Below are 53,121 nucleotides of genomic sequence, written 5' to 3'. Positions count from 1 at the left end.
GGAGCCGTGGCTGCCCGGCGGCGGCGACTCGACCAGGCGGTGCATCACGGACTCGGCCAGCTCTATCCGGTCGGCGACCGCGCACCCCGACTCGCGGGCGAGGTAGTCGATGACGAGCCCGGCCTTCGCGGCCTCTTCGAGGACCAGCGGGACGAGTTCGGCGGGGGTGGAGAAGCGGGTGAAGTAGTCGTCGATCAGGAAACAGGTGCTGACGCGGGGGCGTTTGCCGCCGACGCGGCGGGCCGCGGAGGCACGGGCGGCGTCCACCCAGATCCGTACCTCGGCGAAGTGCTCGCGCAGCCGCTCGGGGCCCGCCTCGAAGTCCTCCATGTAGAGGTGGCCCAGCTCCAGTGAGAGATGGGCCAACGACACGGACTGGGTGCGCGGGTCCGCGGTGGTCTCCCGGAACACGGCCTCGGTCACGCCTGCTCCCAGTACTTGTCGTCGGTCAGCCGCCCGGCCAGATCGCTGAGCGCCTGCCAGGTCTCCATGGTGGCGATCTGGCTGTCCAGCACGTCCTCGTCGGTGATCAGCTGCTCGCGCCACTGCAGGACCGGTTCCAGCGGAATGGAGCCCAGGACCTGGCTGTAGCCGATTCCGTGGTGCGAGGCCAGTTGCTTCAGTTCGAGGTCGCACTGCTCCATCCACGCCGACTGGGCGGGTGTGACCTGCGACCACAGCGCCGATTCGGGATCGGGTACGGCGGCCCGGACGAAGCGGATGGCACCGCGCAGCGTGTCCTCGTCGTGCCCGCGGGCGACCCCGCCGGCGACGATGCCGCGCTTGCCGAAGACCAGGCTCGCCGCGGCCTCCACGTGCTGGCGGGTCCAGCGGTGGAAGACCAGCCAGCGGGCCTCGACACCGCTCAACTCCCGCTGCGCGGTGGCCGCCAGCACCATGTCGACGGCGTAGCTGCGGCCCGCGCTGAGGTCGACGACGATCAGGTCGAACTCGCCGTTGAGGCGCAGCAGCAGGTCCACGCAGCGGCGCAGGTTGTCGCCGGTGGTGGCGAACTCGCCGCCGCTGAGGTCACCGGGCATCAGGATCAGCCGGCCGGCTCCGGGCGGCTGGTTGCGCAGCACCCGGTGCTCGGTGTCCGCCCAGACGTCGATCCTGACCGGTTCGCCGATCTCACCTGTCAGATACGAGTGCAGCCCGCGGTCCTCGGCGGCCTGGCGGGCGTCGGGCACGTCGAAGACCGCCGAGGCGGTGGGCGATCCGAAGTCGAAGTCCAGGTAGCAGACGTCGTCCCCGGTCAGCGCCCGCTGGTAGGCGAGGTTGGCGCTGGTCACGGAGCGGCCCGTGCCTCCCTTGTCGGAGGCGGCGAAGATCAGCACGGCTCACACTCCCTGGGCCGCGGCGGCGCGGGCCCGGGCGAGTGCGTCGAGCTGGCCCAGCACGTCGAGCGTCAACGAGTAGGCGGTGCCGGGCTGTTCGTCGATGAGGTCGCGGGCGCGGCGTAACTTGACCTCGATTCCCCTGAGTTGCATGCCGCGTTTTCCGTCGGAGTTGGGCGCGGGCGCCATCTGCTCGTTGCCGAGGAGGTGGGTGGACTCGGAGAGCAACGCCTTTGCCAGTTCGGTCAGTTCGAGGCTGCGGATCGGGGGCTGCGCGTACATGTTGTGGACCTGGACCATCACCTCGGTGACCCGCTCGGTGATGCTCCAGGACACCGGCCCCTCGGTGAGGGAGGTTCCCGGGTAGGCGGCGTGCACGTTGTCCCACAGCCCGACGCCCTCGCCCTCGCCCATCCGCCGCCGCCACACGTGGCCGAAGATGTCCTCGGCCAGCCTCAGCAGCCGGTCGTGCGCGGAGAGGTTGCGCGAGAGCGTGCACAACTGGACGGTCCGCTTGAGCAGTTGGGCCGAGAAGTCGCTCATCGTCCAGTTCATGGGCGGGCCGATGGTGCCGCCGCCCTGCAGCGGCAGGGTGACGCCCGGGGTGTGCAGTTGGATCATGGGGTCGTCGCGCGTCATCCGGCTGGTGATGCGTCCGCGTTCGGCGAGGCGCTCCATGACGGTGACCGTGCGGGTCAGGTCGTCGTCGGTGGCCCGGCGGCGCATCAGGTCGTGCACGAGGATGGCCGCGACGGAGAGGGAGAAGTACTCGGACTCCAGCCGCTGTCCCGTCGTACGCCAGGGGATGTCCTCCAGTGGCCAGCGCTCGCGGTCGAAGCGGGCGATGCGCGACCAGTACTGCTGGGTGATCTCCCAGCGCAGCCGCAGCGCCTCGGCGAGCTTCTGCTGTTCGGCGTTGAGGAGGCCGAGCGTCAGGGTGCGGTCGGAGAACAGGTCCTGGATGCCGTCGAGGGCGACCACGGTGAAGTACAGGTACGGCACCGGGTTGGCCACGCCGACGGGCTGCGCCCCGATGTCCTCGTCGGTCTCCACCTCGGGCGCGTCCCGCACCAGGCTCCAGGCCCAGCCGCACTCGAAGAGCTGGCTCTCGTCGTTGAGTGCCTCCTGCACGTCGACGCCGAGGATGAAGCTCTCGGTGATGGCGGCGCGCAGCGGCCTGAACCGCTTCTGGAACATCTCCAGCACCTGACGCTGCGACTGCCGCCCCTGGCCGAGGAGTTCGCAGAGTGTCTGGCCCTGGGAGGAGTCGGTGTCGTAGACGTTGACCGTGAACGAGCGCAGCAGGCTCACCATGGCGGCGGTGAGCCGTTTGCTGGTCGCGGACTTCAGTTCCCTGATCGTCTCCTGCATGTCGCCGCGGCGGGTCTTGGACTCGTAGACCTTGAGGAAGCCGAGCAGTGCCAGACAGAGCGTGATGGACATGGAGAACGAGTCCGTGACACCGAGTTGACGCTGCTCGTCGGTAAGGTCCTTCTCCGTGTCCCGGGACTGGAAGTAGTAACCGCCCGCGAACGTGGGCCGCTTGTCGTCGGTGTGGGTGTGCATGAACTCGGCGGCGGCCGTCACGAGGTTGGCCGGGATGTCCAGCCGTCCGCCCGCCGTCTTCAGCGACTGCTGGACGTCGCCCTGTGTGGTGTCGGGGTCGTCCAGCCGGAACGACGGCAGCTCGGTCGCCGGGTACAGCAGACAGAGCAGGCGCTCGGCGTCGGCGACGCTGCTCTCCCCTCCCCATTTGCCCCACGCCCACGCGCCGCCGTCGAAGGAGTGGCGGGCGACCGCCTGCCAGATGTCCAGCAGATGCTGGCGCGGCTTGATCTGCATTCCATGCCCCTCACACAGACCGCACTGCCATCAGTCGAGGAATTTCCCTCTTCTGTTGTGAAGACTCATCGATCGGTTTCGATCAGCCCGATCGGTCCGATCGGTCCGATCAGCCGACCGGAACACGTCAGTCCGAATTCCCGCGCCAGCCATAGGAAAGGATCATTCCGGAATATCCGTCGCGCACTCGGTCCTTGGCTTCGAGCTGGTGCACCTCGAAGTCACCCGCGAATGGTTCGAGACTCGCACGCACCTCCGATTCTCCCACGTCGCACGCCGGAAAGAACTTCTTTCCCGTGTAATAACCCTTTGAATGTTCCATGAAAGCTGCGGCGAAGGGGGCCCCTGGGGCCAGCGCGCGCATGAAGCACGCGACACCCAGGGTGAACTCGTCAAGGGACGTGGTCATCGACTCGGCGACGAAGAACATCGTCCCCACGGATCGCGGACCGCCGAACCGCTCAAGATCGAAGATGTTGCCCTGCTCGACCTTGACGACCTTGCGGAATTGCTGACGCGGGTCGATGGGGAAGGCGCCGTACGCCTTGTGCCCGCCCAGGACGTCCCAGAACTGGTCCCAGTTCGGGCCGTAGTTGTCGAGCTGGCCCCTGAGGTACTTCACGTTCGCGGGTGAGCGCTCGACGAGCGTGACCTCGTCGCACCACGGCATCATGGCGAGCGCGGGGTAGAGGTTGGCACCCGCGCCCACGTCGATACCCGAAACCGGGCCGACGTCCTGCTTCCGGAAATGACCGCCGAAATGATCCCGGACGATGTGCAGGATCTCCGCGTCCTCCGCCTGCAGGTGGCGGTAGTTGTGCTCGACGTAGGCAGTCGAGTCGAATGCCTCCCAGGAGACGTCCGCATTCATCACCTGAGTGTCCCCCGAAGATCTCGCGCTCATTTACTTACGGTACCAACATCCAAGGCACGACGGATACTTCTCGTCAATCTTGCGGAGATATCAGGCCACCACAGATCGGCCACCGGGGCGCACAGGGGGCGCATCGTCGCGAATGTAATCATGAGACCTGAATCAGCCTTGAACTGCCGGATTACCCCACCCAAGATGTTCGGAAAACAGTCGAACACTCCGGAAAGACAGCGAGATCACGCACCGTCCGCGCCACTCGTACGAGTGGCGGCACCCGCTTGACCCGCTCCCCCGAGGAGGCAGTATGACGGCTTTTCAGGAGGAACGCTCCCCGTCCCCGGGCCGCCGCGCCGACCGGGCGTTCCTGGCCGACCGCGGCGACCGGCACCTGACCCTGAGAGGCATCACCGAGGCCGATCTCCCCGAACTCCTCCGCGTCGACAGGGAGGCCTTCCCCGAGGAGCCCTACCCCGTCTTCGTGCTCCGCCAGCTCTACGACATCCACGGCGACCGCGTCCTCGTCCTCGACGACGGCGAACGGCTGCTCGGCTACATCCTGTTCGTGAACACCTCGGACGGCTACCTGAGTTGGATCATGAGCCTCGCCGTCACGCCCCGCCAGCAGGGCCACGGTCTTGGCCGACGCCTGATGGTCGAGGCCCTGCGCCGACTGCGCGCGGAGCGTGTCCACCAGGTGCGTCTGACGGTGGAGCCGACGAACGCGGCGGCGATCATGCTGTACCGCTCACTCGGATTCTCCTCCGAGGAGGGCGTGCAGCGGGACTACTTCGGGCCGGACGAGCATCGCCTCCTCATGACCCTCGCCCTGTGACCGTAGCGCCGCGCCAGCGCGTGGAACGCCTCCTTCGGTTCCCAGTGCCACGGTGAACCGGGGTCGAACGGGCGGTCCTCGACGGTCCTGGTGAGGGCGTAGCTCGCCATGTCGAGGTCGTGTCGTGGGTCGTGGGCGCGGTGCGGGGCGTCCGGGGTGACGAACTCGAAGGCCATCGCGCCGTACAGGCCCATCGACTCGAAGACCTCCAACAGGTCGACCACATAGGCGGCTTGGGTGTGTTCGCTGCGGACCGGGTGACCCTTGATCTCCTCCGGGCTCTTGTCGTGGTCTACGACGTTCCAGCCCATGCCGGCCGTCTTCTCGGCGCCCTTGTACGCGCAGGTGCCGAACTCGGTGACGGCGACGGGCTTGCCCCAGCGCTGGTAGCGGTGCAACTCCCTTACATGGTCTGCGGGTTGGCGGAAGTACGAGTAGTAGTCGATGCCGACGATGTCGAAGAGGTTCCAGTCGACCTCGTCGTCCTGGGCGGCGGCGTAGCCGAGACTGCCGTGGAAGACGGAACGGCCGAGCGCCGCCGCCTTCTTGGTGAAGGCGTCCAGCCTGCGCTGCGTCCCGACCGGGTCGAAGGCGCCGTTCAGGAGGTTCTCGACACGGTCCAGGACCGTCGCGCCCGGCACTATCCCGGGCACGAACAGCCAGAACTCGCAGCCGACGCTGAGGTCGACGCTCGCGCCCTGCCGGCGCAGGCGCTCCGCGAACCGGCCGGTCTCCGCGAGGTGTTCGAGGATGTCCCGCTCCGGGACGTCGGCGAGGGTGGGCTGAAGCCAGATGTGCAGGCCGAGTTCGGCGGCCCGGGCGGCGGTGGCGGTGAGGCGGTCGACGCCGTCGCCGGTGACCTCGACCGTGTCGGCGTGCAACTCGTCGCGGATGGCACGGAGGTCGGCGCGCATCCGGCACGGGCTCCAGGCGGTGGCGGGGGTCTCACCCGCACCGACGGTGTAGACGACGCCGTGGCGACGGAGACCGCGTGGGCCGGTCGCCGCCGCCTGCGCCTCCGCTGCCGCCTGCCCCGACGGCAGTAACGCGCCCGCTGTCCCGAGGGCCAGCGCCCCCGCCAGGAACTGCGCCCTGTTGATCCCCGTGGTGTTCGCCATGCGTCCACTGTGCCGAGCCCGTTCCCGGCCAGGCATCGTCCGACGGTCTACGGCGGAGCAACCAAGGGATGAGGTCTCGCGTCGATCACTGGAGAGATCGACGACGGAAACCGACCGATCGTCGACGCAGACCGAACAAAGGAGAGCGCGATCTCAGGCTCCGAACAGTCCTCCACGACCCCTACGACTCCTACGGCCCCTATGGCCACCCGCCGCACCCTCCTCACCGCCGGCGCCGCCACCGCCGCGGCCCTCCTCACCGGCACCACCCCCGCGCAGGCGTCCGGCGACACCGGCATCTCCGCGAGTCTGGCCGCCCTGGAAGAGCAACACACCGCCCGTGTGGGCGTGTTCGCGCACCACCTCGGTACACGGAAGACCGTCGTGCACCGCGCCGACGAACTCTTCCCGATGTGCTCGGTGTTCAAGACCCTCGCCGCCGCGGCCGTTCTGCGCGACCTGGACCGGCACGGCGAGGTCCTTTACCGGGTCGTGCACTACACCGAGGCCGATCTCGTCGACGGATCGGACCAGACCCGGGCGCATCTCGCCGAGGGCATGACGATCGAGCAGCTCGCCGACGTGGCGATCCGCTTCAGCGACAACGGCGCCGGCAACCTGCTCCTGCGCGAACTCGGCGGCCCCACCGCGATCACCCGCTTCGCCCGCTCCCTCGGCGACCCGGTCACCCGCCTCGACCGCTGGGAGACCGAACTCAACTCGGCCGAGCCGGACCGGATCACGGACACCACCAGCCCGCGGGCGATCGGCGGCCTCTACCGCAAGCTGGTCCTCGGCGACGCCCTGCGCCGCCCCGACCGCGACCGGCTCACCGCCTGGCTGCTCAACAACACGACGAGCGCCGCCCGTTTCCGCGCCGGGCTCCCCGCGACCTGGACGATCGCCGACAAGACAGGCAGCGGCGACTACGGCACCGCCAACGACGTCGGAATCGCCTGGACGCAAGCCGGTGACCCGGTCGTCCTCGCGGTCCTGACCACGAAGCCGACGCTGCCCGACGCACCGTACGACAACCAACTCGTCGCGAAGACAGCCGAGTTGGTGGCGGCAGCTGTCGGCTGACGGGGGAAGTACTGCCTCGGCGTGTCCCCCACCACCCGGTGGAACGCCGCCGTGAAGGAGCTCGCCGACGCGTACCCCACCCACGGTGCCACGGACTCCACCGGCAGTCCCTCGACCAGGTACGGCAACGCGGCCTGCATCCGCAGCCGTTCCCGCCACTGGCCGAAGCCGAGGCCCGCGCGGACGTACTGGAGATCGGCCCCGGCGGCACCTTCGCCGGCAGTGACAGTCAACCGAGCTTCCGCTTCCGGCTGTTGCACCTACGGGACACGATGAACACCCTCGATCCGGCGACGCTCCCGGCCCGGCTGGAGCGGGCGGGCGGGCTTCACGGACGTGGCGGTCGACCTGCACACGGAGAGCGGCGGCCTACGTTTCCGGGCCCGCCGCGCCTGCCCCGCCAGAATCGCCCCCCGCGCCCGACGGCGCCCCGAACCCTCGTACGTACCGCCGCTGCCACGGCGTCTCCACCGCGTGCCGGTCGTAGTGGGCACGGACGTAGGAGACCGCCTCCCCGGGCGGTACCCCGTCGAGGACCGCCAGACAGGCGAGTGCCGTGCCGGTGCGGCCCCGGCCTCCGTGGCAGGCGAGTTCGACGCGCTCGGTGAGCGACCGGTGCCAGACCTCGGTGAGGACCGCGTGCGCCTCGGCGCGGTCGGCGGGCAGCCGGAAGTCCGGCCAGCGCAACCACCGTGCCGGCCAAGGGACTTCGGGCGGTCGCCTGCCGAGCAGATACACGCCGTAGGTCGGGACCGGGCCGTCGGCCGGGAGCGGCCGGCGCAGTCCGCGGCCCCGGACCAGGCGGCCGGAGGGCAGCCGTAGGACTCCCGGGTCCCGCTCGCCCCACGCCTCTGTCGTCCCACTCACCCTTCGCCCACCCGCCACTCGTCCCTCACGCGTCCGGCGCCTCGCGTACCGCCTTCTCCAGCAGTGCGCTCGCCGCCCATCGCATCACGTCCCGCGCCTCCTCGGGAGCAGCTGGCTGGACGGGGCGTCGATCGTGGCCCAACTCAGCTTCCCCCTGAGGACAGTTCAGGGGTCGGCCGGAGGTCAGGTCAGCCCACTCCCCGCGACTCCTGTGCCGCCCGCGCCTCGATGCCGCGGAAGTGGTCCGCCATCGCGCGCTGCGCGCCCTCGACATCGCGGGCGCGCAGCGCGGTGACGATGTCGCGATGGCGGCGGACCGTGATGCCGGGGGTCGGGTCGTCGGTCCAGCCGCGGGCTCCGGCGACCCGGTGGAACACCGTCCAGAAGGCGCCGAGGAGTTGCGGGACGAGTTCGTTGCCGAGCGAGGCGTAGAGCAACTCGTGGAATTCGCGGTCGAGTTCGGGGAAGGGCCGGCCGGCGCGGCCCGCCTCATCCATCCGGTTCACCACCGCTTCCAGGCGGTCCAGCTCCGGTTCGGTGAGGATGGCGGAGACCCGATGAATCAGGCCTTCCTCCAGCACCTCGCGCACCTGGAGGATCTCGGCCAGCGCGTCCGCGTCGTCCTCGTGCCGGGTGAGGGTGCGGAAGGTGAGGCCGTCGGCGAGCGGGGTCAGCGAGGCCCGGCCGACGTAGGTGCCGTAGCCGTGTCTGATCTCCACGATGTCGAGGGCCTGGAGCGCCTTGAGGGCCTCGCGGACGGAGTTTCTGCTGATCCCGAGGTCCTCCATCAGCTCGGCCTCGGTGGGCAGCGGCGCACCGGGCTGGAGCTTGCGGTCGAGGATCAGCTGGACGACCTCGCGCTGTATCCGACTGTTCCTTGGCTCCCCGGACATGCGCCGCATCGTAGCCGCAGCAGAGGTCCCACGTCCCATGTCCCGGCTCGACGGGACCTGAAAAGGCATCAACTTACGCCATTTCAAACCACCATTGGTCCGACCTCTGGCGGCTACGCCATTCGTGTGTGATGCCTTGACCGCCCCCACGGGCGCTCTTATGGTCGCGCTGACCGCAGGACGTAGGACGTCGTACCTCCTGGAGGAACCGTGCGCGAAGACGTGACCCAGAACGTGCCCGCGCTGCACCGACGGGCGTTCCTGAAGTACTCCGGCGCGCTGGGCGCGGCGGCGGCGATCTCCTCGTCCCTGACGGCCTGTTCGTCGGGGCCGCAGTCGACGAACGACACCGGCGGCGGGGGCACCGGCAAGAACCGCACCCTGACCGCGGTGATCGGCTACGGCAACGACGGCAGCTGGGACCCGACGCAGACCGCGTCCGCGTTCGCCATGGCCGGCAACAACCACATCTACGAGGGCCTGATCGACACCGACCCGATCACCCGCGCGCCCTACCCGGCACTGGCGACCGCCGTGCCGAAGGACACGAGCGGCACCTCGTGGAAGTTCACGCTGCGCGCCGGCGCCAAGTTCCACGACGGGCAGCCGGTCACCGCCGACGACGTCGTCTTCGTCTACGACCGGATCCTCGACCCGAAGACCACGACCCTCGCGCAGGGCTTCTTCGCCAGCTGGCTGAAGGAGGTGCGGAAGATCGACGCGCAGAACGTCGAGCTGGTCCTCAAGTTCCCCTTCCCTGAAGGGATTTCGCGCCTCACCCTCGCGAAGATCATGCCGAAGCACATCTTCTCCAAGCCCGGCGCCTGGGACGACGCGATCAAGGGCAAGGCGGTCGGCTCGGGGCCGTACCGGCAGACCGCGCACCACCCGAAGTCCAACACCACCTTCGCCGCGTTCACCGGCTACAACGGCCCGCGCCCGCCCGCCTTCAAGACGATGAACTGGCTGACGATCGTCGACGCGGCACCCCGGGTCGCCAAGATCTCCGGGTCCAGCGCGGGCGCGCAGATCGCCGACAACATCCCCTACGCCAACATCCAGCGGCTTGAGAGCGGCGGACTGACGGTCGCGGGCGGGGCCGGGATGAACAACCTGTTCCTGATGTTCAACACCCAGCACAAACCCTTCGACGACGTACGGGTGCGCCAGGCGCTCCACTACGCCATCGACACCGGCAAGATGGTCCAAGTGGCCCTGCGCGGGCACGGGAAGCCGTCCTCGTCCTTCCTCAACGAGGGCAACCCCACCTACCGGCGCGCGAAGACGGTCTACGACTACGACCCCGACAAGGCGAAGGCACTGCTGAAGGCGGCCGGGGTCAGCGGACTGAGCGTCAACCTCATGTCGGTGAACGTGAGTTGGATCGTCGACTGCCTGCCCACCATCAAGGCGTCCTGGGACGCGATCGGTGTGAAGACCACCCTCTCCCCGCAGGAGACCACGGCCGTCTTCACCAAGATGGACCAGAAGCAGGACTACCAGGTCGTCGCCGCCGCCTCGAACCCCAACCAGTTCGGCCTCGACGCCGACCTGATCATGCACTACAACTACGGCCCGCAGAACCTCTGGATGGGCTACGCCCGTTGGGCCGGGAACTCCGTCGCCAAGCGGCTCTTCAAGGACATGGACCAGGCGACGCAGGAACCGGACGCGGCGAAGAAGAAGACGATGATCCAGGACTACATCGACATCGTCGCCGAACAGGCCGTGCTCTACCCGGTCGTCCACAACGAGCTGATGACCGCCTGGGACCCGAAGAAGCTCACAGGGATAAGGGCACAGCCCTACCCCGGCATAAACGTCCTCCAAGCCAAGTGGGTCTAGCCGCACAGGAGTTGGCCCATGGTCACCGTCGTCAGGATTCTGGCCCGCCGTATCGTCCTGCTCGTTCCGCTGATGCTCGGCATCGTGCTGTTCGTGTTCGTGGTGATGCGCTTCTCGGACGTAGACCCGGCGTCCGCGTTCTTCCAGGGCGCCAACCCGACCGCGCAGCAACTGCACGACTTCCGCGAGCGGAACGGGCTGTTGGATCCCCTCCCCCTCCGCTACGTCCATTTCGTGGGCGCACTCCTCCACGGTGACCTGGGCACCAGCGCGCTGACCCGCGCACCGGTTCTCCAGCAGGTCACCACCGCGCTGCCGCTCACCCTCCAACTCACCTTCCTGGGGCTGGGGATCGCGGTGGTGCTGTCGCTGCTCGGCGGGGTGACGGCGGCCATCTACCGGGACCGGCTGCCCGACCAGATCATCCGGGTCGTGTCGCTCACCGGGGTCGCGGCGCCCGGCTTCTGGCTGGCGCTGCTGATGATCCAGTACCTGGCCGTGGACCAGGGCTGGTTCCCGACGGGCGGCTACATCAACCCGGCGGACTCCCTCACCGGCTGGCTGAAGACGATGGCACTCCCGGCGCTGGCCCTCTCACTCCCGGTGGCGGCCCAACTCACGCGCATCGTACGGACGTCGGTGGTCGAGGAGCTGGACAAGGACTACGTCCGGACGGCGATCGGCAGCGGTCTGCCGCCGCGTGTCGTGGTCGGCCGGAACGTGCTCCGCAACGCCCTCATGAACCCACTGACCGTGCTGGGACTGCGCGTTGGATACCTGCTCGGCGGAGCGGTCGTCATCGAGACCATCTTCTCCCTCCCCGGGATGGGCAAGTTGATGATCGACGCCGTGCAGAACGGCGACCCGGCCGTCGTCCAGGGCGTGGTGCTCACGACGGCGACCGGGTTCGTCGTCGTGAACCTGGTCATCGACATCCTCTATCTGCTGGTCAACCCGCGCCTGAGAGATGCTTCCTGATGTTCACTCAGTTCCCCCGGTTCTCCCGCAAGGGCCTCGCCGAGACCCTGTCCCGGCCCGGCATCAGGCTCCGCGGCCGGCACCGGCTGCCGCTGCCGTCGAAGGTCGCGATGTGCTTCCTGGCGGTCGTGGTGCTGGTGGCACTGTTCGCGCCGCTCGTCGCCCCGCACGACCCGCTCGACCAGCAGCTCCCCGTCGACGGCACCGGGCACCCCTCCGCCGGCCACTGGATGGGCCAGGACAGCCTGGGCCGGGACATCCTCAGCAGGCTTGTGTACGGCGCCCGTTGGTCCCTCGCCATCGGGCTCGGGGCGACCGCGCTCGCCCTCGTCGTCGGCGCGCTGATCGGCGCGATCGCCGCGACCGCCCGCAAAGGCGTCGACGAGACGCTGATGCGCTGCCTGGACGTGGTGATGGCGTTCCCCGGCATCGCGCTGGCGGCAGTCCTGGTGGCAGTCTTCGGCGGCGGCATCACCGTACTGATCTGCGCGATCGCGTTCCTGTTCACCCCGCCGGTGGCAAGAGTCGTACGGGCCAACGTACTTGACCAGTACGGCGAGGACTACGTCACCGCCGAGCGGGTGATCGGTGCCCGCACCCCGCACATCGTCATCAAGCACGTGGCCGTCAACTGCGCCGCCCCGATCCTGGTGTTCTGCACCGTGCAGGTAGCCGAGGCGATCGTCTTCGAGGCGTCCCTGTCGTTCATCGGCGCGGGCGTACGCCCCCCGGACCCTTCCTGGGGCAGTGTCATCGCGGACGGCAAGAACATGGTGCTGACCGGGGGTTGGTGGGCGACGGTCTTCCCCGGCCTGCTCATGCTGATCACGGTCCTGTCGCTGAACATACTGTCCGAGGGCGTCTCGGACGCGTGGGCGGCCCCGGCCGCGCGCGAGGTGGACGTACGACCCGACGAGGACCCGCTCGACGCGCCGGAGCCCGGCAGCGGTGAGGTGCTCCCGCTCCCCGGCCTGACGGAGGCGGCGCTACGACTCCGGTCGCGTGCACGGCCGTTGCCCGATCCCGACGGCTTGCCGGTACTCGCGGTCGAGAACCTCGCCATCGGCTTCGAGGGTCGGCACCACGGCGTGGACATCGTCGACGGCATCAGTTTCGAGGTGCAGGCGGGCGAAGTCCTGGGCCTGGTGGGCGAGTCGGGCTGCGGCAAGTCCCTGACGGCACTCGCGGTGATGGGCCTGGAACCGAAGGGCGCGAGGGTGCGCGGCCATGTCCGTTTCAACCAGCGGCAGTTGGTGGGCGAACCGATGCGGGTCCGCCGCAAACTGCTCGGCCACGAGATGGCGATGGTGTACCAGGACGCGCTGTCGTCCTTGAACCCCGCGATGACGATCCGCGCGCAGCTCAAGCAGGTGATACGGCGCGGAGGGCACCGTGGGGCAGGCGAGTTGCTGACGATGGTCGGCCTCGACCCGGACCGCACCCTGCGCAGCTACCCGCACGAACTCTCCGGCGGCCAGCGCCAGCGCGTGCTTATCGCGATGGCGTTGTCCCGCGACCCCAAACTGATCGTCGCCGACGAACCGACCACCGCCCTGGACGTCACCGTGCAGGCGCAGGTCATAGAGCTACTGCTGCGCCTCCGCGAGGAGTTGGGCTTCGCGCTGGTCCTCGTCTCGCACGACCTGGCACTCATCGCCGACGTCACGGACCGGGTGGTGGTGATGTACGGCGGACAGATCGTGGAGACGGGCGTGACCGCCGACCTGGTGGAGTCACCGGCCCACCACTACACGCGCGGCCTGCTGGGCAGTGTGCTGTCCCTCGAATCCGCGGCCGAACGCATGACCCAGATCAAGGGAGTCGTCCCCTCCCCCGCCGACTTCCCGGCCGGCTGCCGTTTCGCCGACCGTTGCCCACTGGCGAGCGACATCTGCCGTACGACGGCACCGGACCTGGTCGGGCCACGCACACACACGGCGGCCTGCCACCACCCGGCGATCGACCTGGTGACGACGGAGAGCGAGACGGTGTCATGAGTCCTCTCGTCGATTTGTCGGACGCCCATGTCGTCCACAAGGCGCGCAGCGGCGGCCTGTTCACCCGCGATCGGGTCTACGCCCTGACCGGCGCCGACCTCACCATCGCGCCCGGCGAGACGGTCGGCGTGGTCGGCGAGTCCGGCTGCGGCAAGTCCACGCTGGCGAAGGTGTTGGTGGGCGTCCAGCGGCCGACGTCCGGCACGGTGTCGTTCCGGGGCCGCGACCTGTGGTCGATGCCGGACGGCGAACGCCGGGCCGCCGTGGGCACGGGCATCGGCATGATCTTCCAGGACCCGTCGACCGCGCTGAACCGCCGTCTGACGATCCGGCAGATACTGCGCGACCCGCTCGACGTGCACGGCCGTGGGGACCGGAAGCAACGTGAGGAACGGGTACGGGAGTTGATGTCGCTGGTAGGACTCCCGCGCGCGCTTGCGGACGGCCTGCCGGGACAGCTTTCCGGCGGCCAGCGCCAACGGGTCGCGATCGCGCGGGCGTTGGCGCTGGACCCCGACCTGGTGGTGGCCGACGAACCGACCAGCGCGCTGGACGTCTCGGTCCGCGCCCAGATCCTGAATCTCTTGTTGGACTTGAAGGAACGCCTGGGCCTGGCCCTGGTGTTCGTGTCCCACGACATCCAGACGGTGCGGCGGATGAGCGACCGCGTGATCACCATGTACCTGGGCCGGATCGTCGAGGAGACCCCGGCCGACCAGGTCACCGACCGGGCGAGGCACCCGTACACGAGGGCCCTCTTCTCGGCGACACCCGGCCTGTTGCACCCCATCGACCCGATTCCGCTGGTCGGGCCGGTGCCGTCGGCGACGCGTCCGCCGAGCGGCTGCCCGTTCCGCACCCGCTGCTGGAAGGCGGACGACGTGTGCGCATCCGCCATGCCGGACTTTTCACCCGCGTCGACGCCGGGTCATCGCTACCGCTGCCACCATCCTGTGGAGGAGGACCTGACCACCCGCGACCTCGTTCGCCAAAGCCGCCCCATGGAGCCTTCATGACCTTCCCCGCCCCGCTCACCGGTGTCGTACCGCCCGTCTGCACGCCCCTGACACCGGACCGCGAGGTGGATGTCCGTTCGCTGCTCAGGCTCGTCGACCATCTGATGGAGGCCGGGGTGCACGGGCTGTTCCTGCTCGGCTCGACCTCGGAGGCGGCGTATCTGACGGATCGTCAGCGGAGGCGCGTCGTCGAGGCGGTGGTGGCTCATGTGGGCGGCCAACTCCCGGTGCTGGCAGGGGCGATCGACATGACGACGCCGCGGGTTCTGGACCATGTCGCGGCGGTGACGGAGGCGGGCGCGGACGCGGTCGTGGTGACCGCGCCCTTCTACACACTCACCCACCCGGCGGAGATCGCCCGCCACTACCGCCTGATCGCCGCCGCGTCACCGGTCCCCGTCGTCGCCTACGACCTCCCCGCCTCCGTCCACACCAAGCTGCCCGCCGACCTGGTCCTCGAACTCGCCGCCGAAGGTGTCCTCGCCGGCCTCAAGGACTCCAGCGGCGACCTCGGCGGCTTCCGTACGGTCGTCACCGGCGCGCGGGTCCATCCGGACATCACCGGTTTCAGCGTGCTGACCGGTTCCGAACTCTTCGTAGACTCGGCGCTCGCGCTGGGGGCGGACGGGGCGGTGCCGGGTCTCGCCAACGTCGATCCGCACGGATACGTCCGTCTCGACGAGCTGTGCCGAGCCGGTGACTGGGAGCGGGCGCGGGCCGAACAGGAGCGGCTGTGCGGGTTGTTCGGGCTGGTGGGGGTCGGTGACCCGGCGCGGATGGGAGGCAGTTCGTCGGCCCTCGGGGCGTTCAAGGCGGCGCTGCAACTGCGGGGCGTGATCGAGTGCGCGGCGACTGCGGAGCCGCAGGTGGGGTTGTCTGCCGACGAGGTGGGGCGGGTGGGGAAGTTCCTGGCGGCGGCGGGGTTGCTGTAACCACATCTCCCACCCACGCACCCACCCGTTTACTGGCCTTTGAAAGGTGAACCTCTAAAACACCCGAGACGGGTGGGTGGATGGGTGAGAAACAGGGGTCTGGGGGCGGAGCCCCCCAGACCCACCAACCGTTGCGTTGCTACGGATCAGAATGTTGCGAGACCGGTGCCTGCGCGTACATGGTGGTCGCTCACCCCAGCCCAATCGAGCACCAGACCACTTTGCCGCCGGTCGGCAAGAAGTAGTAGCTCCACTCCTTCGTGATGCGCTCCAGGATGAGCAGCCCCCGACCGCTCTCAGCACCGGGTGCAGGCGACGCATTGAGCACCGGCGGCCGGGGATCAGGGTCGGCCACCCAGATCAGGAGCCGGTGCGGCCCCTTGTGCAGTGTCAGTCGGATGCGAGGCGGTACGGCGTCGAGCGACACGTTGCCGACAGAGCGCACGGCGTTGGTGACCAACTCCGATACCGCCAACTGGGCATCGTCAATGCGGTCGTCGGGCAAATGCCAGGCGGACAGGACATCTCTTGTGTGGCGGCGCCCCCATCTCACAGCGTCGGCCTGGGCGGCAAGCTCCATCTCGCTGGTGTAGGGAGCGCCGGTCATCGCCGGGCCTCCTGTTCGGCCGGCCCCGCGGTGGGCATCACGACCCACAGTCGTCCGCCAATGTCGCCCTCGATCTCCTCACACATAATGTCGGCCAGGGGAGCGACCGTGCTGAGGTGTTCGGTTGAGGGAACGGCAACGTTGCGTACGCCGTCGCGCCGACAGCGGTTGGTCATCGCCACCCACGACGTCAGTTGCTGCCACTTGGTCTCAACGAAGACGTTGCCGAGGACGAAGCCCTGGCTGCGAGCGAATGCCGCCAGCTCGCGGTGTGTGCGAATGACGCCGTCGATGCCCATGCCGGGTAACACCCGGAGGTAGCCGAACAGCAGCGGTCGTGGGTCAGTGGTCATGGCGGTTGGCCTCCTGGTGGCCGTCGGCGGGGGTACAAGCCGACGGTGGTGGAGGCCCATTGGCCCATGCCAGGCCGTAGCCGCATGGGCGGCTATGTATCTGACGTATAGCCATGCCGGGCGCGGTTGCACCCATCTACCCTGGGGTCATTCACCCCCTGTAACCAGGCCGGTACGGAGTACGCCATGGCAACGCCCCCACCAGCCCGCTACTGCGCCTGCGGCACCCGTCTGGCCCGGGATAACGCCGCTCCCCAGTGCCATGCCTGCCAGCGCAAGCGCCAGGCCGCTGCCGTGGTCCAACCGCCCGCCGTACCCGCCGCTTTCTGGGACGACGAACGGATGCGCGAAGCCCTCGATACCTGGCACATGGGCAAGGTGCTGTACGCCTACCGCACTCATTCTCACCACGGGCGGGTACTCAGTCAGGAAGTCGTCGCCGACTGGTTGGGTCTGACACAAGCGCAGTTGAGTCGGATCGAGAACGGAGCAGCCCCGCAAGACCTCGGCAAGCTCATGCAGTGGGCGCATAGCCTCCGGATTCCGGCCGACCTACTGTGGTTCAAGCTCAAGTTGCCGGTCACCAAGCACCAGGCCCCGAAGCACAGCGCAGCCGCGAAGCCGGAGCCGACGCAAGGCGGTGTTCAAGGTGGCCTGTTGCTGCCCGTCGTGATCAACGGGCATTCGGTCATGGTGCCGGTCGACGCCCGCACCCTGAAGGAAAGCGGCCTCGGTGGCCTGCTCGACCAGCCCGACAGCACCAAGGAACACGAAGCCATGTCTCCGCTCAACCGTCGCGCCGTACTCAAAGGCGGCATCGCCGCCGCAGCGCTCCCTGGCCTCGGCTTGGAGGAGATTCAGCACATTGCCGCAGCCCTCGACGATGCCCGCCGCTACATGGACGGTCCGGTCGTCGAGTACCTGCGTCGCCAGATCGCGGCCTGCAAGCAGGACGACGGCAGCCTCGGGCCGAAGAAGACGCTGCCGGTCATGCTTGGCTTGCTGGGAGCCATCGCGGAGCACGCCCGTGATGTCCAGCCAGCGGTTCGCCGGGAGCTGCTGGCCATTGGCGCGGACGGTGCGGAGTTCGCCGGGTGGCTGTACCGCGACATCCACCAGCCGCTCCAGGCCGGGCGTTGGTACGACCGCGCCATGGAATGGGCGCAGGAAGCCAACGACCCCGCCATGCAGGGATACGTCCTGCTCAAAAAGGCGCAAATGGCGTACGACGAACGCGATGCGGTGAGGGTGTTGACGCTCGCCGAAGCAGCAGGCCAACCGCACTGGCAGTTGCCGCTCAAGGTACGGGCCGAGGTTGCGCAGCAACAAGCCCGGGGGTTCGCCATGCTCGGTGAGCCCATGGACACCGTCGAACGGGCCCTCAGCGAAGCCGGGCAACTGCTGACGCAGCACGAAGACATTGCCGACGACCAAGGCTCGCACCTCAGCCCGCACTACAACCGCGCGAACCTGACGCTCCAGAGGGCCAGTTGCTACATCGAGGCGGGAAAGCCAGCGCGGGCCGCCGACCTGTACGGCACGGTCTTGGAAGGGGACGCGCTCTCGCGCCGTGACCAGGGCTACTTTCTGGCCCGGCGGGCATGCTCGCTGGCCCTGGCCGGCCAACCGGATGACGCCGCGAGCGTTGGTCTGGCTGCCGTCGAGTTGTCCGACGCCACCAACTCCCTCCGCACCAAACGCGAGTTGACGCGAGCCATGGCCACGCTCCAACCGTGGGCAACACGACCCGGTCCCCGCGAGCTGCGTGAAGCTCTGCGGGCCTAGCGTTCGGACAACCACTCGGCGGTGGTGCGGATGACGAACGCCTGCCACTCCTGGCTCTGCGGATCGAGGTACTGCGGGTCGTCGTGGACAGCGAAGCCGTGTTGCGCGCCCTCGATTTCGACCAGCCGGCACGGCGCCTGAAACTGCGGCACTGCCGCCCGCGAAGCTTCGACCGGCACAAAGGTGTCCTTGGTGCCATGCACGATGAGCGTGGGGGCTTGCACGTCGCCCAGTGCCTCGTGCGGCCGGAGCCAGAAGACCTCGTTGTAGATGGCCCGCCCGTGCTTGAGCGTCGGCGAGTGCGACAGGTAGCCCAGTTCGGTGAGCTGGGTCGCGGCCTCGTCGGTCAGCTGATCGTCCACCCAGAACGGCCGGTTGTCGACGGTCCGTCGCTTGTAGTTGAGCTGCGGGTTGAACAGCACCAGTCGGGTGATCTCCTCTGGCTGCTTGGCGGCGTAGTAGGCGCACAGCCCGCCGGTGAAACTCGTGCCAAGCAAACTGACAGCGGTTGCCCCGGTGGCCTCGCGTAGATATGCCAGCACGACCCGAATGTCGTTCAGGATGATGGAGAGCGTCAGTTCCTCTTGCTTGCCCTCGCTGTCACCATGGCCTCGGAGGTCGAACCGCAAGCTCGCAACGCCCGCGTCGGCCAGACCGTCCGCAAGACGCGTGAAGAAGCCACCCTCTTCCCGGGTGACACCACCACCGTGCACGAGCACGATGGCCCGGTCCGTGGCCTCGGTCGGTTGCGTCAGGGTGCCGGCGAGGTGTTGGCCGTCGAGGCTGCGAATGCTCACGCTGTCGGTCGCCATACCGGCAAGCGTAGAGCGGTCGGTTCGACGACCGACAGAGGGTGACCACAGGGTCGGAGGCCCCTCTGTTCGACACCTACGCCGACAGTTTCGACGCGGTGTGGGAGACCGCCACGCCGATACCAGAAAGGTGACCATGGCACGGACCGAGTACTACGACGACCCGGCGGCACCGGAGCCGAACAGCCTGGTGGTCGCCGCGTCCGCCGTGGTCACCGATGACGAAGGGCGCGTGCTCCTTCAGCGCCGCCGGGACAACGACCTCTGGGCGCTGCCTGGCGGCGGCATGGAGATGACCGACTCACTCCCGGGGACGGCGGTCCGCGAGGTGAAGGAGGAAACGGGTCTGGACGTGGAGATCACCGGGCTCGTGGGCACGTACACCGACCCCCGCCACGTGATCGCCTACTCGGACGGTGAGGTGCGCAGACAGTTCAACGTCTGCTTCACCGCCCGCACGGTCGGCGGCCGACTCGCGATCTCGGACGAGTCCACGGAACTGCGATTCCTCCAGCCGGAAGAGATCGATCAACTGCCGATGCACCACACGCAGCGGCTCAGGATCCGACACTTCCTGGAACACCGCGACCGGCCCTATCTCGGCTGACCTCGTGAATCCTCGGGTCAGCTTCTGCCCAGCTCGGCCGTCGGCACCCGCCGGAACTCGATCGTGTCGTACGTCCCCGTCACTCCGGTCTCGTACAACACCCCCACCGTGTCCGACCCCACCTGCACCAGATCGGAGTACCCCGCCCGCTGCGGCGACAGCGTGACCGCCTTCACGAAGCTCCCCCCACCATCCCCGCTCCGCCAAATCGCCATCCCCTGGCGGACGTTGGGCACGGAAGGCGCCGAGAACAACAACGCCCCACCGGCGCCGGCCAGTTGCAGCACGCTCCCCTCCACCACCGGCACATCGTCCAACGTGTGCTGCACGGCGTACGGCCGGTCAAGACTCTCGCCCCCGTCACTGGAGTACGTGTCGAGCCGGTTGCCCGCGCTCGTGCCCAGTTGGTCCCGTGAGCTGAAGTACAGGCGCCCGTCGGGGAGTTCGGTCGCCGATGACTCGTTCGCGTTGTCGACGCCGTTGTACGTGGAGTCCACGAACCCCAGTCGCCACGTCTCGCCCCCGTCGTCGCTGTACAGATCATGACCGCCGTAGTACTTCGCCTCCTGCCCGGTGTCACTCGACCCGGCGCTCGGTGCGGCGGAATGATTGGCAGGAATCACCAACCGCCCCGCATGCACCCCCCGCGTCAGCGCGACCGCATGCCCCGGCCCCGTCGCGTACCAGCGCCAGCTCGGTAGTTTCACCTCCCCCGTGATGTCCCGCGGAAGAGTGAAAGTACGGCCGTCGTCCCAGCTCCGCTGCACGAACACCCGGCGGCTCTGCTCGGCCGTGACCTCGCCGCGCATGATCTGGCCCTCGGTGACGGCCCCGCTGTTGTAGGAGGTGACCAGCACGATCGCGCCGGTGCGGGGGTCGACCACGGGTGCCGGGTTGCCCCGGGTGTCCCCGCCGCCGGAGGCCACCACAGACAGCGGACCCCAGGTGCAGCCGCCGTCGGTGGAGCGCCGTAGGACGACGTCGATGTTGCCGGTGTCGCCCGCGTCGTTGTGCCGCCCCTCGGCGAAGGCGAGGACGGTGCCCTGGTCGGTGGTGACGGTCGCGGGGATGCGGTAGGTGTCGTAGCCGCCGTCTCCGGAGGCGTAGGGCACGGAGGACGTGCAGCCGGAGCGCGCGGACGCGTGCCCGGCAAGAGTGATGGGGGCGGCCAGTACTGCTGCTACGAGAAGCGTGCGGCTCAGGATGGTCATCGCTCTCCCTCACGGAGGTCGCCCCTCGCGGAACGACGCCGACCTGTCTGTCCGTCACAGCCTCCCCGGTGTCACCATCCCGGACTCGTACGCCACGATCACCAGCTGTGCCCGGTCCCGCGCCCCGAGCTTGCCCATGATGCGGCTGACGTGCGTCTTCGCGGTCAGCGGACTCAGGCCCAACGCTTCGGCCACTTCGGTGTTGTTGAGGCCGCGCGCGACCAGGGCGAGCACTCCGCGTTCCCGTGCGGAGAGGCATTCGGGGCCGCCGGTGGCGGGCGCGGCGGGGCTGCGCAGGAAGCGGGCGATGAGCCGGGCCGTCGGACCCGGTGACAGAAGCGCCTCTCCGGCCGTGACCGTGCGGATCGCGTCGAGGAGTTCGGCCGGACGGGTGTCCTTGACCAGGAATCCGGAGGCGCCGGCGCGCAGCGCGTCCACTACGTGCTCGTCAGTGTCGTAGGTCGTCAGGACGAGGATCCGCACCCCGGCGAGGTCCTCGTCGGCCGCGATCAGGCGGGTCGCCTCGATGCCGTCCAGGTCCGGCATACGGATGTCCATCAGGACGAGGTCGGCGCGGGAGGTGCGGGCGAGCGCCACGGCCTCACGGCCGGTGGCCGCCTGTCCTACGACCTCCATGTCCCGCGCCGATTCGACGAGCATCGCGAACGCGGCCCGTACGAGCGTCTGGTCGTCGGCGAGGAGTACGCGGATGGCGGTCACTGTGCTCCTTCGGTGTGCGCCCGCAGGGGCAGTACGGCGTTCACGGCGAAGCCCGCCCCCTCCAGCGGCCCGGCGGTCAGCGTGCCGCCGACACTGCGCACCCGTTCGCGCATGCCGACAAGGCCGAAGCCGGGCGGAGCGGAACCGCTGCCGAGTCCGTCGTCGGTGACGTCCACGTGCAGGGCGCCGTCCCGCTCGTGCACACCGACCCGCACGGTGAGGTCGGCGCGCCCGCCGTGCCGTACCGCGTTGGTGAGGGCCTCCTGGACTATCCGGTAGGCAGCCGCGCCCACGGCGGCCGGGACGGCGTCGGCGACCACCGACAGGTCGACCTTCGCCCCCGCACCCCGGGCCGTAGCCGCGAGGTCGGGCAGTCCGTCGAGGCCGGGCAGCGGGCCGCGCTCGTCGGGCGGGCCGTCCTCCCGGAGCACCTCCAGCGTCGTACGCAGTTCCCCGCGTGCGCTGCGGCAGGTGTCCGCGATGTCGTCGAGGGCCTTGGCCACGGCGGCCCGGTCGAGGCGGTCGGGGTCCTCGGTGAGCACGTGCGCGGCCACCGAGGTCCGCACGCCGATGAGGGTGATGCTGTGCGCGAGCAGGTCGTGCAGGTCGCGGGCGATACGCAGGCGTTCCTCGGCGACGCGGCGGCGGGCCTCCTCCTCGCGGGTGCGTTCGGCTCGCTCGGCGCGTTCGAGGGCCGCCTCCGTCAACTGGCGGTGAACGCGGAGGTAGCCGCCGAGGACGAGCATGGAGACGACCCAGCCGGCGATCTGGAAGCTCTCGGCGACCCCGGCCATGCCGTCGCCGAGCTTGAGCCCCACCATCAGCCCGATGACGGAACAGCCGACGATCACCGTGCGCCGGACGCTGCCGGTGACCGCGACCGTGTAGAGCAGCACCATGGAGGCGCCGGTCGGCGCGGAGTGGTTGTAGTCGTGCTCGTGGAAGGTCGCGATCAGCGGGATCATCACGGCCAGCACCAGCAGCGGGGCGCGTCGCCGCCAGACCAGCGGGACATGCAGGACGAGCAGCAACGCCCAGCCGAACGCGTCCGGCCGCCGTCCGCTGCCGAAGCTGACGGCGACGATCGACGCGAGCACGGCGAGGCCGGCGGCGAGGAACGCGTCCTGCCGCCGGACGCTCGTCATGACTGCCCGCCTCACGGGGTTCATCTTCCGTCAGCCGAACGCGCTGCCGACAGCGAGGCCCTCACACCGGCTCCGGCTGCCGCTCCGGCCGTACGGCCTCGGGCTCCCGGGACAGCCGCCCCGGCCACCACACCTTCCGCCCCAGCAGCACACTCGCGCTGGTCACCAGGTACGTCCGCACGAGGAAGGTGTCCAGCAGCACGCCCACCGCGATCACGAAGCCCAGCTCGACGAGTTGCACCAACCCCATGTTCGTCAGCACCGCGAAGGTAGCGGCGAGGACAAGCCCAGCGGAGGCGATGACCCCGCCCGTCGTCCGCAGGGCGGTCAGCGCGGCGGCGACCGGCTCCGCGCCCCCGGTCGACTCCTCGCGCATCCGGTGCATGAGGAAGATGCCGTAGTCGACGCCGAGGGCCACCAGGAAGACGAAGGACAGCAGCCCCAGCCCCGGGTCGGTCCCCTCGAATCCGAACAGCGGCCCGAACACCAGCCCGCCGATGCCGAGCGCCGCACCCCACACCGCGATCACGGCGGCCACCAGCATCAGCGGCGCGACCAGCGACCGCAGCAGGACGATCAGGATCAGCAGCACGGACGCGAGGACGATCGGCACCACGACGAGCCGGTCCCGCGCGTTGGTGTCCCGCAGGTCGATCTGCTGGGCGCTGGGCCCGCCGACGTAGGAGCCCTTGAGCGTGTGCCGCAGGTCGCCGATGGTGCGGGTCTCGGCCGCCGACTGCGGGGTGCCCACGGCGGTGACGGAGATCTCCGTCCAGCCGTGTCCGCTACGGCCCTGCTGGGTGCCCGCGACGCCCCGGGTGGCCCGGATCGTGGCGAGGGTCGCGTCGGCGCGGGCGGCCGGGGTGACGACGTCGATGGGCTGCGCGGAGCGTTCGGGGTAGGCCTCGGCGAGGGTGCGCATCGCGGTGACGGAGTCGGGGCGGTCGACGAAGGAGTCGTCCTGCTTGAGGGAGCCGGGCAGGTTCAGGGTGCCCAGGGCGAGTGCGCCGAGCAGGGCGGCGCCGCCCACGAGGACGAGCAGGGGTCGGCGTCCGGCGGAGCTGCCCATCGCGGTGAACAGCGACCGGCGGGCCTTGGGCGTGGAGCCGTAGGCCGGGACGAGCGGCCAGAACACGCGGCGGCCGAGGAGGACGAGGAGCGCGGGCAGCAGCGTGAGCATCGCGACGAGCGCGGACAGCACGCCTACGGTCCCCAACGGGCCCATTCCGCGGCTGGAGTTGAGGTCGGCGGCGAGCAGGCACAGCAGGCCGGCTGCGACCGTGCCGGAGGAGGCGAGTACGGCGGGCCCGCAGCCGCGCAGAGCGGCGCGCATCGCGTCGTAGGGGCGCTCCACGCGTCGTAGTTCCTCGCGGTAGCGGGAGACGAGCAGCAGGGCGTAGTCGGTGCCCGCGCCGAAGGCGAGGATCGTCATGATGCCTGTGCTCTGGCCCGAAATGGTCGTCCCGAAGGCCTGGTTGAGACCGTATGCGATCCCTGTGGACAGGAAGTCGCCGACTCCGGCGACGGCCAGCGGGACCAGCCACAGGACCGGGCTGCGGTAGATGATGATCAGCAGGATGGCGACGACGGCGACGGTCGTGTAGAGCAGCGGGCCGCCGAGCGAGTCGAAGACCTTGCCCGCGTCGGTGGCCAGTGCGCCCGGACCGCCGACCTGGACCGTCAACCCGCCCTTGTCCCGGGCGACTTGGCGGATGTCGTCGACGAGGGCGGTGCGCTTCTTCTCGTCGGTGCCGGGCCAGTTGCTGGTGACCGGGTACATGAGGGTGGTGCCGTCGGCGGACGGGACGCCGTGCGGTGTCGCGGCGAGCGGGTGCAATGCGCCGATCTTCGCGAGCTGTTGGGCGGCCTCGGACCTGTCGGCGGCCGTGAGTCCACTGTCCCGGTGGTAGACGAGGACCAGTTCGGTGGTCTGGCCGCCGGGCAACTGCTCCTGGATCTTGGCGACTTGGGTGGAGTCCGCGCTCGCGGGCAGATAGTCGGTCACCCGGTCGTGTGTGACGTCACCGAGCTTCGACGCGAACGGCGAGGCCAGCGCGAGCACCCCGATCCAGAGCGCGAGCACCACCCAGGGGATGGCTCGTCGCCTTGTGCTGTTCCTCTGTTCGGCCCCCATGGAACGGGCCCCCTCCCGGCGCGGCGCGGATGTCTGGTTGCGCTCTCCAGACTTCCGGCGCGGGAGGGGTGAGTCGTCGCGCGGGAGGGCGAGTTCGGGACTACTGCCAGGGGTGTCCGTGCGGCCGTATTACTCCCTGGGGAGTAGTGGCACGGACTACGACGGCGTACGCGCCGCCGCCAGCAGCCGTGTCACGTCGTCCGAGCAGATGGTGAGGGCCGCGCCCACGGTCGCGAGGGCGTCGCGTTCCGCGGGGGTGTAGGGGCCGTCGGCGAGGGCGATGCGGGCACCCTGGAGCAGGATCGATTCGCGGCCTGCCGGGGCGAGGTGGGGGGCGAGCGGGTCGAGGGCCTCGTGGAGTTCTATGGCGAGGCCGGCGCCGCTGGGTTCGCCGAAGATGCGGCCGGTGTCGGCGGCCAGGGCCTCGACGAGGGCGCCGAGCTGGTCCTCGGTGCAGTCCTGGAAGCCGGCGGCGCGCACGGTGCCCGCGGCGGCCTCCAGGGACGTACGGGCGCAGGTGCCGCCCGTGGCGAGGACCGCGAGGGCGACCGTGTGCACGGCGTCGCGGAGCATCGCGGAGAAGCGGCTCGTGGTGGGGTGGTCGAGGACGTCGGTGCCGTAGTGGCCCTGGCAGGCGGCGCACTCGACGACCGGTCCTGTGTCGCCGCGTGGCAGCACCGGCATGCCGAGCAGGGTGAAGCGGCGGCGCCCGGTGAGCCGCTGGTAGTTGCGGTCGCCCCCGCAGCCGGGGCAGAAGAACTCGCCGTCTCCGACGCTGGTCCACGCGGTACGGATGCCCAGCACGCGCGCTGCACGGCCCTCATGGACAACTCGGCCGTCTCGTCCCCGTTCTGGCAGCACGTCGCACCTCCGTAACGCCGCGGCAACATCGCCGCGCTGGCGTGATGTTAGCCACATTGTTGAGCTGGAGTCAGTACCCAGGACGAGACCTTCCCGTGACCTGCACATGGAATGGCCGGGAAACGACGGGGCCCCGCCCGCCGGAGAGCGGCGTGCGGGGCCCTTGAGCGACGGGTAAACCGCCGGTCAGGATGGTTCAGCGGGTAGCGCGGTTGACGGCGGAGACGACAGCCTTCAGTGAGGCACGTGTCGTATTCGCGTCGATCCCGATTCCCCACAGAACCTTGTCGCCGATCGCGCACTCGATGTACGAGGCGGCCTGCGCGGAGGCGCCCTCGCTCATCGTGTGCTCCTGGTAGTCCAGGAGCCGTACGTCGATGCCGACGGACTGCAGGGCGTCGAAGAAAGCGGAGATCGGGCCGTTGCCGGAGCCGGTCAGGACGGTGTCGACGCCGTCGACGGTGGCCTCGACCTTGAGCGTGTCCACGCCGTCGGTGTCGGTGGTCGACTGGCCGGTCTTCACCTGGATACGGCCCCAGGGGTTGTCCGGGTTCGGCAGGTACTCGTCCTCGAAGGTCGCCCAGATCTCCTTCGGGGTGACCTCGCCGCCCTCGGCGTCCGTCTTGGCCTGGATCAGCTTCGAGAACTCGATCTGCATCCGGCGCGGCAGGTCCAGCTTGTGGTCGTTCTTCAGGACGTACGCGATTCCGCCCTTGCCGGACTGCGAGTTGACCCGGATGACGGCCTCGTAGGAGCGGCCGACGTCCTTCGGGTCGATCGGCAGGTACGGGACGGCCCACTCGATGTCGTCGACGGTGACGCCCTTGGCCTTGGCGTCGGCCTCCATGGCGTCGAAGCCCTTCTTGATGGCGTCCTGGTGGGAGCCGGAGAAGGACGTGTAGACCAGGTCGCCCACGTACGGGTGGCGCGGGTGGACCTCCATCTGGTTGCAGTACTCCCACGTACGACGGATCTCGTCGATGTTGGAGAAGTCGATCTGCGGGTCGACGCCCTGGGAGAAGAGATTCATTCCCAGCGTGACCAGGTCTACGTTGCCGGTGCGCTCGCCCTGGCCGAACAGGCAGCCCTCGACGCGGTCGGCGCCGGCCATCAGGGCCAGTTCGGCGGCGGCGACGGCCGTACCGCGGTCGTTGTGCGGGTGGATGGACAGCACGACGTGCTCGCGGCGGGACAGGTGGCGGCCCATCCACTCGAAGCGGTCCGCGTGCGTCGACGGGGTCGAACGCTCCACCGTGGCAGGCAGGTTGAGGATGATCTCGCGGCCCGGGCCGGGCTGCCAGACGTCCATGACCGCCTCGCAGACCTCCAGCGCGAAGTCCAGCTCGGTGTCCGTGAAGATCTCGGGGCTGTACTGGTACCCGAACTCGGTCTCGGGGCCCAGCAGTTTCTCGGCGTACTCCATCACCAGGCGGGTGCCGTCGACGGCGATCTGCTTGATGTCGTCCTTGGAGCCGCGGAAGACCACGCGGCGGAAGACGGGCGCGGTCGCGTTGTAGAGGTGCAGCGTGGCGCGCTTGGCGCCCTTCAGGGACTCCACGGTCCGCTCGATCAGGTCCTCGCGGGCCTGCGTCAGCACGGAGATCGTGACGTCGTCCGGGATCGCGCCCTCTTCCTCGACGATCGAGCGCACGAAGTCGAAGTCGGTCTGCCCTGAGGCCGGGAAGCCGACCTCGATCTCCTTGTAGCCCATCTTGACCAGCAGGTCGAACATCGCGCGCTTGCGCGCCGGTGACATGGGATCGATCAGGGCCTGGTTGCCGTCCCGCAGGTCCGTGGAGAGCCAGCGGGGGGCGACGGTGATCCGCTGCTGGGGCCAGGTGCGGTCGGGGATGTCGACCTGCTCGTACTGGCCGTACTTGTGGATCGGCATGGAACTGGGCTGCTGGCGATTGGCACGGCTGTGGCTGGTTGCCATGATGCGGGGGCTCCTCGTGGTGTCCTGAAGGACGGCCGACGACGCAACGCGAAGCTCCGCGGGGAGGGAGTCGACCTGGACTACAGGCCCTCGCCGCGGCAGCTAAGGAGAAGCAGCCCGTAACGCATGATGCGAAGCATGCTAGCCGAGTGGTTCTGGACGTGCGGCCGCGTATCAGTATGCGGGACTGCAACCCCTCAGGGGCGCGAGGAACTGCGCGACCAGCCACACTCAGCCGTCGCCTGATAACACAGAGCGACCATTCCTGAGTGGAGCATCCTCACATTTCACCAATCAAGGTCGCACGTAGTGACATGCCGCTAACGGAGTGCCATCGTGCCGGGCATGACGACACACGGGGGCTTCGAGCCCGTCTTCTGCACGATCATCCCGCCGCACATCCTCGACAAGATCGTCCAGCACGAGGACCCCGCAATCTCCGGTCCCGCCCGCGAGACCCTGCAGCGCGACGCCTACGAGCGCACCCACCGCCGGCTGACCACCGTGCTCGGCGCCCCGACCCTCGCCGCGCCCGCCACGACCGACAAGCCGCGGCGCACGATCTACGACGCCAAGCACAAGCAGGACCTGCCCGGCAAGAAGGTCCGCGCCGAGGGCTCGGAGCCCGGCAAGGACGCGACCGTCAACCGCGCCTACGCGGGCCTCGGCGCCACCTTCGAGCTCTACCTCAACGCCTTCAACCGGCACTCCATCGACGGCGAGGGCCTGCCGCTCAACGCGTCCGTCCACTACGACGTGAACTACGACAACGCGTTCTGGAACGGCGAACAGATGGTGTTCGGCGACGGCGACGGCGAGCTGTTCCTCGACTTCACCATCCCGGTCGACGTCATCGGCCACGAACTCACCCACGGCGTCACGCAGTACACCGCGAACCTGACCTACTTCGGCCAGTCCGGCGCCCTGAACGAGTCGGTCTCCGACGTCTTCGGCTCGCTCATCAAGCAGTACTCGCTCGGCCAGACCGCCGCCGACGCCGACTGGCTGATCGGCGCCGGGCTGCTCGCCCCGCGCGTCACCGGTGTCGCCCTGCGCTCCATGAAGGCCCCGGGCACGGCCTACGACGACGACGCCCTCGGCAAGGACCCGCAGCCCGCGACGATGGACGGCTTCATCAAGACCGGTAGCGACAACGGCGGCGTGCACCTCAACTCCGGCATCCCCAACCACGCCTTCTACCTGGTCGCCGACGCGCTCGGCGGGCACGCCTGGGAGAAGGCAGGACAGATCTGGTACGACGTGCTGACCGGCGGCGAGCTCAAGAAGGACGCCCTGTTCACCGACTTCGCCACGCTCACCGTCGCCGCCGCGAAGACCCGGTTCGGGGACGGCGGCGAGGAGCTGCAGGCCGTGCAGAAGGCTTGGGAACAGGTCGGGGTGCCGACCTCGTAGTCGCGGCAGTCGCGCCGTACCCGTATCCGTACTAGACAGGACCCATGCGTATTCAGGTACGACGCACGGGCGGGTTCGGTGGCATCGAGCGCCGCGGCGAGGTCGACACCTCGGCGCGGCCCGACGCACACGAGTGGCACGCGCTGGCCGAACAGGCGGTCGCCGACGGCCAGCGCACGCCGAAGACCGGTGTCCCGGACGGCTTCCACTACGAGATCACGGTGGACGGGAAGACCGTGTACACGGCCGACCCCCGGCTTACGGAGGAGCAACGGACGCTGATCTCAAGGGTGTTGAAGGAAGGTGCGTAACTGCTTGTTCACGCCCGCCCGTTGACACCCGTTACCAGCGGTACGGATGATCCGGCGCATGGCGACTGATGCAGGCAACCCGATACCTCGGTTCCCGGCCGATTTCCTCTGGGGTGTCTCGACCTCGGCCCACCAGATCGAGGGCGCGGCGGGCGAGCGCGAGCCCTCCGTATGGGACGTGTTCGAGGCCGAGCCGGGCCGGATCAAGGACGGTTCGACGGCGGCGGTGGCCTGCGACCACTTCCACCGCCACCACGAGGACGTGGCCCTCCTGGCCGGCCTGGGCGTGGACGCGTACCGCTTCTCGATCTCCTGGCCGCGGGTGAACTCCCCCGGCGGCCTCGACTTCTACGACCGTCTCGTCGACGAACTGGGCGAGGCGGGCGTGCGTCCGGTCCCGACCCTGTTCCACTGGGATCTCCCGGTCACGCAGGACTGGCTGGATCGGGACACGGCGTCGCGTTTCGCCGAGTACGTGTCCGTGGTCGCCGACCGCCTGGGCGACCGGGTGAAGAAGTGGATCACCCTCAACGAGCCTGCGGAACATACGCTGTTGGGGCACGCGCTGGGCGCCCACGCCCCCGGAAAGACACTCCTCTTCGACGCGCTTCCGGTCGCCCACCACCAACTCCTGGCCCACGGTCTGGCGGTACGGGCGCTGCGCGCGGCCGGTGCCACCGACATCGGGATCGCCAACTCGCACGGCCCGACCTGGCCGGCGTCCCAGGAGCCGGAGGACATAGAGGCGGCGAACTTCTACGACCTCCTCCTGAACCGCCTGTTCGCCGACCCCCTGCTGCTGGGCGAATACCCCTCCGGACTCGGCGAGTTGATGCCCGGGGACGTCGAGTCCGACCTCAAGGTGATCGCCGAGCCGATCGACTGGTACGGGATCAACTACTACGCGCCGAGCCGGGTCGGGGCACCCCAGGGCGCGGAGATCGAGTTCGGCGGACTGACCCTCCCGGCCGAACTCCCCTTCTCGGTAAGGGACATCGAGGGCGTCCCGGTCACGGACTTCGGCTGGCCGGTGGTCCCCGAGGGCCTCACCGAACTCCTCACCACCTTCCGCGACCGCTACGGCGACCGCCTCCCGCCCGTCGTCATCACCGAGAACGGCTGCTCCTACGAGGGCGTCGACGACCAGGACCGGATCGCCTACCTCGACGGCCATGTCCGGGCGCTGCACGGGGCGTTGGAGGCGGGCGTGGACGTCCGCGGCTACTTCGTGTGGTCGCTCCTCGACAACTTCGAGTGGGCGGAGGGCTACGAGCGGCGCTTCGGCCTCGTCCACGTCGACTACGAGACGCAGGCGCGCACCCCGAAGGCGTCGTACGGCTGGTTCCAGGGCCTGCTGCGGGCGCAGAGAGCGCGGGTGGAGGGATGACGACGGCCGACGCGGTCTCCGCGTCCGGTGCCCTCGCCGAGCCCGTCGAACGGGTCGGCCGGGGCTGGACCTCCGCGCTCTCGCTCGCCAACGGGGCGATCTGGGTGGGCTGGTACGGCCCGCTGCAGATCCTGCTGGCCTCCCAGGCCAAGGACTTCGCGCCCGGCACCGGCATGTCCAAGGAGACGATGCTGGCGTGGGTGACCGGCGCGGGCGCGCTGGTGTCCCTGGTCGCCAATCCGCTCTTCGGCGCGCTGTCCGACCGTACGACGGCGCGTTGGGGCCGCCGTACGCCGTGGATCGTGGCCGGGTCGGCGGGCGGGGCGCTGTCGTTGCTGCTGCTCGCGGGGGCGGGCGGGGTGTGGACGATGGCGGCCGGCTGGTGCCTGGTCCAGCTCACCCTGAACGCGGCCTTCGCGGCGGTCACGGCGGCCGTCCCCGACCGCGTCCCGCGCCTCCAACGGGGCTCTGTGGGCGGCTGGTTGGGCGCCGCGCAGATCCTGGGCGTGGTCGGCGGGACCGGGCTGGCGACGGCAGCCGGGGGCATCGGGGCGGGCTATGTGGCGTGCGCGGTGTTCACGGCGGTGGGCGTGCTGCCGTACGTACTGCGCTACAAGGACCTCCAACTCCCGCCGGAGACCCGCCCGCCGTGGTCCTGGCAGGGCTTCCTCAAGGGCTTCTGGCTGAGTCCGCGCCGCTACCCCGACCTCGGCTGGGCATGGCTGACCCGCTTCCTGATCAACCTGAGCAACGCGCTGGTGCTGCTGTACCTCCTCTACTACCTGCGGGACCGCCTGCACTACGACGACCCCGACCAGGGCGTACTGATCCTGACGGCGGTGAACGGGCTGACGCTCCTCGCCACCGTCGTGGTCGGCGGGGTGTGGTCCGACCGGGTCGGCCGCCGCAAGCCGTTCGTGATCTGGTCCGGCGTCCTGATGGCGGTGGCGACGGCGGTCCTCGCGGGCTGGCAGACCTGGCCGGGCGCGATCGCCGCGGCGGCCCTCCTGGGCATCGGTTTCGGCGTCTTCACCTCGGTCGACTTCGCCCTGATGACGGACGTACTCCCGAAGGCCCTGGACCGCGGCAAGGACCTCGGCGTCATCAACGTGGCGAACGCCCTTCCCCAGGTCGCGGCCCCCGCCCTCGCCGCGCCGATCGTGACGTATCTGGGCGGGTACCGGGTGCTGTATCTGGTGTCGGCGGTGATCGGGATGGTAGGGGCGTTGCTGGTGCGGCGGATTCGGGGGGTGGACTGACCCGGGTCAGAGCACGCCCGCGTCCCGGGCCGACCACGCCGTCGGGAACAGTGGACGGTAGCCCAGTTCCCGGCGGATCCGCTCGGTGGACATGATGCCCAACCACGGGTCGGGGTCGGTGCGTTCGTGGAGTTCGGCGGGGATCCCGACGCCGTTGAGCAGATGGAGTTCGACCGCGGTGACCGGGGCGTCGTCGGCGATGTTGTAGATCCGGCCGGCGACTCCCGGGGCGTGCAGGATGCGCAGGAGGCCCTGGGCGACGTCCGCATGGTGGCCCATGTGCAGGCGTTGGTTCGACGCCCAATGGGCCGCCCAGCGCAGGGAGTTGGCGAGATGAGGATCGCCCTCGCCGTAGACGAAGGGGAGTCGGGCGACGCGGACGTCCATGTCGTCGAGCGCGAGGAGTTCCCGTTCGGCCGCCGCCTTCGCTTCGGGGTAGGCGCCCCACATCTCGCCGCCGGGCCGGCTCTCGTCCTCCTCGGTCATGGGGCGGCCCCGTCCGGTGCCGTACACGAGCCCCGTGCTGACCTGGACGAAGCGCCGTACGCCGGAGGCGAGTGCTGCGTGGCCCAGTGCCACCGCCGCCGCGTGGTTGACGGCCCAGGTCTCCTCGTCCGGTACGCCGCGGAAGGACGCGGCGACGTTCACGACCGCGTCCACGCCGGAGACCGCCTTGCCGAGTGCGGCCTCGTCCCGCAGATCGCCGAGCACGACCTCGGCGCCCAGCTCCGCGAAGGGTTCGGCGCGGGCCGCGTCCCGCACCAGGACCCGTACCCGATCCCCCGGCCTGGACTGTGCCAGCAGCCTCGGTACGAAGCGGCGGCCGACCTGTCCTGTCGAGCCTGTCACCAGTGTCAGCATCATGTGCTCCTCTCGTCCCGACCAGCTTCGAGCGGGTGGGCGGGTACCGGGAGAGACCTTCCGATCAGGGGATCGACAGTCCCTGGATAAGCCGGGCGGACTGCCGCACGCTGGAAGGGTGAACCGAGCCGAACTCGCCGACTTCCTGCGCCGGGGCCGGGCCCGCCTGGACCCCTCCGACGTGGGCCTCACGGCCGGCGCCCGCCGCCGTACGCCGGGCCTGCGCCGCGAGGAGGTGGCGCAGCTCGCCGGGATGTCCGTGGACTACTACACGCGGCTTGAGCAGTCCCGCGGCCCGCGCCCGTCCCGCCAGATGCTCACGGCGCTCGCGCGGGCGCTGCGGCTCACGGAGGACGAGCGCGACCACCTCTTCCACCTGACGGGCGAGGAACCGCCACGCCGGGGAGGCGGGTCCGCGCACCTGCGTCCGGGCCTGCTCCTGGTCCTGGACCGGCTGCACGACACCCCGGCGCACGTGTCGAGCGACTGCGGCGAGATGATCGCCCAGAACGCGATGTCCCGGGCGCTGACGGGCGACGCGCTCGCCCGGCCGCCCCGGGACCGCAACCTGCTCCGCCGTTTCTTCCTGAACCCGGAGGCACGGGAGATGTTCCCCCCGGAGGACGTGCCGGAGCACGCGCGCTCCCATGTGGCGAACCTGAGGGCGGTGGCGGCGGCCCGCCCCGACGACCCGGAGCCGGCCGCGCTGGTGGCCGAACTACGGTCGGGGAGCGAGGAGTTCGCGCGCCTGTGGGAGGAACACGAGGTCGCCATACGGCGGCAGTCCACGAAGCGCTTCCGTCACCCGCTGGTCGGCCTCCTGGAGCTGGACTGCGAGATCCTCCTGAACCAGGACGCCCACCACCTGCTGATCATCCACACGGCCCGCCCGGGCACGGAGTCGTACGAACGCCTGCAGCTGCTGCGGGTGGTGGGGTTGCAGGACATGAGCCCGACCCCCCTGGGGGCTGCGCCCCCAGACCCCCATCGGCCCTGAAGGGGCCTCGTCCTCAAACGCCGGACGGGCTGGTTTTCAGCCTCTCCGGCGTTTGAGGAGCGGGGTCTGGGGCGGAGCCCCAGAAGGATGGGACGGGTAGGGGCGGCGGGGGCGAAGAAAGCCCCTCAGAACCCCAACTCCCCCTCTAGAACCCCAGCTTCCGCAACTGCCGAGGATCCCGCTGCCAGTCCTTCGCCACCTTCACATGCAGGTCCAGGAACACCGGCGTCCCCAGCAACGCCTCGATCTGCTTGCGCGACTTGATGCCGACCTGCTTCAGGCGCGCGCCCTTGGGGCCGATGATGATGCCCTTCTGGCTGGGCCGCTCGATGTAGACGAAGGCGTGGATGTCGAGGAGGGGCTTGTCGGCGGGGCGGTCCTCGCGCGGCAGCATCTCCTCGACGACGACGGCGATGGAGTGCGGGAGTTCGTCCCGGACGCCTTCCAGCGCCGCCTCGCGGATCAGTTCCGCGATCATGACCTGCTCGGGCTCGTCGGTGAGGTCGCCCTCGGGGTAGAGGGCGGGACCCTCTGGCAACAACGGAATGAGCAGGTCGGCGAGCAGATCCACCTGCTGGTCCGCGACCGCCGACACCGGCACGATCTCCGCCCACTCGAAGCCCAGCTCCTTGCCGAGCTGATCGACGGCGATGAGCTGCTCGGCGAGGGTCTTGGAGTCGACGAGGTCGGTCTTCGTGATGATCGCGATCTTCGGCGTCTTCTTGATCGACGCCAGTTCCTTCGCGATGAAACGGTCGCCCGGGCCCAGCTTCTCGTTCGCCGGCAGACAGAAGCCGATGATGTCGACCTCGGCCCATGTCGTACGGACGATGTCGTTGAGCCGCTGGCCGAGCAGCGTGCGCGGCTTGTGCAGGCCAGGGGTGTCGACCAGGATCAGCTGGGCGTCCGGTCGGTGCACGATGCCACGGACCGTGTGCCGTGTGGTCTGCGGCTGGTTGGCGGTGATCGCCACCTTCTGGCCGACCAGAGCATTCGTAAGGGTGGACTTGCCCGCGTTGGGGCGGCCCACGAAGCAGGCGAAGCCGGCGCGGTGAGGGGCCTCGGACGGCTTGGATGACGGGGTACGAACGCTCATGGCGCCCATTGTCCCTGATCCACAAGCCCGCGCCGCACAACAGTCCACCCGGGCCTCACACGGTGAGCTTTCGGTAACCCCGACGCAATGAAACGTCGCGGAAACACTGCCGTGCACAACCGGAAACCCGGGCCGGTGACCCTCTGACGAGCCCCCACACCGTTGGAGACGACCGTGACCCTCGCCGCCGCAGGCATCGACACCGGCGACACCGCCTGGCTGCTCGCCGCCACCGCCCTGGTCCTGCTGATGACCCCGGGCCTCGCCCTCTTCTACGGCGGGATGGTCCGCACGAAGAGCGTCCTCAACATGCTGATGATGAGTTTCGTGTCGATCGCCCTGGTCACGGTGGTGTGGCTGGCCGCCGGCTACTCCCTCGCCTTCGGCGACGACATCGGCGGCGGGCTCATCGGGGGTGTGAAACACCTCGGCATGACGGGCCTCGGCCCGGACAGCGTCCACGGCACCGTCCCCACCCTCCTCTTCGCCACCTTCCAGCTCACCTTCGCGATCATCACGGCCGCGCTGATCAGCGGCGCGGTGGCCGACCGGGTGCGGTTCGGGGCGTGGCTGGTCTTCGTGCCCGTCTGGGCGCTGCTCGTATACGTTCCCGTCGCGCACTGGGTGTGGGGCCCGGGCGGCTGGATCGCGGCGCACCTCGGTGCCCTCGACTTCGCCGGCGGTCTCCCCGTCGAGATCACCTCGGGCGCCTCCGGCCTGGCCCTGTGCCTGGTGGTCGGCCCGCGCCTCGGCTTCAAGAAGGACGCCATGCGCCCGCACAACCTCCCCATGGTCATGCTGGGCGCGGGCCTGCTCTGGTTCGGCTGGTTCGGCTTCAACGCGGGCTCCGCGCTCGGCGCCAACGGCCTCGCCGCCGCGGCCTTCCTCAACACCCTCACCGCCGGCTGCACCGGCCTCCTCGGCTGGCTCTTCGTCGAGCAGAAGCGCGACGGCCACCCCACCACCCTGGGCGCCGCCTCGGGCGCGGTGGCCGGCCTGGTCGCCATCACCCCGTCCTGCGGCTCGGTCTCCCTGCTCGGCGCGCTGGTCGTCGGCCTCGCCGCCGGTGCCGTCTGCTCGTACGCGGTCGGCTGGAAGTTCAAGTTGAACTACGACGACTCGCTCGACGTCGTCGGCGTCCACCTGGTCGGCGGCATCATCGGCACCCTCCTGATCGGCGTCTTCGCCACCACCGAACTGACCGGCGGCCCCGAAGGCCTCCTCTACGGCGGCGGCCTCGCCCAGCTCGGCAAGCAGCTGGTGGCCGTGGCCGCCGTAGGGGCGTACGCGTTCCTCGTGACGTACGGCATCGGCAAGCTGCTCGACCGGCTGATGGGCCTGCGCGCGAGTGAGGAAGAGGAGCTGACGGGTCTTGACCTTACGGTGCACGCCGAGAGCGCATACGATCACGGCGTCCTGGGCCACGGCGCCCCGGTCGGCGCGTCCCTCCCCTCCGCTCAGAAGGTCAGCACCCAGGCATGAAGCTCATCACCGCGATCGTCAAGCCGTACCGCCTCGACGAGGTCAAGACGGCGCTCCAGGAGCTCGGTGTGCACGGCCTGACCGTCACCGAGGCCAGCGGCTACGGCCGGCAGCGCGGCCACACCGAGGTGTACCGCGGCGCCGAGTACCGCGTCGACCTCGTGCCGAAGGTGCGGATCGAGGTCGTCGTCGACGACGCGGACTCGGACGCCGTGCTCGACGCGATCGTCACCGCCGCGCGGACGGGGAAGATCGGGGACGGGAAGGTGTGGTCGATTCCGGTCGAGTCGGTCGTTCGGGTACGGACGGGCGAGCGCGGCCCCGACGCGCTCTGACCGCCAGCACTCCCCCGACGAACCCGACCGCGAGCAGCAGCGCCGCCGCGAGCCAGGGCAGCGCGAAGAACGACGCGCTCGCCGACTGCTTCGTGCCCGGCGCGCTCGCGGTCAACGTGATGTCGCCCCAGTCGAGTTGGGGCGCGCCCTTCCACGACTCGCTGAGTTTCACGCTCTGCCCCGGCAGCAACTCGGCCGGAATCCGGGTCAGTCCACGCGACAGCAACGTACGACCGAACAACCCCTGTGCCTTCAGGGTCACCTTCGGGTCGAGGGTGACGTTGCCGGTGTTGTGCAGCGTGTAGGAGATCGTCGCGTCGCTGCTCCCCAACCCCGGTACCAGCGGCTGGTGATGGGACACGTGGACGTGTTCCACGGCGAGTGCGGGCAGCGTGGGGCCGCTCACCCGGAGGTAGACACGGGCGCCGACGGCCCGCTGCACGCCGAGCGCGAGGGAGCCGTCGCCCTTGTCGACGCGTTCGTCGAGGGCCACCAACGCGCCCGGGTGGTCGCCCGGTTCGGCGCCTTCGGGCACGTGCAGGGTGAACGGCACGGTAACTGTCTTGTGGGCGGGCACAGTTACCCGGGACTTGGCGGGCTTCGCCCACGCGCCCACCCCGCGCATCTTCTCCTGCACCGTCCGCACGGCGAACCCGCCGTCGCGCGCGGTGTTGTAGGCGTCGGCCGCATACAGCCGGAAGGTGAGCGGCTTCGCCGTCTTGTTGGCGACGACCACCTTGTCCTGGATGGTCTGGCCGGGGTCGGCGGAGAGATAGAAGTACGGCCGCGCGGCGATCTGCGAGGCGGCCGGGTACACGGACCAACTGCCGTTGTCCGCCGCGTGGGAGGAGGGCGCGGCGAGCGCGCCGAAGCAGAGGCTCAGGAGGAGGACGTACAGCTTGCGCATGGGTGCGGACCCCCACGGACGTGGTGTGTGGCGGTCGGGCGGGTGCGGGCGCCCGGCCACCGGAGGTGAGTTCGGACGGTCAGGTGAGCGTGAGCGTCAGAACGCCGGAGTACGAGCCCGGAGGCGTGAACGCCGGTACGTTCAGGGAGAGTCCGGCGTCGGCGGTGAACTCGCCGCCGGTGACCGTACCGTCGGGCGTGGACGCGAGCGTCGCTCCCGAACTGCCCACGGTGCCCGCCGAACCGGCGACACAGGTGCTCGGGCTGCCCGCCTTGGTGGCGCAGGCGGGTGTCCAACTCAGCGCCCCGGCATCGATCTTGGCGCCGGGACCGGTGAAGTCGGTGACCTTGCCGGTCAGGGACCAGCCCGCGGGTCCGCCGCGGAAGTCCTGGACCGTCACCGTGTTGAGGGCGCCCGTGGAGGCACCGCCCTTGCCGAAGTCGACGGCGGAGAGGCCCACGGCGTCCCCGGCCTGCGACATCGACAGACTGCCCGCCTTGACGGTGGTCGTCAGCTTCTGACTCCCCGGCGGAACGGGCGTGGTGTCGTTGACGACATAGGCGGCGGGACCGGCACCCAGATCGGCACTCCACGCACTGCCCTCGTACGCCACGATCCCGGTCGTCGTCTTGTCGTTGACGGTGAGCGAGCCGCTGATGGTGCCGGCGCTGGTGGCCGTGACGGTCGCCGTGTCCGCGGTCTGGGCACTGCCGGACCGCCCGGCCAGGGTCACGGTGGCACCCGGGGTGAAGTTGCTGCCGGTCACGGTGACGCTGTCACCGGCGTTGCCGGAGGCCGAACCCAGGCTGATCGCACGGGTGTTGACCGGAGTGGTGGCGGTCGCGGTGACCGTCTCCGAGACCGGCGCCGGCGGGTTGGTCACCGTGCAGGGGGTGTCCAGCTCCAGGATGTAGCTGGTGTGGATGTTGTAGTCGCCGGGCGAGAGGGTGATCGCGCCCGGGGTGGTGACCGTGAAGGTGCCGGTCATGGAGAACGACGGGAAGGCGCCGTTGCCCGGCACCGGGTCGTTCTTCTTGGGCCCGGCCACCGTGAGGCTGCCGGTCTGGGCACCGCCGAGGGTGACCTTCCCGGTCGGCGTCATGATGTCGGCCGGCAGGGCGATCGCGGTCGGGTTGCTGGCGGCGGGCGTGACCACCGTGTACGTCACGGTGACGGTGTCGCCGACCTTCGGCGCGGTGTTGTCCACCGTGATCGCGGCGGTCGTGGTGCCGTCGATCGGCGGGATGCCCGCGATCGCCGGCGGGATGCAGTGCGTGGCGAAGTCCACGTTCGTCGACGCGCCGGCCGGACAGGCCAGCGCACCGCCCGTGGCGACCGCGAGCGCGGTCACCCCGAGCAACGACGCCCAACGGCGTCTTCGGGATGTCGTAGCCATGGCTGTGCCCCCTCCTGAGGACGATGGGCGCAGCGGCTCGTCTGCGTCCACAGGGGGCATTGATGTGGGGATCGCGTGAGAAGTCAATGGACACGGGAAAATAAACTGATGGACCGTCAGTTCGCGCTCAACAGCGGGAACTGACGGCCCAGTTGAGCCCGTGGGGGGAATTCTCAGCGAGATTCTCAGTCGAACACGAACGGACCCGGCGACTGTGCCGCGGTGGCCGTGCATGTCACGGCGATACCGAAGATGGTCATCTTCAGCGAGCCGCCGTACGCCTCCAGGCTGTCACCGGAGGCGACGGTGCCACTGAGCGGACCGACGGTGACGGCGTCACCGGTCGCCATGGCCGGGTTCACCGTCCCGCTGAAGACGGTCGTGCCACCGCTCGCGTTCACGAACGTGAAGGTGGAGGCGATGGAGTCCTGCGCCAGGGCCAGCGGAGCGGTGATGGACGAGTTGACGGTGACCGTGGCCGCCGTACCGTCCTGCGTGGCCGTGATGGTGGCCGCGCCGCCGCCGAAGATGCCGCAGCTCGCGGTGATCGTCGCCGTCTGGGGAGTGACGGCGAGAGCGCTGGGCGCGAACGCCAGCGAGGTGGCCGCGAGGACCCCCGTCACCAGTGCCGCACCCGTTCCGATTCGCTTGCTTCTCAGCTTGCCTTTCATGGATCTGGTTCCCTTCCCGAGTCTGGGAATGCCATGTGGGGATGGACGGGAGAAACACCTCAGAGCCACTCACGGACGCGGTGCGGTGCGCCACACGAGCGAGAATCTGACGGTCCGTCGGAACTTACGGTTCCATTGATGCGCGGGAGACGGGGGGAGAGCAAGGGCGAAATCCGGACGGGTTACTTCCGGACACGGGGACTTTTCAGGTGTGGGCATCTGTGGCGGAGCCCCCAGCAGCACCTCAGCCCGCGGCGACCGTCAGCCGAACATTCCCGTCCGGCGCAGCCACGTGCACCGGCGTCTCCGGCCCGCCCAGATCCCGTACAGCCGCACGGTCCTCCGCGGACGCGGACTCCGCCTCCGTCACCACCGCCGCCGCCTCCAACGACTTCGCCCCGGACGCCACCGCCATCGCCACCGCCGTCTGCAGCGCACTCAGCTTCAGCGACTCAAGGGCAACGGTCCCGGCGACATACGTCCGCCCGGTCTCGTCCCGCACAGCGGCGCCCTCGGGCACACCATTACGGGCCCGGGCCGAACGGGCCAGGGTGACGATCTTGCGGTCCTCGGGGTCAAGCGCGCTGCTGTCGGTCATGAGCAGAGCATACGAAGGACCGGTCCGCTCATCCCGCCACGGGGTACATCGCACCCCGCCGCCCCTCCGGCGAGGCCAGCCACTCCAGCTTCGCCACCGTGTTCGCCTCGTCCAACGGCGTGTGCAGCACGATCGTGAGATCCGGTCGGGCCGGTACCTTCAGCGCCGTCGACTCCACGCACAGCAGACCGACCAGCGGATGGTCCAGCTCCTTGCGGACCACCCCGGCGTCCTGGATGTCCCGCCGCGCCCACAGCTCGGTGAACTCTGGGCTCACGGAGGTCAGTTCGGCCAGCACCGCCTGCAAACCCTCGTCGTCGGGGCTGTCCGCGCACATCGCCCGGAACTGTGCGACGACCGTGCGCGCGTTACGCTCCCAGCTCTGCGAACGGGCCCGGTAGAGCGGGTCGGTGAAGAAGTCGATCAGACAGTTCTGCGTGTTTTCCGGCCGCATGCCCAGCACCCAGCCCGCCGCGTCGTTGTAGATCACGCAGTTGTAGTAGCGGTCCATGATGTGCGCCGGGAACGGCATCCAGGCGTCGATCAGCCGCTGTATCCCCTCACAGCCGTGGTCGGCCGCCGGCTCGGGCGCGGGCGGGTTCAGCCCGGCCAGCGCGTACAGATGGCGCCGCTCCGCGTTGCTCAGCCGCAGCACCCGGGCGACGGAGTCGAGGACCTGCGGCGACACGGAGATGTCCCGCCCCTGCTCCAGCCACTGGTACCAGGAGGCGCCCACGCCCGCGAGCACGGCGACCTCCTCACGCCGCAGCCCGGGCGTACGGCGCCGCGCCCCGCCGTCCGGGAGGCCCGCCTCGGTCGGGGAAACCCGGGCGCGGCGGCTCATCAGGAACTCGCGCAGTTCGCTCAGCCGACGGCTCTTCAGGACATCCTCAGCCACGTACCCATCCCCCTAGCGCTGACTGGTGGTGCCACCACCAGCACAACTTCCGTCTCCCCACGGCTATTCCGACGGCCGGAAGCTCTCCTCATGGCGACCGACACGACCACTCCCCCCGTCCACGAACCACTCGGCACTCCGAAACTCTCGACGCGCGACAAGCTCGTCCTCTTCGTCCTCTGCGCGGCCCAGTTCATGGTCGCCCTGGACTTCTCCGTCCTCAACGTGGCCCTGCCCACCCTCGGCGACGACCTCGGCATGAGCCAGTCGGGCCTCCAGTGGGCGGTCACCGCGTTCGCACTGCCGTCCGGCGGCTTCCTGCTCCTGTTCGGCCGCATCGGCGACCTCTACGGCCGCCGTCGTCTGTTCCTCGCCGGCCTGACCTTGTTCGGCGCGGCCTCCCTGCTGGCGACCTTCGCCTGGGACCCGGCATCCTTCCTGACGGGCAGGGCACTGCAAGGCCTGGGCGCGTCGACCATCGTCCCCACCGGCATGAGCCTCCTCACCACCACCTTCCCCGAAGGCCCGGCCCGCGACCGCGCACTCGGCATCTCCGGCACCCTGCTCTCGCTCGGCTACACGACCGGCATGGTGGCCGGCGGCGTCCTGACCGACACCCTCGGCTGGCGCTCGACGATGGCCCTGCTCACCCTGTTCGCCGTGATCGTCCTGTCCCTGGCCCCCGCCCTGCTGCCCGAGTCCCGCACCCCGGACCGCCCCCGCCTGGACATCCCCGGCGCGATCACCGTCACCGGCGGCCTGCTCGCCCTGATCTACGCCCTGTCCACGGCAGCCGACCACGGCTTCGCCCGCACCGACGTGATCACGACCCTGATCGCGGGCGTACTGCTCCTCACGACATTCACGTACGTCGAGGCACGCACGCCCCACCCCCTGATCTCCCTCCCCATGCTGCGCCGCCGCACGGTCGCCTGGGGCAATCTGGGCGGTCTGGTCACCTTCTCGATGATGTCGACGGTGGTCTTCGTCCTGACCCTGTACCTCCAGGAGATCCTGCACCTGTCGTCCTTCGAGACCGGCCTGGTCTTCGGCGTCCAGGGCGTCCTCTCGGCGGTAGCCGGCGTCTACGCCCCGAAGGTCATCGGCCGCATCGGCGCCCGCCGCACCCTGCTCGCGTCGCTCACCGGCCAGGCCGTCTTCGTGGCCGCCCTCCTCGGCCTCAACACCCACACCTGGTCGGTCTGGCTCGCCACAGCCGCCGTCTCCCTGGCGAGCATGTGCCACTTGGGCGCGATCATCTCCTACGGCCTGACCGTCACCTCCGGCGTCCCCGACGAGGAACAGGGCCTGGCCACCGGCCTCGTCACCTCCACCCAGCAGATCGGCCTCACCGTCGGCATCCCACTGCTGGGCGTGCTCGCCACCACCTCGGGCGACCTGATGACGGGGGTCCACACGGTCGTGGGCATCGACGCGGCGATCGTGCTGGGGGCGGCGGTACTGGTCGCCGTAGGCCTCGGCAGGAACCGGAAGGCCGACCCGGCCGCCGTATGAGACGTCAGTCCAGGATCTGGATGATCTCGGAGCGCGTGGCCGTGTGGACGACCCGGCCGCGCGCTCCGTTCACGAGCGGCAGATACGGCGCGACATGACCGCACTCGACGTCCGCGATCACCGGCACGCCCAGCGGGCCGAGCGCGTCCATGACGGCCTCCTGCCGGGTGAGCGTCGGGGCGTCGGGCGCGTGGGTCCGGCCGACGAGCACCGCGTTCGCCGCGTCGAAGAACCCGGCCAGCCGCATGCCGTGCAGATTCCGGCAGATGGTGAACGCGTTGTCCTCGCACGCCTCGACATACACGAGCAGCCCTTCGGGAGCCGCGCTCCGCGCGAAGGACACGACGTCCAGGTACGGCGTTCCCGCGAGATTGGCCAGCGTCTCGACACAGCCGCCGATCAGCCGGCCCTCGATGCCGACATCGCCGTCGCCGTCGAGGCGGGTCCGGCGCCCCGGGGTGTCCAAGGTGAAGTCCCGGACCTCCGGATGCCCCGCGAAGTCGTCCCGGCCCGGGCTCCGATGACGGTCCGGCGGGGGCTGCGTGAACGGCTCACCCTGCGGCGCGGCAACGACGTCCAGCCAGGACAGCAGCCCCTCAGGCACCCAATAGGGCGTCTTCATAAGGGAGTTGCCGTGCACGGTCGCGGTGAGCAGGGTCAGGGGCGTCAGGGGCGTCAACAGAGTCGAGATGTCCGAGTAGCCCACCACCCAGGCAGGCTCGGCCCGCCCGATCCGCTCGAAGTCGAGCAGCGGCAGCATGTCGATCGCGGTCTCCCCGCCCCACGGAGGCACCACGACCCGGATGCCGGGGTCGGTGAGCATGTCCGTCAGCTCGGCGGCACGGTCGGCGGCGGCGGCGGGACGTGACACCGACCCGGTCGCCGGGACACAGCGGACGCGGATATCGCACAGCAGCAGCCATGCGCCGGATTCTGACACGCCTTCATCCGCCGCTCACCCGGATTCACGGCCGGTCGAGCCGCAGCCGCTCCGCCCGTGGCAACCCCGCCACGACCAGGTCGTACGAGTCCTCGATCAGCTCCTTGAGGAGCCGTTCCGGAAGGTCCCCGTCCACCGTCACCGTGTTCCAGTGCCGCTTGTTCATGTGATACCCGGGGATGATCAGCCCCTCGTACTCCTCCCGGAGCCGGATCGCGTCCTCCGGGTCGCACTTGAGGTTGACCGTGAGGGGCCGGCCGTCCAGCCGGGTCAGGGCGAAGAGCTTGCCCAGCACCTTGAAGACCGACATGTCCGGGCTGAACGGGAAGTCCTCCACCACCGCGTTGAACGACAGGCAGAACGCGCGCAGTTCCTCGGGGCTCACTCCGGCTTCGTCTCCTCCTCCGGCGAGCCGCCCGGACCCACCGGCTCGACCAGCACCGTCACGATCTTGTTCCGGCGGCCGGCCGAGGCCTCCGCCGTCAGCCGCAGCTCGCGGCCGTCGGGCAGCTCTACGACAGAGGAGGCACCGGCGATCGGGACACGACCCAGCGCCTTCGCCAGCAGCCCGCCCACCGTCTCCACGTCCTCGTCGTCGTACGCCTCGAAGCCGTACAACTCCCCCAGATCACCGATGTCCAGCCGCGCCGTCACCCGGTAACGGTCGTCGCCCAGCTCCTCCACCGGCGGGAGTTCACGGTCGTACTCGTCGGTGATCTCGCCGACGATCTCCTCCAGGATGTCCTCGATGGTGACGATGCCGGCCGTGCCGCCGTACTCGTCGATGACGACCGCGACGTGATTGCGCTCCTGCTGCATCTCGCGCAGCAGATCACCGGCGTTCTTGGTGTCCGGCACGAAGCTGGCGGGCCGCATGGCCGTCGAGACCAGCTCGGACTCGGCGTCCCGGCTGATGTGCGTCTTGCGGACCAGGTCCTTCAGATACACGATCCCGACGATGTCGTCCTCGCTCTCCCCGGTCACCGGGATCCGCGAGAAACCGGAGCGGAGCGCGAGGGTGAGGGCCTGACGGATCGTCTTGTACCGCTCGATGACGACGAGATCGGTCCTCGGCACCATCACCTCACGGACGAGGGTGTCGCCCAGTTCGAAGACCGAGTGCACCATACGGCGCTCCTCGTCCTCGATCAGCGACTCCTTCTCCGCGAGGTCCACCAGCGCCCGCAACTCGGCCTCGGACGCGAACGGACCGCGCCGGAAACCCTTGCCCGGGGTGAGCGCGTTGCCGATGAGGATCAGCAGATACGGGATCGGCCCCATGATCCGCGCGAGCGGCAGCAGCACGTACGCCGCCGCCGTGGCCGTGTTCAGCGGATGCTGGCGCCCGATGGTGCGCGGGGAGACCCCCACCGCGACGTACGACACGAGGACCATGACGCCGATCGCGGCGAGCAGCGCGGGCGCGGTCCCGTGGATCACCTGCAGACACTCGTAGGTGACCAGCGCGGCGGCGGCCATCTCGCAGACGACCCTGACCAGCAGCGCCACATTGAGATAGCGCGTCGGGTCGGCGGCGACCTGCGCCAGCTTGGCACTGCCGCGCCGACCGGACCGTACGGCCTCCTCGGCCCGGAAACTGGAGACGCGCGCGAGGCCCGCCTCCGCGCAGGCGGCGAGCCAGGCGACCACGACCAGGGCGATGGCGCCGACGACGATCTGAGGACTCATAGGAAGTGGTGCCCCGGTGCCCTAGGAGACCGTCGGCGCCGGGGAGGGGCCGTCGTGGCCCTTCTCCGCGCGCCAGCCGTCCACGATGGCGGCCTGCAGACCGAACATCTCGGCCTTCTCGTCCGGCTCCTCGTGGTCGTACCCCAGCAGGTGCAACACACCGTGGACGGTGAGCAGTTGAAGCTCCTCGTCCATGGAGTGCTGCGTCTCGGCTTCCTCGCCCTGCTTCTTGGCGACCTCCGGGCACAGCACGATGTCACCGAGGAGCCCCTGCGGAGTCTCCTCGTCGTCCTTGCTCGGCGGACGCAGCTCGTCCATCGGGAAGGACATGACATCGGTCGGCCCGGGCAGGTCCATCCACTGGATGTGGAGCTGCTCCATGGCGTCCTCGTCCACGACGATCACCGAGAGCTCGGAGAGCGGGTGGATGCGCATCCGCGCGAGCGCGTAGCGGGCGATGTCGAGGATCGCCTGCTCGTCGACCTCGGTTCCGGACTCGTTGTTGACGTCGATCGACATGGTCGTGCTGATCTACTTCCGCTTGTCACGGGCACCCTTGTGGGTGCCGTTCTCCGTACCGTGCTCGCTGTCGTACTTCTCGTACGCGTCGACGATACGGCCGACCAGCTTGTGCCGGACGACGTCCGCCGACGACAGGCGGGAGAAGTGCACGTCGTCGAGCCCCTCCAGGATGTCCTGCACCTGCCGAAGCCCCGACTTAGTCCCGCTCGGCAGGTCCACCTGCGTCACGTCACCGGTGATCACGATCTTCGACTCGAACCCGAGCCGGGTGAGGAACATCTTCATCTGCTCGGGGCTCGTGTTCTGGGCCTCGTCCAGGATGATAAAAGCATCATTAAGGGTGCGACCCCTCATGTATGCCAGCGGCGCCACCTCGATCGTCCCCGCCGCCATCAGCTTCGGGATCGACTCCGGGTCCAGCATGTCGTGCAGGGCGTCGTACAGGGGGCGCAGGTACGGGTCGATCTTCTCGTACAGGGTGCCCGGGAGGAATCCCAGCCGCTCGCCCGCCTCCACCGCCGGGCGGGTCAGGATGATGCGGCTGACCTGCTTGGCCTGGAGGGCCTGGACCGCCTTGGCCATGGCGAGGTAGGTCTTGCCGGTGCCGGCGGGGCCGATGCCGAAGACGATCGTGTTCTTGTCGATCGCGTCGACGTAGCGCTTCTGGTTGAGGGTCTTGGGGCGGATCGTGCGGCCTCGCGAGGACAGGATGTTCTGGGTGAGCACCTCGGCCGGTGTCTCCTCGGGACCATCCCCGTTCTCGCTCGCCCTGAGCATGGCGATCGAGCGTTCCACTGCGTCCTCCGTCATCGGCTGCCCGGTGCGGAGCACCAGCATCATCTCGTCGAACAGGCGCTGGATGAGGGCGACTTCACGGGCATCGCCGACCGCGCTGATCTCATTGCCCCGGACGTGGATGTCGGCCGCCGGGAAGGCCTTCTCGATCACCCGCAGGAGAGCGTCGCCGGATCCCAGGAGGGTCACCATGGCGTGCTGGGCGGGGACGGTGATCTCTGCTCTCGCCTGTCCCTGCGCGGGGGTGTGAGCTGTGGGTGTCTGAGTCATGGGCCGGCTCGTAGGCCTTGCTCGTCCTCCTCGATATGACTCGCCCGCCACAAGGGCGGCCTGGTGATTTCCAGGGTACGCCGGGCCACTGACAACGCCGTAGGGCTTTTCGGTGACCGTCGGGCCACGAAATACGGGGCGTGCCCGGCGCAGGGAGGGTGCACATGGTGACGCTGTGAGCCCTGTTCGCGCCCCCTCGTATGTACGGACAATGCGCTATGTCCGTCAAGAAAGCCATGCAGGGAAAGCAGGTCGGCCGCTGTGTTCGTGCGTCTGCCCACGTCCGTGTCCGAAGCGCAGGAGTGTCTGGCCGAGGGAGCGGTACCCGTCGGCGGGGCGACGCTCGTATGGGCCGGCTGGCAACGGGACGGCTTCCCCGAGCAGGCGGTGTCCCTGCGCGAGGTGCCCGAGGCGAGGGTGATCGGGGACGGGACGCTGGGCGCGGCCGTACTGCTGCACGAGATCGACGCGCGGGTGCCGGAGGTGCTGCGGCGGGCGGCGGCCGGGGTGGGGACCGGTGCGGTGCGCCGGACCGCGACGGTCGGCGGGAACATAGTGGGCAGCACGCTGCGCTGTCTGCTGCCGCCGGCGCTGGTGCTGGATGCCCGCGCGGTGGTCCTGGAACCGGACGGTCCCGTCGAGACCGATCTCCCCGAGCTGCTGGCGAAGCGGCCGGTGCTGTTGAGTCTGCGCTGGCGGGAGCCGGTGGCGAGCGGCTATCGCAAGCTCTCCGGTGTGCTGCGCGGAGAGGTTCCGTTCGTGGTCGCGGTCGCCGTGACAGGGGCGGACCGGCCCACTCTGCGGGTCGCTGTCCGTGACGGCTACGACGTGCTCAGCGAGACGGTTCCCTACGACAGCGATGCCGCCCGGGTTCTCGGCGCGCTGGCGCTCACACCGCTCGGCACCCTGCCCGAGGCGGTCTTCGAGGCGGTGCGGGAAGAGGTCGTCGGGGTGGTGGAGCGGGCGGGCGCCTGCTGAGCCCGAGCAGGAACGGTTCACCCCCCGGGCCGGGCGGCGAACAGCTACCGGCCCCGTGTCTCTCCCCTACGTCGACCTGCCGAACCCGATCGTCGGCACCGCCCGCCGGAGCGGCCAGGGACTGCCGTCGCCCTGTTCCTCCGGAACGAGTCCCGCCAGGAACGCGTACCGGTTCAGGGCCGTCGGGTCCTGGCCCTCGACCGACTGCACCTTGCGCCACCAGGCGCCGATCTCGGGCCAGCCCGGTGCGGAGAGGGAGCCGCCGAACTCCTGGACGGAGAGAGCGGCGGTGAGACCGGCGAAGGCGAGGCGGTCGGCGAGCGGCCAGCCGGCCAGGGTGCCGGTGACGAAGCCGGCCACGAAGACGTCGCCGGCGCCGGTGGGGTCGAGGGCTTCGACGGCGATCGCCGGGACCTCGGCGGATTCTCCGGTACGGCGGTCCACGGCGTAGGCGCCGTCCGCGCCGAGGGTGACGACTGCAAGGGGTACGTGTTCGGTGAGGGCGTGGGCGGCGGCGCGGGGAGAGGCGGCGCCGGTGTAGCGCATGGCTTCTTCGGCGTTCGGCAGGAACGCCTCGCAGTGCGCGAGGTCGGCGAGTCCGGCGAGGTCCCAGGCTCCGGTCTCGTCCCAGCCGACGTCGGCGAAGATCCGGGTGCCCTCGCTCGCGGCCTGGGCGACCCAGGGGGCCTGTTTGCCGGGGGTGAGGGAGGCGACGGCGGCACGCGCGCGTGGGGGGCAGGCCGGTGCGCCGCCTTCGCTGAACTCGGTCTCCAGGGGCGGCTCGTGGCCGTGGGAAACCATCGTGCGTTCGCCCTCGTAGGCCATCGAGACGGTGACCGGGGAGTGCCAGCCGGGTACCGAGCGGGAGGCGGAGAGGTCGATGCCCTCGCCCTGTTCCAGCGCGTCCCAGCAGTACTCGCCGTAGTGGTCGTCGCCGAAGGCCGCGGCGAGTGAGGTGCGCAGGCCGAGGCGGGCCAGTGCGGTGGCCATGTTGGCGACGCCGCCGGGGCTCGATCCCATCCCGCGGGCCCAGGACTCGGTGCCTCGTACGGGGGCGGATTCGAGGCCGGTGAAGATGATGTCGAGGAAGACGGTGCCGGTGAGGTACACGTCCCAGGGCGGGTCGTCCGGCGCGCGCAGTCCGGAGAGGGGATCGACCTGGGCCGGACAGGATCTCCTCTCCCGGTCGGACGACGATCCCTTTCCGGTGGACGCGGTGGACGCGGTCACGGTGCGCTCCCTGACGTGATGCGGATCAGGCCAGTGTGCACCACCACGCACGCGTGAGCGCGGCTCCCGCTCCGGGACCACCCGTCGCGCCGGTTTCGGGCAACCGCAGGTCCGGGCCGTACGGTGCGCGCGAGTACCCTGCGGCTGCCCGTGGCGGGGGCGTCCGGATCCGGTCACCCCCTCCCGGCCGGGCGGCCCGCTCCTACCAGCGCGGCATCGAGGGCGTCACCCACTCCGGGTCGGTGATCCGCATCGCCGCCGCGTCGTCGCGCTCGCGCAGCGCACCGTCGTCGTCGAGCCACCGCTGGTGCAGCAACTCCAGCTTGGCGCGGTCGAGTTCGACGCCGAGGCCGGGCGCGTCGGAGACGGTGACCTTGGCGTCGGTGAAGGTGAGGCGTTCGGTGAGGACGTCCTCGGACTGCCAGGGGTAGTGGGAGTCGCAGGCGTGGTGGAGGTTGGGGACGGTCGAGGCGACGTGGGTCATCGCGGCGAGGCTGATGCCGAGGTGGGTGTTGGAGTGCATGGAGATGCCGACGCCGAACGTGCGGCAGATGGCGGCCAGTTGCTGGGTGTTGCGCAGTCCGCCCCAGTAGTGGTGGTCGGAGAGCACCACCTGTACGGCATCGCGCGTGAACGCTTCCTTGATCTCGGCGAACGTCGTCACGCACATGTTGGTGGCGAGCGGCACGTCGGTGCCCGCGGACACCTCGGCCATGGCGGGGGTGCCGAGGGCGGGGTCCTCCAGGTATTCGAGGACGTCCCCGAGTTCCTTCGCCACCTTCAGCGAAGTCTCCACGGACCAGGCGCCGTTGGGGTCGAGCCGGAGGGGGTGGTCGGGGAAGGCCGCCGCCAACGCCCGTACGGCGGCGATCTCTTCGTCGGGCGGGAAGACCCCGCCCTTGAGCTTGAAGGAGGTGAAGCCGTAGCGCTCCTTGAACTTCCGCGCCTGCTCCACGACTCCGGCCGGATCGACGGCCGCACCCCAGTCGTCCTTCTCGCTCGCCACGCCCTCGGGGTGGTCGGCCCACTTGTAGAACAGGTACGCGCTGTACTCCACGGCGTCCCGCACCTTGCCGCCGAGCAGTGCGTGCACGGGCAGTCCGAGCGCCTTGCCGAGGGCGTCGAGGCAGGCGACCTCGAAGGCGGAGACAACGGACAGACGCAGCTTGTCGGCGGTCTGGACGCCGCGCAGTCCGCCGACGTCGACCTGCGCGGAGGTCCGGGAACTGTCGACGGCGAGTTCGTCGGCGAGGGTGAACAGTCCGTTCGTGTCGCTGACTTGACGGCCGATCAGCTTCTCGGCGTAGGGGCGGGCCAGTTCCAGGTACTTGGTGTCGCCGTAGGTCTCGCCGAGGCCGGTGATTCCGTCGGCGGTCTCGATCTCGACGATCAGGCGGGGGGTGTAGGGCTGGTGGACGCCTTGGGTGTTCAGCAGCGGCGGGTCGGCGACCAGGATCGGGGTGAGCCGGACGTCGGCGATGGTGAGGTTCACAGCGCGGCTCCTACGAGGTCGAGTCCGGTGCTGAGCAGGGTGGTGAGGTCGGCCAGGTCGGCGGCCGTGGGGTCGGTGAGCGGGGCGCGCACGGGTCCTACCGGGCGGCCTCGCAACCGGGCCGCCGCCTTGACGAGGGACACCGCGTATCCCGGTACCCGGTCGCGGAGTTCGACGAACGGGACGTAGAACTCGCGCAGCAGTTTCTCGACCGTCTTGTCGTCGCCGTCCCGCAGCGCGGCGAAGAAGGCGTTGGCGATCTCGGGGGCGAAGGCGTGGACGGCGGAGGAGTAGGCGGGGACGCCGACGGTGGCGTAGGCGCGGGCCTGGATCTCGGCGGTGGAGGCGCCGTTGAAGAAGAGGAAGCCCTCGGGGGCGGCGAGCGTGAGGCGTTGCAGGCGGTCGAGGTCGCTGTGGCCGTCCTTGAGGCCGATGACGCCGGGGATGCGCGCGATCCGCCTCAACGAGTCGGCGGTGAAGGTGACTTGGCCGCGCTGGTAGGCGATGAGCGGGAGCCGGGTGCGGGCGGCGAGTTGCTCCAGCTGTGCCACCAGGCCGTCCTGCGGGGCGGCGACGAGATAGTGCGGGAGGACCAGGAGCGCGTCGGCGCCGGCCTCCTCGGCGAGGTGGGCGAAGCGGGATGCCTGTGCCCAGCCGTAGCCGACGCCGGCGACGACGGGCACGCGGCCGGCCGCCTCCTCGACGGCGATGGTGACGACCTGCCGGTACTCGTCCTCGTCGAGCGAGAAGAACTCGCCGGTGCCGCAGGCCGGGAAGATCGCGCCGGGGCCGGTGGCGGTCTGGGCGGCGACATGGGTGCGGAAGCCGTCGGGGTCGAGGGAGCCGTCGTCGTGGAAGGAGGTGAGCGGGAAGGAGAGCACGCCGCCCGCCATCCCGTCCCGCAGCCTGCGCACCACGGTCTCCGTTTCGCCGTTCACCTGGGCCATCTCCTGGCCATCTCCCTATGTAGACGTCATCCATGTATGAAGACAAAGGTTAGGTACGCGAACCACAGCCGTCAATGGGGCGCACCCGCTCGCTACCATCTCCCCATGTCAGAGCCCGGTGGCGTCCGCGAGGTGAAGTCCGCCGCCCGCACGGTCGAGCTGCTCGAACTGCTCGCCGCGCGCGGCGACCGTCCCGCGCGCCTCCAGGAACTCGCCGACGAGCTGGGCGTGCCGCGCAGCTCGATGTACGCCCTCCTCCAGACCCTGATCGCGCACGGCTGGGTCCGCACCGACAGCACCGGCTCGCTCTACGGCATCGGCATCCACGCCCTGCTCACCGGCACCAGCTATCTGGACTCCGACCCGCGGGTGCGGACCGTACGGCCGTATCTCGACGAGGCGTCCCAGGCACTCGGCGAGACGATCCACCTGGGGCGGCTGGACGGCCGGGACGTGGCGTATCTGGCGACGCGGGAGTCGCACGAGTACCTCCGGACGATCAGCAGGGTGGGGCGACGGCTCCCGGCCCACGTCGGTGCCCTGGGCAAGGCGCTGCTCGCGGAACGGCCGGACGCCGAGCTGCCGGCCGGGCCGTACGAGGCCGCGACGCCGAACACGCACACCGACCGGGATGCGTTGGCCGCCGACCTCACTTCGATTCGCGCCCGGGGCTACTCGATCGACCGCGAGGAGGGCGTCGTGGGGATCGTCGGTTTCGGCTTTGCGCTGCGGTACGACAGCCCGCCGCTGGATGCGATCAGTTGCTCGGTGCCGGTGGTTCGGCTGACGCCGGAGCACGAGGGGAAGATCGTCGCGGTGATGCGGGAGATCCGGGCGAAGATCGAGGGTGCGTCGGCTGCGGCCGGTGGGGCTGTGCACTGGCGGTAGCGGGCGCGCCTTCCGGGGGCTGCGCCCCCAGACCCCCGCTTCGGCCCTGAAGGGGCCTCGTCCTCAAACGCCGGACGGGCTGAAAAATGAACGGCGTTGAAAAGTTCGGCGCAGTTTTTGCCCCGCATCTCCCATGGCAAACGCAACGTGCCCCACATCACACCCCCCGCCCTTCTTTCCCCAACCGCGTGCTTGATACAAATTGGCCGCGCGTTCCTGTCCGTCGACGGTCGTCGCCCAATCCCCCTTTTGAGCCGCTTCTTTCGCATGCCCTGGGAACGCCCGTGTTCGCCCGCAGCACCACCACGCCCTGGCCCCTAGTCGCCCTTTTCACGGCCGGGTACCTCGCCCCCTACCTCCTGCCCACCACCGTCGGCCGCCTCGACGCCGGGCTTCCGCTGTCCGCCACGCAGGCCGGTGCCGTCGGCAGTGCGCTGCTGCTGAGTTCGGCGGCGGCGG

The 53,121-nt window shown here is 69.7% G+C and carries 49 protein-coding genes and 3 pseudogenes; 20 read left to right on the top strand and 32 right to left on the bottom strand.

Translation table 11 applies throughout. From position 1 onward, the window contains the following. The 4 genes and pseudogenes from R6V09_RS02080 to R6V09_RS02065 form a co-directional block, all read right to left on the bottom strand. Positions 1–423 (bottom strand): annotated as a pseudogene (locus tag R6V09_RS02080) (SCO2522 family protein); the annotation flags it as partial. Further along, positions 420–1,337: an SCO2523 family variant P-loop protein gene (locus R6V09_RS02075; protein WP_317879579.1), complete on the bottom strand. Its 918-nt coding sequence runs from the start codon at positions 1,335–1,337 to the stop codon at positions 420–422. The pseudogene R6V09_RS02080 and the gene R6V09_RS02075, both read right to left, overlap by 4 nt. A 3-nt stretch (positions 1,338–1,340) precedes the next feature. After that, a complete protein-coding gene (locus R6V09_RS02070) occupies positions 1,341–3,179 on the bottom strand; it encodes an SCO2524 family protein (protein ID WP_317879578.1) in 1,839 nt (612 codons plus the stop codon). Positions 3,180–3,306: 127 nt separating this feature from the next. After that, positions 3,307–4,050, bottom strand: a complete 744-nt coding sequence (locus tag R6V09_RS02065) for an SCO2525 family SAM-dependent methyltransferase (RefSeq protein ID WP_317879577.1) — start codon at positions 4,048–4,050, stop codon at positions 3,307–3,309. Positions 4,051–4,357: 307 nt separating this feature from the next. Between R6V09_RS02065 and R6V09_RS02060 the strand changes: the two genes are divergently transcribed. Next, the gene (locus tag R6V09_RS02060; protein WP_317879576.1) at positions 4,358–4,885 is read left to right on the top strand and encodes a GNAT family N-acetyltransferase; all 528 of its coding nucleotides are present in this window, start codon (positions 4,358–4,360) and stop codon (positions 4,883–4,885) included. Here the strand turns inward: R6V09_RS02060 and R6V09_RS02055 are convergent. Continuing rightward, entirely contained in the window at positions 4,837–6,003 is a 1,167-nt protein-coding gene (locus R6V09_RS02055; RefSeq protein WP_317879575.1) for an abortive phage infection protein, read from the bottom strand. The genes R6V09_RS02060 and R6V09_RS02055 overlap by 49 nt on opposite strands. Positions 6,004–6,204: 201 nt before the next feature. Between R6V09_RS02055 and bla the strand changes: the two genes are divergently transcribed. Then, positions 6,205–7,086 carry a class A beta-lactamase gene (gene bla / locus R6V09_RS02050; RefSeq protein WP_317879574.1) on the top strand — a complete coding sequence of 294 codons (882 nt, stop codon included), beginning with the start codon at positions 6,205–6,207 and terminating at the stop codon, positions 7,084–7,086. 17 nt (positions 7,087–7,103) lie between these two features. On the opposite strand, the pseudogene R6V09_RS02045 reads toward bla, so the two are convergent. The 3 genes and pseudogenes from R6V09_RS02045 to R6V09_RS02035 form a co-directional block, all read right to left on the bottom strand. Beyond that, a pseudogene (locus R6V09_RS02045) lies at positions 7,104–7,346 on the bottom strand (helix-turn-helix domain-containing protein); the annotation flags it as partial. A 109-nt stretch (positions 7,347–7,455) separates the two neighbouring features. After that, positions 7,456–7,953, bottom strand: a complete 498-nt coding sequence (locus R6V09_RS02040; protein ID WP_317879573.1) for a protein-tyrosine phosphatase family protein — start codon at positions 7,951–7,953, stop codon at positions 7,456–7,458. 188 nt (positions 7,954–8,141) lie between these two features. Beyond that, positions 8,142–8,855: a FadR/GntR family transcriptional regulator gene (locus R6V09_RS02035; RefSeq protein WP_317879572.1), complete on the bottom strand. Its 714-nt coding sequence runs from the start codon at positions 8,853–8,855 to the stop codon at positions 8,142–8,144. Positions 8,856–9,056: 201 nt separating this feature from the next. Here R6V09_RS02035 and R6V09_RS02030 point away from each other — a divergent pair, with 201 nt between their 5' ends. Genes R6V09_RS02030 through R6V09_RS02010 form a run of 5 tightly spaced genes read left to right on the top strand, consistent with a single transcriptional unit; the run spans position 9,057 to position 15,614 of the window. Further along, entirely contained in the window at positions 9,057–10,691 is a 1,635-nt protein-coding gene (locus R6V09_RS02030) for an ABC transporter substrate-binding protein (protein ID WP_317879571.1), read from the top strand. An 18-nt stretch (positions 10,692–10,709) separates the two neighbouring features. Next, entirely contained in the window at positions 10,710–11,669 is a 960-nt protein-coding gene (locus R6V09_RS02025; RefSeq protein WP_317879570.1) for an ABC transporter permease, read from the top strand. Then, positions 11,669–13,666, top strand: coding sequence for a dipeptide/oligopeptide/nickel ABC transporter permease/ATP-binding protein (locus R6V09_RS02020; RefSeq protein WP_317879569.1), 1,998 nt, complete (start codon positions 11,669–11,671; stop codon positions 13,664–13,666). The genes R6V09_RS02025 and R6V09_RS02020 overlap by 1 nt, the downstream gene beginning before the upstream one ends. Then, on the top strand, positions 13,663–14,682 hold the full coding sequence (locus R6V09_RS02015) for an ABC transporter ATP-binding protein (protein WP_317879568.1): 1,020 nt from the start codon (positions 13,663–13,665) through the stop codon (positions 14,680–14,682). The genes R6V09_RS02020 and R6V09_RS02015 overlap by 4 nt, the downstream gene beginning before the upstream one ends. Then, complete coding sequence (locus R6V09_RS02010; protein ID WP_317879567.1) at positions 14,679–15,614, top strand: dihydrodipicolinate synthase family protein; 936 nt, start codon at positions 14,679–14,681, stop codon at positions 15,612–15,614. The genes R6V09_RS02015 and R6V09_RS02010 overlap by 4 nt, the downstream gene beginning before the upstream one ends. A gap of 190 nt (positions 15,615–15,804) precedes the next feature. Here R6V09_RS02010 and R6V09_RS02005 read toward each other — a convergent pair whose 3' ends face one another. Both R6V09_RS02005 and R6V09_RS02000 read right to left on the bottom strand, forming a co-directional pair. Beyond that, the gene (locus tag R6V09_RS02005; RefSeq protein WP_317879566.1) at positions 15,805–16,221 is read right to left on the bottom strand and encodes an ATP-binding protein; all 417 of its coding nucleotides are present in this window, start codon (positions 16,219–16,221) and stop codon (positions 15,805–15,807) included. Further along, positions 16,218–16,574, bottom strand: a complete 357-nt coding sequence (locus tag R6V09_RS02000) for a hypothetical protein (RefSeq protein ID WP_317879565.1) — start codon at positions 16,572–16,574, stop codon at positions 16,218–16,220. The genes R6V09_RS02005 and R6V09_RS02000 overlap by 4 nt, the downstream gene beginning before the upstream one ends. Positions 16,575–16,760: 186 nt before the next feature. Between R6V09_RS02000 and R6V09_RS01995 the strand changes: the two genes are divergently transcribed. Continuing rightward, the gene (locus R6V09_RS01995; RefSeq protein ID WP_317879564.1) at positions 16,761–18,359 is read left to right on the top strand and encodes a helix-turn-helix domain-containing protein; all 1,599 of its coding nucleotides are present in this window, start codon (positions 16,761–16,763) and stop codon (positions 18,357–18,359) included. Here the strand turns inward: R6V09_RS01995 and R6V09_RS01990 are convergent. Continuing rightward, entirely contained in the window at positions 18,356–19,171 is an 816-nt protein-coding gene (locus tag R6V09_RS01990; RefSeq protein ID WP_317879563.1) for an alpha/beta hydrolase, read from the bottom strand. The two genes, R6V09_RS01995 and R6V09_RS01990, sit on opposite strands and share 4 nt — an antisense overlap. Before the next feature lie 136 nt (positions 19,172–19,307). Here R6V09_RS01990 and R6V09_RS01985 point away from each other — a divergent pair, with 136 nt between their 5' ends. After that, positions 19,308–19,778 (top strand): NUDIX domain-containing protein, encoded by a 471-nt coding sequence (locus tag R6V09_RS01985; RefSeq protein ID WP_317879562.1) that lies wholly within the window; start codon positions 19,308–19,310, stop codon positions 19,776–19,778. A 17-nt stretch (positions 19,779–19,795) separates the two neighbouring features. Here R6V09_RS01985 and R6V09_RS01980 read toward each other — a convergent pair whose 3' ends face one another. The 6 genes from R6V09_RS01980 to leuA form a co-directional block, all read right to left on the bottom strand. Beyond that, entirely contained in the window at positions 19,796–20,989 is a 1,194-nt protein-coding gene (locus tag R6V09_RS01980; RefSeq protein WP_317879561.1) for a sialidase family protein, read from the bottom strand. 54 nt (positions 20,990–21,043) lie between these two features. Next, positions 21,044–21,709 (bottom strand): response regulator transcription factor, encoded by a 666-nt coding sequence (locus R6V09_RS01975; RefSeq protein ID WP_317879560.1) that lies wholly within the window; start codon positions 21,707–21,709, stop codon positions 21,044–21,046. Next, the gene (locus R6V09_RS01970) at positions 21,706–22,854 is read right to left on the bottom strand and encodes a sensor histidine kinase (protein ID WP_317879559.1); all 1,149 of its coding nucleotides are present in this window, start codon (positions 22,852–22,854) and stop codon (positions 21,706–21,708) included. Before R6V09_RS01970 ends, R6V09_RS01975 begins: the two co-directional genes overlap by 4 nt. Before the next feature lie 61 nt (positions 22,855–22,915). Then, positions 22,916–24,988 carry an MMPL family transporter gene (locus R6V09_RS01965; protein WP_317879558.1) on the bottom strand — a complete coding sequence of 691 codons (2,073 nt, stop codon included), beginning with the start codon at positions 24,986–24,988 and terminating at the stop codon, positions 22,916–22,918. A gap of 156 nt (positions 24,989–25,144) precedes the next feature. Continuing rightward, positions 25,145–25,849, bottom strand: coding sequence for a TerB family tellurite resistance protein (locus tag R6V09_RS01960; protein ID WP_317879557.1), 705 nt, complete (start codon positions 25,847–25,849; stop codon positions 25,145–25,147). A gap of 196 nt (positions 25,850–26,045) precedes the next feature. Beyond that, on the bottom strand, positions 26,046–27,785 hold the full coding sequence (gene leuA / locus R6V09_RS01955; RefSeq protein ID WP_317879556.1) for a 2-isopropylmalate synthase: 1,740 nt from the start codon (positions 27,783–27,785) through the stop codon (positions 26,046–26,048). A gap of 345 nt (positions 27,786–28,130) precedes the next feature. Between leuA and R6V09_RS01950 the strand changes: the two genes are divergently transcribed. Genes R6V09_RS01950 through R6V09_RS01935 form a run of 4 tightly spaced genes read left to right on the top strand, consistent with a single transcriptional unit; the run spans position 28,131 to position 32,155 of the window. Next, a complete protein-coding gene (locus tag R6V09_RS01950) occupies positions 28,131–29,198 on the top strand; it encodes a M4 family metallopeptidase (protein WP_317879555.1) in 1,068 nt (355 codons plus the stop codon). Between the two features lie 44 nt (positions 29,199–29,242). After that, entirely contained in the window at positions 29,243–29,509 is a 267-nt protein-coding gene (locus tag R6V09_RS01945; protein ID WP_317879554.1) for a protealysin inhibitor emfourin, read from the top strand. Positions 29,510–29,555: 46 nt separating this feature from the next. Further along, positions 29,556–30,896 carry a GH1 family beta-glucosidase gene (locus tag R6V09_RS01940; RefSeq protein ID WP_317879553.1) on the top strand — a complete coding sequence of 447 codons (1,341 nt, stop codon included), beginning with the start codon at positions 29,556–29,558 and terminating at the stop codon, positions 30,894–30,896. Beyond that, positions 30,893–32,155, top strand: a complete 1,263-nt coding sequence (locus R6V09_RS01935) for an MFS transporter (RefSeq protein ID WP_317879552.1) — start codon at positions 30,893–30,895, stop codon at positions 32,153–32,155. The genes R6V09_RS01940 and R6V09_RS01935 overlap by 4 nt, the downstream gene beginning before the upstream one ends. A 6-nt stretch (positions 32,156–32,161) precedes the next feature. On the opposite strand, the gene R6V09_RS01930 is transcribed toward R6V09_RS01935, so the two are convergent. After that, a complete protein-coding gene (locus R6V09_RS01930; RefSeq protein ID WP_317879581.1) occupies positions 32,162–33,016 on the bottom strand; it encodes an NAD-dependent epimerase/dehydratase family protein in 855 nt (284 codons plus the stop codon). A 118-nt stretch (positions 33,017–33,134) separates the two neighbouring features. Here R6V09_RS01930 and R6V09_RS01925 point away from each other — a divergent pair, with 118 nt between their 5' ends. Beyond that, positions 33,135–34,013: a helix-turn-helix transcriptional regulator gene (locus R6V09_RS01925; protein WP_317879551.1), complete on the top strand. Its 879-nt coding sequence runs from the start codon at positions 33,135–33,137 to the stop codon at positions 34,011–34,013. A 145-nt stretch (positions 34,014–34,158) separates the two neighbouring features. On the opposite strand, the gene era is transcribed toward R6V09_RS01925, so the two are convergent. Further along, positions 34,159–35,118, bottom strand: coding sequence for a GTPase Era (gene era / locus R6V09_RS01920; protein WP_317879550.1), 960 nt, complete (start codon positions 35,116–35,118; stop codon positions 34,159–34,161). Positions 35,119–35,283: 165 nt separating this feature from the next. Between era and R6V09_RS01915 the strand changes: the two genes are divergently transcribed. After that, on the top strand, positions 35,284–36,591 hold the full coding sequence (locus tag R6V09_RS01915) for an ammonium transporter (RefSeq protein ID WP_317879549.1): 1,308 nt from the start codon (positions 35,284–35,286) through the stop codon (positions 36,589–36,591). Beyond that, positions 36,588–36,926: a P-II family nitrogen regulator gene (locus R6V09_RS01910; protein ID WP_317879548.1), complete on the top strand. Its 339-nt coding sequence runs from the start codon at positions 36,588–36,590 to the stop codon at positions 36,924–36,926. The genes R6V09_RS01915 and R6V09_RS01910 overlap by 4 nt, the downstream gene beginning before the upstream one ends. Here the strand turns inward: R6V09_RS01910 and R6V09_RS01905 are convergent. The 5 genes from R6V09_RS01905 to R6V09_RS01885 all read right to left on the bottom strand — a co-directional run bounded on the left by R6V09_RS01905 (position 36,820) and on the right by R6V09_RS01885 (position 41,396). Further along, positions 36,820–37,833 carry a WxL protein peptidoglycan domain-containing protein gene (locus R6V09_RS01905; RefSeq protein ID WP_317879547.1) on the bottom strand — a complete coding sequence of 338 codons (1,014 nt, stop codon included), beginning with the start codon at positions 37,831–37,833 and terminating at the stop codon, positions 36,820–36,822. The genes R6V09_RS01910 and R6V09_RS01905 overlap by 107 nt on opposite strands. Positions 37,834–37,912: 79 nt before the next feature. Further along, positions 37,913–39,229: a beta-xylosidase gene (locus R6V09_RS01900; RefSeq protein ID WP_317879546.1), complete on the bottom strand. Its 1,317-nt coding sequence runs from the start codon at positions 39,227–39,229 to the stop codon at positions 37,913–37,915. A gap of 185 nt (positions 39,230–39,414) precedes the next feature. Continuing rightward, the gene (locus tag R6V09_RS01895; protein ID WP_317879545.1) at positions 39,415–39,900 is read right to left on the bottom strand and encodes a hypothetical protein; all 486 of its coding nucleotides are present in this window, start codon (positions 39,898–39,900) and stop codon (positions 39,415–39,417) included. Between the two features lie 244 nt (positions 39,901–40,144). Next, on the bottom strand, positions 40,145–40,498 hold the full coding sequence (locus tag R6V09_RS01890; protein WP_317879544.1) for a cytidine deaminase: 354 nt from the start codon (positions 40,496–40,498) through the stop codon (positions 40,145–40,147). A gap of 28 nt (positions 40,499–40,526) precedes the next feature. Further along, positions 40,527–41,396 carry a helix-turn-helix transcriptional regulator gene (locus tag R6V09_RS01885; RefSeq protein ID WP_442809950.1) on the bottom strand — a complete coding sequence of 290 codons (870 nt, stop codon included), beginning with the start codon at positions 41,394–41,396 and terminating at the stop codon, positions 40,527–40,529. 90 nt (positions 41,397–41,486) lie between these two features. Between R6V09_RS01885 and R6V09_RS01880 the strand changes: the two genes are divergently transcribed. Then, positions 41,487–42,911, top strand: a complete 1,425-nt coding sequence (locus tag R6V09_RS01880; protein WP_317879543.1) for an MFS transporter — start codon at positions 41,487–41,489, stop codon at positions 42,909–42,911. Positions 42,912–42,915: 4 nt separating this feature from the next. Here R6V09_RS01880 and R6V09_RS01875 read toward each other — a convergent pair whose 3' ends face one another. From R6V09_RS01875 to R6V09_RS01855, 5 genes are read right to left on the bottom strand one after another with little or no spacing between them, the layout of a single operon-like run. Continuing rightward, positions 42,916–43,851, bottom strand: coding sequence for an LD-carboxypeptidase (locus R6V09_RS01875; RefSeq protein WP_317879542.1), 936 nt, complete (start codon positions 43,849–43,851; stop codon positions 42,916–42,918). A 25-nt stretch (positions 43,852–43,876) separates the two neighbouring features. Then, complete coding sequence (locus R6V09_RS01870; protein WP_317879541.1) at positions 43,877–44,236, bottom strand: MmcQ/YjbR family DNA-binding protein; 360 nt, start codon at positions 44,234–44,236, stop codon at positions 43,877–43,879. After that, complete coding sequence (locus R6V09_RS01865; RefSeq protein ID WP_317879540.1) at positions 44,233–45,540, bottom strand: hemolysin family protein; 1,308 nt, start codon at positions 45,538–45,540, stop codon at positions 44,233–44,235. Before R6V09_RS01865 ends, R6V09_RS01870 begins: the two co-directional genes overlap by 4 nt. Positions 45,541–45,561: 21 nt before the next feature. Then, positions 45,562–46,059, bottom strand: coding sequence for an rRNA maturation RNase YbeY (gene ybeY, locus R6V09_RS01860; protein ID WP_317879539.1), 498 nt, complete (start codon positions 46,057–46,059; stop codon positions 45,562–45,564). Positions 46,060–46,071: 12 nt separating this feature from the next. Further along, positions 46,072–47,127, bottom strand: coding sequence for a PhoH family protein (locus R6V09_RS01855; protein ID WP_317879538.1), 1,056 nt, complete (start codon positions 47,125–47,127; stop codon positions 46,072–46,074). A 261-nt stretch (positions 47,128–47,388) separates the two neighbouring features. Here R6V09_RS01855 and R6V09_RS01850 point away from each other — a divergent pair, with 261 nt between their 5' ends. Continuing rightward, a complete protein-coding gene (locus R6V09_RS01850) occupies positions 47,389–48,105 on the top strand; it encodes an FAD binding domain-containing protein (protein WP_317879537.1) in 717 nt (238 codons plus the stop codon). A gap of 66 nt (positions 48,106–48,171) precedes the next feature. On the opposite strand, the gene R6V09_RS01845 is transcribed toward R6V09_RS01850, so the two are convergent. The 3 genes from R6V09_RS01845 to R6V09_RS01835 form a co-directional block, all read right to left on the bottom strand. Next, entirely contained in the window at positions 48,172–49,335 is a 1,164-nt protein-coding gene (locus R6V09_RS01845; RefSeq protein ID WP_317879536.1) for a carbohydrate kinase family protein, read from the bottom strand. Positions 49,336–49,537: 202 nt separating this feature from the next. Continuing rightward, positions 49,538–50,827 carry a glucarate dehydratase family protein gene (locus tag R6V09_RS01840; protein ID WP_317879535.1) on the bottom strand — a complete coding sequence of 430 codons (1,290 nt, stop codon included), beginning with the start codon at positions 50,825–50,827 and terminating at the stop codon, positions 49,538–49,540. Next, positions 50,824–51,774, bottom strand: a complete 951-nt coding sequence (locus R6V09_RS01835; protein WP_317879534.1) for a 5-dehydro-4-deoxyglucarate dehydratase — start codon at positions 51,772–51,774, stop codon at positions 50,824–50,826. The genes R6V09_RS01840 and R6V09_RS01835 overlap by 4 nt, the downstream gene beginning before the upstream one ends. Before the next feature lie 105 nt (positions 51,775–51,879). On the opposite strand from R6V09_RS01835, the gene R6V09_RS01830 reads away from it, so the two are divergent. Together R6V09_RS01830 and R6V09_RS01825 are read left to right on the top strand one after the other, a co-directional pair. Beyond that, a complete protein-coding gene (locus R6V09_RS01830; protein WP_317879533.1) occupies positions 51,880–52,662 on the top strand; it encodes an IclR family transcriptional regulator in 783 nt (260 codons plus the stop codon). A 272-nt stretch (positions 52,663–52,934) separates the two neighbouring features. Beyond that, positions 52,935–53,121 (top strand): annotated as a pseudogene (locus R6V09_RS01825) (MFS transporter); the annotation flags it as partial.

Source organism: Streptomyces sp. W16 (assembly GCF_033194735.1).
Taxonomy (GTDB): domain Bacteria; phylum Actinomycetota; class Actinomycetes; order Streptomycetales; family Streptomycetaceae; genus Streptomyces.
The sequence above is the reverse complement of the archived record's forward strand: the minus strand, read 5'-3'. Positions and strand labels throughout refer to the sequence as shown.

What these genes read in the sequence shown, in the direction of transcription:
- R6V09_RS02070 (WP_317879578.1), bottom strand. Translation starts at nt 3,179, where the DNA reads ATGCAGATCAAGCCGCGCCAGCATCTGCTGGACATCTGGCAGGCGGTC.
- R6V09_RS02065 (WP_317879577.1), bottom strand. Translation starts at nt 4,050, where the DNA reads ATGAATGCGGACGTCTCCTGGGAGGCATTCGACTCGACTGCCTACGTC.
- R6V09_RS02060 (WP_317879576.1), top strand. Translation starts at nt 4,358, where the DNA reads ATGACGGCTTTTCAGGAGGAACGCTCCCCGTCCCCGGGCCGCCGCGCC.
- R6V09_RS02055 (WP_317879575.1), bottom strand. Translation starts at nt 6,003, where the DNA reads ATGGCGAACACCACGGGGATCAACAGGGCGCAGTTCCTGGCGGGGGCG.
- bla (WP_317879574.1), top strand. Translation starts at nt 6,205, where the DNA reads ATGGCCACCCGCCGCACCCTCCTCACCGCCGGCGCCGCCACCGCCGCG.
- R6V09_RS02035 (WP_317879572.1), bottom strand. Translation starts at nt 8,855, where the DNA reads ATGCGGCGCATGTCCGGGGAGCCAAGGAACAGTCGGATACAGCGCGAG.
- R6V09_RS02025 (WP_317879570.1), top strand. Translation starts at nt 10,710, where the DNA reads ATGGTCACCGTCGTCAGGATTCTGGCCCGCCGTATCGTCCTGCTCGTT.
- R6V09_RS02020 (WP_317879569.1), top strand. Translation starts at nt 11,669, where the DNA reads ATGTTCACTCAGTTCCCCCGGTTCTCCCGCAAGGGCCTCGCCGAGACC.
- R6V09_RS02015 (WP_317879568.1), top strand. Translation starts at nt 13,663, where the DNA reads ATGAGTCCTCTCGTCGATTTGTCGGACGCCCATGTCGTCCACAAGGCG.
- R6V09_RS02010 (WP_317879567.1), top strand. Translation starts at nt 14,679, where the DNA reads ATGACCTTCCCCGCCCCGCTCACCGGTGTCGTACCGCCCGTCTGCACG.
- R6V09_RS02005 (WP_317879566.1), bottom strand. Translation starts at nt 16,221, where the DNA reads ATGACCGGCGCTCCCTACACCAGCGAGATGGAGCTTGCCGCCCAGGCC.
- R6V09_RS02000 (WP_317879565.1), bottom strand. Translation starts at nt 16,574, where the DNA reads ATGACCACTGACCCACGACCGCTGCTGTTCGGCTACCTCCGGGTGTTA.
- R6V09_RS01995 (WP_317879564.1), top strand. Translation starts at nt 16,761, where the DNA reads ATGGCAACGCCCCCACCAGCCCGCTACTGCGCCTGCGGCACCCGTCTG.
- R6V09_RS01990 (WP_317879563.1), bottom strand. Translation starts at nt 19,171, where the DNA reads ATGGCGACCGACAGCGTGAGCATTCGCAGCCTCGACGGCCAACACCTC.
- R6V09_RS01985 (WP_317879562.1), top strand. Translation starts at nt 19,308, where the DNA reads ATGGCACGGACCGAGTACTACGACGACCCGGCGGCACCGGAGCCGAAC.
- R6V09_RS01980 (WP_317879561.1), bottom strand. Translation starts at nt 20,989, where the DNA reads ATGACCATCCTGAGCCGCACGCTTCTCGTAGCAGCAGTACTGGCCGCC.
- R6V09_RS01970 (WP_317879559.1), bottom strand. Translation starts at nt 22,854, where the DNA reads ATGACGAGCGTCCGGCGGCAGGACGCGTTCCTCGCCGCCGGCCTCGCC.
- R6V09_RS01965 (WP_317879558.1), bottom strand. Translation starts at nt 24,988, where the DNA reads ATGGGGGCCGAACAGAGGAACAGCACAAGGCGACGAGCCATCCCCTGG.
- leuA (WP_317879556.1), bottom strand. Translation starts at nt 27,785, where the DNA reads ATGGCAACCAGCCACAGCCGTGCCAATCGCCAGCAGCCCAGTTCCATG.
- R6V09_RS01950 (WP_317879555.1), top strand. Translation starts at nt 28,131, where the DNA reads ATGACGACACACGGGGGCTTCGAGCCCGTCTTCTGCACGATCATCCCG.
- R6V09_RS01945 (WP_317879554.1), top strand. Translation starts at nt 29,243, where the DNA reads ATGCGTATTCAGGTACGACGCACGGGCGGGTTCGGTGGCATCGAGCGC.
- R6V09_RS01940 (WP_317879553.1), top strand. Translation starts at nt 29,556, where the DNA reads ATGATCCGGCGCATGGCGACTGATGCAGGCAACCCGATACCTCGGTTC.
- R6V09_RS01935 (WP_317879552.1), top strand. Translation starts at nt 30,893, where the DNA reads ATGACGACGGCCGACGCGGTCTCCGCGTCCGGTGCCCTCGCCGAGCCC.
- R6V09_RS01930 (WP_317879581.1), bottom strand. Translation starts at nt 33,016, where the DNA reads ATGCTGACACTGGTGACAGGCTCGACAGGACAGGTCGGCCGCCGCTTC.
- era (WP_317879550.1), bottom strand. Translation starts at nt 35,118, where the DNA reads ATGGGCGCCATGAGCGTTCGTACCCCGTCATCCAAGCCGTCCGAGGCC.
- R6V09_RS01910 (WP_317879548.1), top strand. Translation starts at nt 36,588, where the DNA reads ATGAAGCTCATCACCGCGATCGTCAAGCCGTACCGCCTCGACGAGGTC.
- R6V09_RS01905 (WP_317879547.1), bottom strand. Translation starts at nt 37,833, where the DNA reads ATGCGCAAGCTGTACGTCCTCCTCCTGAGCCTCTGCTTCGGCGCGCTC.
- R6V09_RS01900 (WP_317879546.1), bottom strand. Translation starts at nt 39,229, where the DNA reads ATGGCTACGACATCCCGAAGACGCCGTTGGGCGTCGTTGCTCGGGGTG.
- R6V09_RS01895 (WP_317879545.1), bottom strand. Translation starts at nt 39,900, where the DNA reads ATGAAAGGCAAGCTGAGAAGCAAGCGAATCGGAACGGGTGCGGCACTG.
- R6V09_RS01890 (WP_317879544.1), bottom strand. Translation starts at nt 40,498, where the DNA reads ATGACCGACAGCAGCGCGCTTGACCCCGAGGACCGCAAGATCGTCACC.
- R6V09_RS01880 (WP_317879543.1), top strand. Translation starts at nt 41,487, where the DNA reads ATGGCGACCGACACGACCACTCCCCCCGTCCACGAACCACTCGGCACT.
- R6V09_RS01865 (WP_317879540.1), bottom strand. Translation starts at nt 45,540, where the DNA reads ATGAGTCCTCAGATCGTCGTCGGCGCCATCGCCCTGGTCGTGGTCGCC.
- ybeY (WP_317879539.1), bottom strand. Translation starts at nt 46,059, where the DNA reads ATGTCGATCGACGTCAACAACGAGTCCGGAACCGAGGTCGACGAGCAG.
- R6V09_RS01855 (WP_317879538.1), bottom strand. Translation starts at nt 47,127, where the DNA reads ATGACTCAGACACCCACAGCTCACACCCCCGCGCAGGGACAGGCGAGA.
- R6V09_RS01835 (WP_317879534.1), bottom strand. Translation starts at nt 51,774, where the DNA reads ATGGCCCAGGTGAACGGCGAAACGGAGACCGTGGTGCGCAGGCTGCGG.
- R6V09_RS01830 (WP_317879533.1), top strand. Translation starts at nt 51,880, where the DNA reads ATGTCAGAGCCCGGTGGCGTCCGCGAGGTGAAGTCCGCCGCCCGCACG.